General features: G+C 63.8%; 51 protein-coding genes (2 of these 51 cut by a window edge). 19 read left to right on the forward strand and 32 right to left on the reverse strand.

From position 1 onward, the window contains the following. The 4 genes from A3AU_RS0133525 to A3AU_RS0133540 all read right to left on the reverse strand — a co-directional run. Positions 1–82, reverse strand: the 5' portion of a protein-coding gene (locus tag A3AU_RS0133525; RefSeq protein WP_027056743.1) for a helix-turn-helix transcriptional regulator. The gene continues 737 nt to the left of window position 1, outside the view; only the first 82 of its 819 coding nucleotides appear in the window; its start codon is at positions 80–82; its stop codon lies off the left edge, out of view. A gap of 106 nt (positions 83–188) precedes the next feature. Beyond that, on the reverse strand, positions 189–425 hold the full coding sequence (locus tag A3AU_RS0133530; protein WP_027056744.1) for a DUF1127 domain-containing protein: 237 nt from the start codon (positions 423–425) through the stop codon (positions 189–191). 3 nt (positions 426–428) lie between these two features. Beyond that, the gene (locus A3AU_RS1000000140060; protein ID WP_167335258.1) at positions 429–584 is read right to left on the reverse strand and encodes a hypothetical protein; all 156 of its coding nucleotides are present in this window, start codon (positions 582–584) and stop codon (positions 429–431) included. 166 nt (positions 585–750) lie between these two features. Then, on the reverse strand, positions 751–1,728 hold the full coding sequence (locus tag A3AU_RS0133540; protein ID WP_027056745.1) for an alpha/beta fold hydrolase: 978 nt from the start codon (positions 1,726–1,728) through the stop codon (positions 751–753). A gap of 481 nt (positions 1,729–2,209) precedes the next feature. On the opposite strand from A3AU_RS0133540, the gene A3AU_RS0133545 reads away from it, so the two are divergent. Next, positions 2,210–2,677 carry an Hsp20 family protein gene (locus A3AU_RS0133545; protein WP_013893124.1) on the forward strand — a complete coding sequence of 156 codons (468 nt, stop codon included), beginning with the start codon at positions 2,210–2,212 and terminating at the stop codon, positions 2,675–2,677. A gap of 83 nt (positions 2,678–2,760) precedes the next feature. Here the strand turns inward: A3AU_RS0133545 and A3AU_RS0133550 are convergent, their stop codons facing one another. Then, positions 2,761–3,813 carry a threonine aldolase family protein gene (locus A3AU_RS0133550; protein WP_027056746.1) on the reverse strand — a complete coding sequence of 351 codons (1,053 nt, stop codon included), beginning with the start codon at positions 3,811–3,813 and terminating at the stop codon, positions 2,761–2,763. A gap of 496 nt (positions 3,814–4,309) precedes the next feature. Here A3AU_RS0133550 and gltB point away from each other — a divergent pair, with 496 nt between their 5' ends. Beyond that, positions 4,310–9,055, forward strand: a complete 4,746-nt coding sequence (gene gltB, locus A3AU_RS0133555; protein ID WP_027056747.1) for a glutamate synthase large subunit — start codon at positions 4,310–4,312, stop codon at positions 9,053–9,055. Between the two features lie 143 nt (positions 9,056–9,198). Beyond that, positions 9,199–10,653, forward strand: a complete 1,455-nt coding sequence (locus tag A3AU_RS0133560) for a glutamate synthase subunit beta (protein ID WP_027056748.1) — start codon at positions 9,199–9,201, stop codon at positions 10,651–10,653. Here the strand turns inward: A3AU_RS0133560 and A3AU_RS0133565 are convergent. Both A3AU_RS0133565 and A3AU_RS0133570 read right to left on the reverse strand, forming a co-directional pair. Beyond that, complete coding sequence (locus A3AU_RS0133565) at positions 10,650–11,882, reverse strand: SGNH/GDSL hydrolase family protein (RefSeq protein WP_027056749.1); 1,233 nt, start codon at positions 11,880–11,882, stop codon at positions 10,650–10,652. The two genes, A3AU_RS0133560 and A3AU_RS0133565, sit on opposite strands and share 4 nt — an antisense overlap. Before the next feature lie 124 nt (positions 11,883–12,006). After that, on the reverse strand, positions 12,007–13,230 hold the full coding sequence (locus A3AU_RS0133570) for a lytic murein transglycosylase (protein ID WP_027056750.1): 1,224 nt from the start codon (positions 13,228–13,230) through the stop codon (positions 12,007–12,009). A gap of 211 nt (positions 13,231–13,441) precedes the next feature. Here A3AU_RS0133570 and galU point away from each other — a divergent pair, with 211 nt between their 5' ends. Further along, positions 13,442–14,347 carry a UTP--glucose-1-phosphate uridylyltransferase GalU gene (gene galU / locus A3AU_RS0133575; protein WP_032918626.1) on the forward strand — a complete coding sequence of 302 codons (906 nt, stop codon included), beginning with the start codon at positions 13,442–13,444 and terminating at the stop codon, positions 14,345–14,347. A gap of 25 nt (positions 14,348–14,372) precedes the next feature. Here galU and A3AU_RS0133580 read toward each other — a convergent pair whose 3' ends face one another. Beyond that, on the reverse strand, positions 14,373–16,160 hold the full coding sequence (locus A3AU_RS0133580) for an outer membrane beta-barrel protein (protein WP_027056752.1): 1,788 nt from the start codon (positions 16,158–16,160) through the stop codon (positions 14,373–14,375). Positions 16,161–16,356: 196 nt separating this feature from the next. Here A3AU_RS0133580 and A3AU_RS0133585 point away from each other — a divergent pair, with 196 nt between their 5' ends. Continuing rightward, the gene (locus A3AU_RS0133585) at positions 16,357–17,358 is read left to right on the forward strand and encodes a KpsF/GutQ family sugar-phosphate isomerase (RefSeq protein WP_027056753.1); all 1,002 of its coding nucleotides are present in this window, start codon (positions 16,357–16,359) and stop codon (positions 17,356–17,358) included. 36 nt (positions 17,359–17,394) lie between these two features. On the opposite strand, the gene A3AU_RS0133590 is transcribed toward A3AU_RS0133585, so the two are convergent. The 8 genes from A3AU_RS0133590 to A3AU_RS0133625 all read right to left on the reverse strand — a co-directional run bounded on the left by A3AU_RS0133590 (position 17,395) and on the right by A3AU_RS0133625 (position 26,623). Next, positions 17,395–17,859 carry an NfeD family protein gene (locus tag A3AU_RS0133590; RefSeq protein WP_027056754.1) on the reverse strand — a complete coding sequence of 155 codons (465 nt, stop codon included), beginning with the start codon at positions 17,857–17,859 and terminating at the stop codon, positions 17,395–17,397. A gap of 22 nt (positions 17,860–17,881) precedes the next feature. Then, a complete protein-coding gene (locus tag A3AU_RS0133595; protein WP_027056755.1) occupies positions 17,882–18,832 on the reverse strand; it encodes an SPFH domain-containing protein in 951 nt (316 codons plus the stop codon). Between the two features lie 120 nt (positions 18,833–18,952). Beyond that, positions 18,953–20,164 carry an NAD(P)/FAD-dependent oxidoreductase gene (locus A3AU_RS0133600; RefSeq protein WP_027056756.1) on the reverse strand — a complete coding sequence of 404 codons (1,212 nt, stop codon included), beginning with the start codon at positions 20,162–20,164 and terminating at the stop codon, positions 18,953–18,955. Positions 20,165–20,216: 52 nt separating this feature from the next. Next, positions 20,217–21,281 (reverse strand): ferrochelatase, encoded by a 1,065-nt coding sequence (gene hemH, locus A3AU_RS0133605; protein WP_027056757.1) that lies wholly within the window; start codon positions 21,279–21,281, stop codon positions 20,217–20,219. A 135-nt stretch (positions 21,282–21,416) separates the two neighbouring features. Next, positions 21,417–23,492: a bifunctional metallophosphatase/5'-nucleotidase gene (locus tag A3AU_RS0133610; protein WP_027056758.1), complete on the reverse strand. Its 2,076-nt coding sequence runs from the start codon at positions 23,490–23,492 to the stop codon at positions 21,417–21,419. A 187-nt stretch (positions 23,493–23,679) separates the two neighbouring features. Further along, on the reverse strand, positions 23,680–24,060 hold the full coding sequence (omp10, locus tag A3AU_RS0133615; protein WP_027056759.1) for an outer membrane lipoprotein Omp10: 381 nt from the start codon (positions 24,058–24,060) through the stop codon (positions 23,680–23,682). 181 nt (positions 24,061–24,241) lie between these two features. Then, the gene (locus A3AU_RS0133620) at positions 24,242–25,687 is read right to left on the reverse strand and encodes a homospermidine synthase (protein ID WP_027056760.1); all 1,446 of its coding nucleotides are present in this window, start codon (positions 25,685–25,687) and stop codon (positions 24,242–24,244) included. A 189-nt stretch (positions 25,688–25,876) separates the two neighbouring features. Beyond that, entirely contained in the window at positions 25,877–26,623 is a 747-nt protein-coding gene (locus tag A3AU_RS0133625) for an SDR family NAD(P)-dependent oxidoreductase (RefSeq protein ID WP_027056761.1), read from the reverse strand. 107 nt (positions 26,624–26,730) lie between these two features. On the opposite strand from A3AU_RS0133625, the gene A3AU_RS0133630 reads away from it, so the two are divergent. Continuing rightward, a complete protein-coding gene (locus A3AU_RS0133630) occupies positions 26,731–27,609 on the forward strand; it encodes a LysR family transcriptional regulator (protein WP_027056762.1) in 879 nt (292 codons plus the stop codon). A 5-nt stretch (positions 27,610–27,614) separates the two neighbouring features. Here the strand turns inward: A3AU_RS0133630 and A3AU_RS0133635 are convergent, their stop codons facing one another. The 6 genes from A3AU_RS0133635 to A3AU_RS0133660 form a co-directional block, all read right to left on the reverse strand. After that, complete coding sequence (locus A3AU_RS0133635; protein WP_027056763.1) at positions 27,615–28,547, reverse strand: heme-dependent oxidative N-demethylase family protein; 933 nt, start codon at positions 28,545–28,547, stop codon at positions 27,615–27,617. After that, positions 28,544–28,831, reverse strand: a complete 288-nt coding sequence (locus A3AU_RS0133640) for a YciI family protein (protein WP_027056764.1) — start codon at positions 28,829–28,831, stop codon at positions 28,544–28,546. Before A3AU_RS0133640 ends, A3AU_RS0133635 begins: the two co-directional genes overlap by 4 nt. Before the next feature lie 13 nt (positions 28,832–28,844). After that, on the reverse strand, positions 28,845–29,504 hold the full coding sequence (locus tag A3AU_RS0133645) for an aminotransferase class IV family protein (RefSeq protein WP_027056765.1): 660 nt from the start codon (positions 29,502–29,504) through the stop codon (positions 28,845–28,847). 111 nt (positions 29,505–29,615) lie between these two features. Further along, positions 29,616–30,776 carry an aminodeoxychorismate synthase component I gene (locus A3AU_RS0133650; protein WP_418001094.1) on the reverse strand — a complete coding sequence of 387 codons (1,161 nt, stop codon included), beginning with the start codon at positions 30,774–30,776 and terminating at the stop codon, positions 29,616–29,618. Positions 30,777–30,981: 205 nt separating this feature from the next. Further along, positions 30,982–31,731, reverse strand: a complete 750-nt coding sequence (locus tag A3AU_RS0133655; protein ID WP_027056767.1) for an NADH dehydrogenase — start codon at positions 31,729–31,731, stop codon at positions 30,982–30,984. Between the two features lie 361 nt (positions 31,732–32,092). Further along, positions 32,093–33,931: a M3 family oligoendopeptidase gene (locus tag A3AU_RS0133660; RefSeq protein WP_027056768.1), complete on the reverse strand. Its 1,839-nt coding sequence runs from the start codon at positions 33,929–33,931 to the stop codon at positions 32,093–32,095. 172 nt (positions 33,932–34,103) lie between these two features. Between A3AU_RS0133660 and A3AU_RS0133665 the strand changes: the two genes are divergently transcribed. The 3 genes from A3AU_RS0133665 (at position 34,104) to A3AU_RS0133675 (ending at position 38,223) form a co-directional block, all read left to right on the forward strand. Next, positions 34,104–35,621 carry a sigma-54-dependent transcriptional regulator gene (locus A3AU_RS0133665; RefSeq protein WP_027056769.1) on the forward strand — a complete coding sequence of 506 codons (1,518 nt, stop codon included), beginning with the start codon at positions 34,104–34,106 and terminating at the stop codon, positions 35,619–35,621. Positions 35,622–35,994: 373 nt separating this feature from the next. Next, positions 35,995–37,845 carry a peptidoglycan L,D-endopeptidase MepK gene (locus A3AU_RS0133670; RefSeq protein ID WP_027056770.1) on the forward strand — a complete coding sequence of 617 codons (1,851 nt, stop codon included), beginning with the start codon at positions 35,995–35,997 and terminating at the stop codon, positions 37,843–37,845. 183 nt (positions 37,846–38,028) lie between these two features. Then, entirely contained in the window at positions 38,029–38,223 is a 195-nt protein-coding gene (locus A3AU_RS0133675; protein ID WP_027056771.1) for a hypothetical protein, read from the forward strand. Positions 38,224–38,450: 227 nt separating this feature from the next. On the opposite strand, the gene A3AU_RS0133680 is transcribed toward A3AU_RS0133675, so the two are convergent. Beyond that, positions 38,451–39,344, reverse strand: a complete 894-nt coding sequence (locus A3AU_RS0133680) for an AraC family transcriptional regulator (RefSeq protein ID WP_027056772.1) — start codon at positions 39,342–39,344, stop codon at positions 38,451–38,453. Positions 39,345–39,473: 129 nt separating this feature from the next. On the opposite strand from A3AU_RS0133680, the gene A3AU_RS0133685 reads away from it, so the two are divergent. Further along, on the forward strand, positions 39,474–40,223 hold the full coding sequence (locus A3AU_RS0133685; protein WP_027056773.1) for an SDR family oxidoreductase: 750 nt from the start codon (positions 39,474–39,476) through the stop codon (positions 40,221–40,223). An 11-nt stretch (positions 40,224–40,234) separates the two neighbouring features. On the opposite strand, the gene A3AU_RS0133690 is transcribed toward A3AU_RS0133685, so the two are convergent. Continuing rightward, positions 40,235–40,873: a 2-dehydro-3-deoxy-phosphogluconate aldolase gene (locus A3AU_RS0133690; RefSeq protein ID WP_027056774.1), complete on the reverse strand. Its 639-nt coding sequence runs from the start codon at positions 40,871–40,873 to the stop codon at positions 40,235–40,237. Between the two features lie 201 nt (positions 40,874–41,074). Here A3AU_RS0133690 and trhO point away from each other — a divergent pair, with 201 nt between their 5' ends. The 3 genes from trhO to A3AU_RS0133705 all read left to right on the forward strand — a co-directional run bounded on the left by trhO (position 41,075) and on the right by A3AU_RS0133705 (position 43,920). Next, a complete protein-coding gene (trhO, locus tag A3AU_RS0133695; RefSeq protein WP_027056775.1) occupies positions 41,075–42,004 on the forward strand; it encodes an oxygen-dependent tRNA uridine(34) hydroxylase TrhO in 930 nt (309 codons plus the stop codon). Positions 42,005–42,127: 123 nt separating this feature from the next. Further along, a complete protein-coding gene (locus A3AU_RS0133700; RefSeq protein WP_027056776.1) occupies positions 42,128–42,868 on the forward strand; it encodes a tellurite resistance TerB family protein in 741 nt (246 codons plus the stop codon). Between the two features lie 296 nt (positions 42,869–43,164). Continuing rightward, the gene (locus A3AU_RS0133705; RefSeq protein ID WP_027056777.1) at positions 43,165–43,920 is read left to right on the forward strand and encodes an SDR family oxidoreductase; all 756 of its coding nucleotides are present in this window, start codon (positions 43,165–43,167) and stop codon (positions 43,918–43,920) included. A 33-nt stretch (positions 43,921–43,953) separates the two neighbouring features. Here A3AU_RS0133705 and A3AU_RS0133710 read toward each other — a convergent pair whose 3' ends face one another. After that, a complete protein-coding gene (locus A3AU_RS0133710; RefSeq protein WP_027056778.1) occupies positions 43,954–44,328 on the reverse strand; it encodes a YciI family protein in 375 nt (124 codons plus the stop codon). A 149-nt stretch (positions 44,329–44,477) separates the two neighbouring features. Continuing rightward, positions 44,478–45,662, reverse strand: coding sequence for a pyridoxal phosphate-dependent aminotransferase (locus A3AU_RS0133715; protein ID WP_027056779.1), 1,185 nt, complete (start codon positions 45,660–45,662; stop codon positions 44,478–44,480). An 83-nt stretch (positions 45,663–45,745) separates the two neighbouring features. Between A3AU_RS0133715 and A3AU_RS0133720 the strand changes: the two genes are divergently transcribed. The 4 genes from A3AU_RS0133720 to denD all read left to right on the forward strand — a co-directional run bounded on the left by A3AU_RS0133720 (position 45,746) and on the right by denD (position 48,719). Next, positions 45,746–46,432 carry a GNAT family N-acetyltransferase gene (locus A3AU_RS0133720; protein ID WP_027056780.1) on the forward strand — a complete coding sequence of 229 codons (687 nt, stop codon included), beginning with the start codon at positions 45,746–45,748 and terminating at the stop codon, positions 46,430–46,432. 26 nt (positions 46,433–46,458) lie between these two features. Next, positions 46,459–47,421, forward strand: a complete 963-nt coding sequence (locus A3AU_RS0133725; RefSeq protein WP_027056781.1) for a cation diffusion facilitator family transporter — start codon at positions 46,459–46,461, stop codon at positions 47,419–47,421. An 89-nt stretch (positions 47,422–47,510) separates the two neighbouring features. Continuing rightward, complete coding sequence (locus A3AU_RS0133730; protein ID WP_027056782.1) at positions 47,511–47,723, forward strand: hypothetical protein; 213 nt, start codon at positions 47,511–47,513, stop codon at positions 47,721–47,723. 12 nt (positions 47,724–47,735) lie between these two features. After that, positions 47,736–48,719, forward strand: coding sequence for a D-erythronate dehydrogenase (gene denD / locus A3AU_RS0133735; protein WP_027056783.1), 984 nt, complete (start codon positions 47,736–47,738; stop codon positions 48,717–48,719). Here the strand turns inward: denD and A3AU_RS0133740 are convergent. From A3AU_RS0133740 to A3AU_RS0133755, 4 genes are all read right to left on the reverse strand, one after another. Then, positions 48,716–49,957 (reverse strand): nickel/cobalt transporter, encoded by a 1,242-nt coding sequence (locus A3AU_RS0133740; protein WP_027056784.1) that lies wholly within the window; start codon positions 49,955–49,957, stop codon positions 48,716–48,718. The genes denD and A3AU_RS0133740 overlap by 4 nt on opposite strands. Then, positions 49,954–50,622 (reverse strand): DUF1007 family protein, encoded by a 669-nt coding sequence (locus tag A3AU_RS0133745; RefSeq protein WP_027056785.1) that lies wholly within the window; start codon positions 50,620–50,622, stop codon positions 49,954–49,956. Before A3AU_RS0133745 ends, A3AU_RS0133740 begins: the two co-directional genes overlap by 4 nt. Before the next feature lie 90 nt (positions 50,623–50,712). Continuing rightward, on the reverse strand, positions 50,713–51,612 hold the full coding sequence (locus tag A3AU_RS0133750; RefSeq protein ID WP_027056786.1) for a LysR family transcriptional regulator: 900 nt from the start codon (positions 51,610–51,612) through the stop codon (positions 50,713–50,715). A gap of 6 nt (positions 51,613–51,618) precedes the next feature. Then, complete coding sequence (locus A3AU_RS0133755) at positions 51,619–52,815, reverse strand: amidase (RefSeq protein WP_027056787.1); 1,197 nt, start codon at positions 52,813–52,815, stop codon at positions 51,619–51,621. A 542-nt stretch (positions 52,816–53,357) separates the two neighbouring features. Here A3AU_RS0133755 and odc2 point away from each other — a divergent pair. Continuing rightward, positions 53,358–54,491 (forward strand): ornithine/lysine decarboxylase, encoded by a 1,134-nt coding sequence (gene odc2, locus A3AU_RS0133760; RefSeq protein ID WP_027056788.1) that lies wholly within the window; start codon positions 53,358–53,360, stop codon positions 54,489–54,491. 140 nt (positions 54,492–54,631) lie between these two features. Then, a complete protein-coding gene (locus A3AU_RS0133765) occupies positions 54,632–55,198 on the forward strand; it encodes a GNAT family N-acetyltransferase (protein WP_027056789.1) in 567 nt (188 codons plus the stop codon). Positions 55,199–55,284: 86 nt separating this feature from the next. Here the strand turns inward: A3AU_RS0133765 and A3AU_RS0133770 are convergent, their stop codons facing one another. Together A3AU_RS0133770 and A3AU_RS0133775 are read right to left on the reverse strand one after the other, a co-directional pair. Beyond that, a complete protein-coding gene (locus tag A3AU_RS0133770; protein WP_027056790.1) occupies positions 55,285–55,569 on the reverse strand; it encodes an SCP2 sterol-binding domain-containing protein in 285 nt (94 codons plus the stop codon). A 183-nt stretch (positions 55,570–55,752) separates the two neighbouring features. Beyond that, positions 55,753–56,165 carry the 3' portion of a hypothetical protein gene (locus A3AU_RS0133775; protein WP_027056791.1) on the reverse strand. Its footprint extends 124 nt past the window's final position, so only the last 413 of its 537 coding nucleotides appear in the window; the start codon falls outside the window, past its right edge; it ends in the stop codon at positions 55,753–55,755.

Here is a 56,165-nt window from a genome sequence, read left to right on the forward strand (position 1 = left end):
GCCGGCATTCGCCGCCGCACACGACATCCCGCACCCTGACAGTGCCGGTGTCCAGAAGCGGCTTTACCGTGAATTGCGACATGGCCGCAGCGCTCATCCCTCATGCCGGAAACCGATTCCGCCATTGCGACGGACAGGGTACGCAAGCAGCCGGCCCAATCCTGTCAGGAGACTTCTGGACAGGCGCTTCACCAGCGGCGGCTGAATTCCGAATAGGCCTGGCCGCGCGACAGGCCGATGTCCTTGAGCTGTTCGTCGGTCATTTCCAGCAAAGCAAGCCGGCTTCGGCGCTTCTCCATCTGGCGGGTGAGCCATCTCGCCGCCGCGATGCATCGGGTGTGCAAGGCCCGCAGGATGGTTGCGTCGCGGAACGGCGTCGGAACCTCGCCAGCCAGCTGCCGTGCCGCTGTATGATGGGGGCGCATGGCTCAGTCCTCGCTCGCGGCGGCCACCGACGCGCCGGCTTCGTTCAGCGCGAAGGCGCATTCCTCACAGCAGACCTCGACGGTCTTGCCGCCGACCTTGACGCGGATCGGATTGGCGTCGAGTTGGCAATCGCAGGCGGCGCAGGTTTTCTCGGTCATGATCTCATCTCCATGGCGTTCAAATTCGACGCATGCAGATGAGCATTCCGGCCAGGCGCGGGCTGTCAGAATCTTTAGCAGTTTGAGTGCCGCGGGGCATGGCAGCCCGGTCATCCTGACAACGGTGTGTCAGCTATGCCGGTTCGTGGAGGGACTGCGGTGCGGGTCAGGCCGTCGGGTCGTCGGAGCCGGGAATGAAGGCGTCGAAGGCAGCGAGAAATTGTTCGCGGTAGAGGTCGATTTCCTGCAGGATCTCGTGCTGCGCGCCATCGATCATCAGCAGCGAGCCGAGACGCAACTGCCTGCCATAGGCTTCCACCGCCTTGGTAGAGACGACCCGGTCGGCACCGGCGGCGATGATCAACAGGGGGACCTGGATCCTTGCCATGAAATCAGGATCGCTGATGGCTTCCGATGCCTTGGCGGCAGCCCGCAGCCAGCGGATGGTCGGCCCACCAAGCGCCAGTTGCGGGTAGGTTTCGTAAAGCAGCGTGTTGCGCCGATAACGCTCGGGGTCCGACGTTACCTTGTTGGCTTCGAAAGGCAGCGTCTCTTTCGGCCGTGGGCCCATGGCGGCATAGAGCCTGCCCAGACCCATGAAACAGAAGAGCGAACAGACCCGGCGCACCGTCGATATCGAGACCGGCAGATCTGGCAAGGTCAGGAAGGGCGCGATCAGCACCATGCGGCGCACCCGGTTCACCATCGACGGCGAAGCCAGCAGCGCGATCACGGCGCCGGCGGAATGGGCGAGGATGTAATACGGCCCGCGGCAGTCGGGCAGCACGATCTCCTCGAAGAACTGCTCCAGGTCAGCGGTATAGTCGCGAAACGACCTGACATAGCCACGCTGGCGATCGCGGATCAGCCGGTCGGAATCGCCCTGGCCGCGCCAGTCCAGCGTGGCGACGCCAAAGCCCCGCGCGGCAAGGTCGCGGATGGTTTCGAAATATTTCTCGATGCACTCGTTGCGGCCCGACAACAGCACCACGGTACCCCGAAGCGGACGCGCGACGGCGCCGAACAGGCCGTAGCGGATCTTCTTGCCGTCGCGCGTGGTGAAGAAACCGCCGGTGGCATTTTCCGGTCGCGGATTGCCCTCGGTTTCGTGGAAAAGCGGCGTGTCGTGGAAAAGGTCCGTCATTCGGCGCTTTGTGCTCGGCGTCTTCACGTGCCAGCCTGTCGCGGCTGGCCCCCGTCAAGGTGATAGACGCCAACGCATGAAAAGCAAAGCAAATCTGGCCTACGCCGGGATTGCAACGGGGAAGGCCGGAAGCCGCTCGAAGGCGTGCTTCCGGCCCCTGTCGATCCGGGAGGAAGGGACGTTAACACCCGGTTCGGCCTCGTTGCGGCACCTCTGATAATCCGGCGCCGCCAATCCCGATCTTGGGAGGCACTTTAGCGGTGGCTGTCTGAACGGGCGCCGAAGCGCCGGTTCATCTGCCGTTCATCAACTGGCCGGCCATTGCGTCTTTTGCCGTCAGACGAAACTTGAAATGCATTCCGGCGCTCCCCAGATGTGTGTTGCGGTCGCCAATGTCGGGGCCGCTGGTCCTTCCGAAACGCCGCTTACGGGTTTCGCACCGGCCATACGCAAACCATGTTGCTCAACAGGAGAACACCTCATGCGTCACGTTGATTTTTCCCCGCTTTATCGTTCGACCGTCGGCTTCGACCGTCTCTTCACCATGCTGGATTCGCTTGCGCAGCCCGATGGCGCGCAGACCTATCCGCCCTACAACATCGAGCGCACCGGCGAGGATTCCTACCGGATCTCGATGGCGGTCGCTGGTTTCTCGGACGAGGAAATCTCGATCGAAGCCCACCGCAACGTGCTGACCGTGAAGGGTGAGCGCAAGGACGAGGGCACCGGCGAAGGTTCCGAGCTGCTCTATCGCGGCATTGCCTCCAGGGCCTTCGAGCGCCGCTTCCAGCTTGCCGATCACGTTGAAGTCGTCGGCGCCGCGCTGAAGAACGGCCTGCTCTTCGTCGACCTCAAGCGCAACATTCCCGAGGAGTTGAAGCCGCGCAAGATCGCGATCACCTCGGCTCCGGCCAAGGCCAAGCAGATCGAGGCCAAGACGGCTGCGTAACGTAGCCAGGAACAGAGCGTCTCCTCCCGAGACGGAAGCGGCGCCGAAAGGCGCCGCTTTTTTGTTGTCCGTGCGACGGGTTGTTATCCGGCGATCAGCTGGCCAAAGCGGTCGACGTCCTCCGAGGTCGTGGCAAAACTGGTGACGAAGCGGTAGAGCAGTTCGTCCTCGCCCATATGGCCGTCGAAGCCATGCGGCTTGTGCCAGTCGTAGAAAGCGGCGCCCGCCGCCTGCAACCTGTCGGCTTCGGTCTTCTTGATTACCGCGAACACCTCGTTGGCCTGCGGCAGCCAGGCCAGTTTGGCGTGGGCCGAATCCTCGATCGCCGCCGCGAGGCGTGCGGCCATGGCGTTGGCGTGGCGCGCGGTGTCGAGCCATTGGCCGTCCTTGAAATAGGCTTCGAACTGCGCCGCGACGAAGCGCGACTTGGAGAACAGCTGTGCGGCGCGTTTGCGCAGGAAAGCCAATTCCTTGGCGCGGTCGAGGTCGAACAGAACGATCGCCTCGGCGCACCAGCAGCCGTTCTTGGTGCCGCCGAAAGACAGGATGTCAACGCCGCGTTTCCAGGTCATTTCAGCCGGCGTCGTGTCGAGCGCGACCAGCGCATTGGCAAAGCGGGCGCCATCCATGTGCAGCGGCACGGAATGACTTTTGGCGATGGCCGAAATCGCCTCGATCTCATTCAGGCCATAGATGGTGCCAACCTCGGTCGACTGGGTGATCGAAACCGCCATCGGCCGCCCCCAGTGGACGATTTCGGGTGCGAAGCGGCCAATGGTCCGTTCCAGATTGTGCGGGTCGATCTTGCCGAGCGCGCCGTCGATGGCATGCAACCGCGCGCCGCCGGAAAAATACTCCGGCGCGCCGCACTCGTCCTCGATGACATGCGATTCGCGGTGGGCGAAGGAAATGCCGCCGGGCTTGTTGAAGGTGGTCAACGACAGCGAGTTGGCGGCGGTGCCGGTCGCCACGAAGAACACCGCGACCTCGCGCTCGAAAATTTCGCCGAAGCGCTGGTAGACTGCTTGGTCGAGTGTGCTGTCGCCATAGGCGGTGGCAAAGCCGCCGGCCGCGGCCGACAGGCCGGCAACGATGTTGGGATGGGCGCCTGCCCAATTGTCGGAAGCGAAGAACATGCATCTGCCTGTGGTTTGGGGAAATCGGCGTGAAGTTGACTGTTTTAAGCGGCCAACCGCAAGGGCCAGGCGCCGAAAAACCGTTAAAGCCAGCCAGCCAACAGGCTTGGGGATCGAAGACTGAAGCTTACGTTTTCCCTCAATTCCACGTAATTTTATGTCGCGGAAGACCCAAGTTTTTTGTGAATCGGTCTTGTGTGCGTCGGGGAATTCTGCCATAAAAATTTAGGACAGTAGTGCTGTCTTATTTTGTCGCACAAAACAGGCTGGATTGGCGTAACATATTGGCCTCTCCGGCTGTTGCCGCGAGCGACAGGTGGACGGCCAGACGCTGGCCTGTACGATACCAGATGCGAACCATGCGGAAAGCCGCCTGGTTCGGCAAGGATTTCGCAAGACGTGCCGCAAGGATCAGGGTGAGCCAAGCGCTTGCCGAGGCAAATTAGCGACCGAAGACATGGCCAGCGCCTGAAGGGCTGGAACGGAGGACAAGACAATGACGGACATGACGCTCTCTGCGACGAACGGCCAGGCCGCGCAGACGAAAGCGGCTGCCGTCAAAAATACTTTGCGAACCGATACTGGTCGAACCGACATTGGCCGAACCGGGTTTGCCCCTCGGGGCCTCTACGATCCGCGCAACGAACATGACGCCTGCGGCGTCGGCTTCATCGTCAACATGAAGGGCGTGAAGTCGCATCAGATCGTCAAGGACGGGCTTGCCGTGCTCGAAAACCTGACGCATCGCGGCGCCGTCGGCGCCGACCCGCTGGTCGGCGATGGCGCCGGCGTGCTGGTGCAGCTTCCCGACCAGTTCTTCCGCGAGGAAATGGCGGCCCAGGGCATCGAATTGCCGGCGGCGGGCCAGTACGGCGTCGGACACTGGTTCATGCCGCAGGACGCGGCCCTGCGCGCCCATATCGAGGACATCATCGCCGAATCGGCGCAGTCCGAAGGGCTCCCGCTCATCGGCTTCCGCGACGTGCCCGTCGACAATTCCTCGCTGTCGAAGGCGCCCGACATCGTCGCGTCCGAGCCGTTCCATCGCCAGGTCTTCATCGGCCGCACGGCCGACATTCCCGACGACGAAGAATACGAGGCCCGGCTCTATCTGCTGCGCAAGGTCATCTCGGGCCGAATCTATTCCGAGAACGACAACAAGGACATCGGCGCCTATTGCGTGTCGCTGTCGGCGCGCACCATCGTCTACAAGGGCATGTTCCTGGCCTATCAGGTTGGCGCCTATTACAGGGATCTCAAGGACCCGCGTTTCGAGACCGCGCTGATCCTCGTGCATCAGCGTTTCTCGACCAACACCTTCCCGTCGTGGAAGCTGGCGCATCCCTACCGCATGGTCGCCCACAATGGCGAGATCAACACCGTGCGCGGCAACAACAACTGGATGGCGGCCAGACAGGCTTCTGTCGATTCGGAACTGTTCGGCAACAACATCTCGAAGCTCTGGCCGATCTCCTATGACGGCCAGTCCGACACGGCGTGTTTCGACAATGCGCTCGAATTCCTGTTCCAGGGCGGCTACAGCCTCAGCCATGCCATGATGATGCTGATCCCGGAAGCCTGGGCCGGCAACAAGCTCATGGATGCCGATCGCAAGGCCTTCTACGAATACCATGCGGCGCTGATGGAGCCGTGGGACGGGCCGGCGGCGGTGGCTTTCACCGACGGCCGCCAGATTGGAGCTACGCTCGACCGCAACGGACTGCGCCCGGCACGCTACATCGTCACCGACGACGACCGCGTCATCATGGCGTCCGAGGCCGGCGTGCTGCCGGTGCCGGAAGAAAAGATCGTCCAGAAGTGGCGGCTGCAACCCGGCCGGATGCTTCTGATCGACCTCGCCAAGGGCCGCATCGTCCCCGACGAGGAGATCAAGTCGGAGATCGCGACCAAGCATCCCTACAAAACCTGGCTCGCCAACACGCAGCTCATCCTGGAGGATCTGAAGCCGGTCGAACCGCGCGCGCTGCGCAAGGATGTCAGCCTGCTCGATCGCCAGCAGGCGTTCGGGTACACCCAGGAAGACACCAAGCTGTTGATGTCGCCAATGGCGACCACCGGCCAGGAAGCGGTGGGCTCGATGGGCACCGACACGCCGATCTCGGCGATGTCGGACAAGTCGAAGCTGCTCTACACCTATTTCAAGCAGAACTTCGCCCAGGTCACTAATCCGCCGATCGACCCGATCCGCGAGGAACTGGTGATGAGCCTGGTGTCCTTCATCGGGCCGCGGCCGAACATTTTCGACCTTGTCGGCAATTCGCGCCGCAAGCGGCTCGAAGTGCGCCAGCCGATCCTGACCAATGGCGATCTCGAAAAGATCCGCTCGATCGGCCACACCGAGGACCGTTTCGACACCAAGACGATCGACATCACCTACGGTTCGAACGAAGGCGCTGCCGGCATGCAGGGCGCCATCGACCGCTTGTGCGAGCGCGCGGAAGCGGCGGTCGCCGGCGGCTACAACATCATCATCCTGTCCGACCGTCAGCTCGGCCCGGATCGCATCGCCATTCCGGCGCTGCTGGCGACGGCCGCTGTGCATCATCACCTGATCCGCAAGGGGCTGCGCACCTCCGTCGGCCTCGTCGTCGAATCCGGCGAGCCGCGCGAAGTACATCATTTCTGCTGCCTCGCCGGCTATGGCGCCGAAGCGATCAACCCCTACCTTGCCTTCGACACGCTGCTCGACATGCACAAGCGCGGCGAGCTGCCGGAAGAGGTCGACGCCTATGAAGTCGTGTCGCGCTACATCAAGTCGATCGGCAAGGGCATCCTCAAGGTGATGTCCAAGATGGGCATCTCGACCTACCAGTCCTATTGCGGCGCGCAGATCTTCGACGCTATCGGGCTGAAGACCGATTTCGTGCAGAAGTATTTCACCGGCACGGCGACGCTGATCGAAGGCGTCGGACTGGACGAGGTCGCCGACGAAACCGTCAGCCGTCACACGGACGGTTTCGGCAACGATCCGGTGCTGCGCAACAATCTGGAGGTTGGCGGCGAATATCTGTTCCGCATGCGCGGCGAGGCGCATATGTGGTCGCCCGACGCGGTCGCTACCTTGCAGCATGCGGTGCGCCAGGGCTCGTGGGAGACGTTCAAGGACTATTCGGCGCAGATCGACAGCGAGACGGCCCGCGCCCAGGCGATCCGTGGCCTGTTCAAGATCAAGCTGGCGGACGAGACCGGGCGCAAGAAGGTCGCGCTCGACGACGTCATGTCCGCGGCCGACATCGTCAAGCGCTTCTCGACCGGGGCGATGTCGTTCGGCTCGATCTCGCGTGAGGCGCACACCACCCTGGCGCGCGCCATGAACCAGATCGGCGGCAAGTCGAACACCGGCGAGGGCGGCGAAGAGGCCGACCGCTACCTGCCGCTGCCCGGCGGCGGCAAGAACCCGGAACGCTCGGCGATCAAGCAGGTCGCCTCAGGGCGGTTCGGTGTGACGGCCGAGTATCTCGTCAACTCCGATGTGATGCAGATCAAGGTGGCGCAGGGCGCCAAGCCCGGCGAGGGCGGCCAGTTGCCCGGCCACAAGGTCGACGCGACCATCGCCAAGGTCCGGCACTCGACGCCGGGCGTCGGCCTGATCTCGCCGCCGCCGCACCACGACATCTATTCGATCGAGGATCTGGCGCAGCTGATCTACGATCTGAAGAACGTCAATCCGGCGGCCGACGTCTCGGTCAAGCTGGTGTCGGAAGTCGGTGTCGGCACGGTCGCGGCCGGGGTCGCCAAGGCGCGCGCCGACCACATCACCATCTCGGGCTATGACGGCGGCACGGGCGCCTCGCCGCTGACTTCGCTCAAGCATGCCGGCAGCCCCTGGGAAATGGGCCTCGCCGAGACGCACCAGACGCTGGTGCTGAACGGCTTGCGCTCACGTGTGGCGCTGCAGGTCGATGGCGGTCTGCGCACCGGGCGCGATGTCATCATCGGGGCGTTGCTTGGCGCAGACGAGTTCGGCTTCTCGACCGCGCCCTTGATCGCGGCCGGCTGCATCATGATGCGCAAGTGCCACCTCAACACCTGCCCGGTTGGCGTCGCCACCCAGGATCCGGTTCTGCGCAAGCGCTTCAAGGGCACGCCCGAGCATGTCATCAACTTCTTCTTCTATGTGGCGGAAGAGGTGAGGGCGCTGCTGGCCGACATGGGCTTCACCCATATCGACCAGATCATCGGCGACAGCGACCTTCTGGAAAAGCGCGACGTCATCCAGCATTGGAAAGCGCGGGGCCTCGACTTCTCGAAGATGTTCTACAAGCCCGATGCGCCGCATGAGGCGGTGCACTGGACCGAACGGCAGAAGCACCCGATCGACGACGTGCTCGACCGCAAGCTGATCGAACTGGCCAAGCCCGCACTGGAGGCCAAGCAGCCGGTCAAGATCGAGGTCGACATCCGCAATGTCGACCGTTCGACGGGCGCCATGCTGTCGGGCGAAGTGGCCAAGCGCTTCAAGCACAAGGGCCTGCGCGAGGACACCATCTCGGTGAAGCTGACCGGCACCGCCGGCCAGTCCTTCGGTGCCTTCCTGGCGCGCGGCGTCTCGTTCGAGCTCGTCGGCGCCGGCAACGATTATGTCGGCAAAGGCCTGTCGGGCGGCCGCATCGTCATCCGGCCGCCTGAAGAGGCCCGGATCGTCGCGGCCGACTCCATCATCGTCGGCAATACGGTGCTCTATGGCGCGACCGAGGGCGAAGCCTATTTCGCCGGTGTCGCCGGCGAGCGTTTCGCGGTGCGCAATTCGGGCGTCGCCGCCGTCGTCGAAGGCGTCGGCGACCATGGTTGCGAATACATGACCGGCGGTGTCGTCGTCGTCATCGGCAAGACCGGCCGCAACTTTGCCGCCGGCATGTCGGGCGGCGTCGCCTATGTGCTGGATGAGGCCGGCGATTTCGCCGAGCGCTGCAACATGGCGATGGTCGAGCTGGAGCCGGTTCCGGAAGAAGACGATCTGATGGAAAAGCTGCTGCACCATGGCGGCGACCTCGACCACAAGGGCCGTGTCGACGTGTCGGGCGACATGACCAGCCATGACGAGGAAAGGCTCTATCAGCTGATCTCGAACCACGTCCACTATACGGGTTCGGTGCGCGGCCGCGAGATCCTCGACGACTGGACGACGTTCCGGCCTAAATTCCGCAAGATCATGCCGGTCGAATACCGCCGCGCGCTGATCGAGATGGAACGCATGCGCATGGGCGTCGCGGCCGAGTAGACTTATGAGAATTCCCGGGGAGCCCCAGGCTTCCCGGCCCCCTTCATCGACAGTTTGACCTCTGGCGCAAGGTTGCCATGGCTGCCTCAAGAGGTTAACGGGTGCGGCGAAAACCGTACCTTCTGGACAGCAGGAACTGGACTATGGGCAAGGTAACAGGCTTTCTCGAAATCGACCGGCAGGTGCACAAGTACCAGCCGGCCTCCGACCGCATCCGGCATTTCCGCGAGTTCACGCTGCCGATGTCGGACAAGGAGGTCGAGAAACAGGCCGCGCGCTGCATGGATTGCGGCATTCCGTTCTGTCACGGGCCGACAGGCTGCCCTATCCACAACCAGATCCCGGACTGGAACGACCTCGTCTACAACCGGGACTGGGATAACGCGATCCGCAACCTGCACTCGACCAACAATTTCCCGGAATTCACCGGTCGCATCTGCCCCGCGCCCTGCGAGGAAGCCTGCACGCTGAACCTCGAGGACATTCCGGTCGCCATCAAGACGGTGGAGCAGGCGATCGCCGACAAGGCTTACGAGACCGGCCACATCCGGCCCTATCCGCCGGAGAAGAAGACCGGCAAGCGGGTCGCCATAATCGGTTCCGGCCCGGCCGGAATGGCCGCAGCCCAGCAGCTTGGCCGCGCGGGCCATGACGTCCATGTCTATGAGCGCGAGAGCCGTCCGGGCGGGCTGATGCGCTACGGCATTCCCGACTTCAAGATCGAGAAGCACTATATCGACCGGCGCATCGAGCAGATGCAGGGCGAGGGCGTGACATTCCATTGCGGCGTCAATGTCGGCGTCGACAAGAAGGTCGCCGAACTGCTCGCCGAACATGATGCCGTGCTCTATTGCGGCGGCTCGGAAACGCCACGTGCGGCCAACATTCCAGGCGACGATCTCGGCGGCGTGCACGACGCCATGCCCTATCTGGTGCAGCAGAACCGCCGCGTCGGCGGCGAACCGATCCAGTCGGTGGCGTGGCCGTCGCATCCGATCATCGCCGGCGGCCAGCATGTCGTCGTCGTCGGCGGCGGCGATACCGCGTCGGACTGCGTCGGCACCGCCTTCCGCCAGGGTGCGGTGCGCGTCACCCAGCTCGACATCCGTCCGCAGCCACCCGAGAAGGAAGACAAGCTTGCCGTCTGGCCCTATTGGGCGACCAAGATGCGCACCTCATCCTCGCAGGCCGAGGGCGCCGAGCGCGAATTCCAGGTGGCGACGCTCGAATTCATCGGCGAAGACGGCCAGCTGACCGGCGTCAAGTGCTGCGAGGTCGACGACAAGCGCAAGCCGATCGCCGGCACCGAATTCGTCATCCGGGCCGATCTTGCCTTCATCGCCATCGGCTTTGCCGGACCGGCCGCCGCCGGCGTGGCGAAGGAACTCGAGGGTGAAATGAAAATCACCACCGACAGCCGCCGCTCCCGGAATGTCGAGGCCAATGATCGCGACTACCGGACCAGCGTCGACCGGCTCTATGCGGCGGGTGACGTGCGCCGTGGCCAGTCGCTGGTGGTCTGGGCGATCCGCGAAGGCCGCCAGGCGGCGCGCTCGATCGACGAGGCGCTGATGGGGTCGACGGTACTGCCCCGTTAAGGGGTGATCGCCGTCGTCGTGTCGGTCGCAGCGGCCGTCGCCGGCGGCTCGGCCTTGGGCGGCCAGGCGAAATCATCGGCGCGTCCGGGCGAAGCTTCTGGCGCCCTGCCTTCGATCACCAGTCTTTCTCCAGGCAGAGCCGGATCGGCTTTTGCTGGGGGGGCGGCGCCGAGCAGTTCGGTGCCGCCGTCGAGTGCCGGGTCGCTGAGCAGCATGGGCGCGGTGCGGTCGATCACAATGGGTGCGGCGGCCGAGGCCGGTGCCTCGACCGGCGCACCCGCCGGTGCGGTCGCCGGAGCCACGCTGCCGGGCGCGGCCAGGCCCAGGATCTTGGCCAGCGGCTTTTCGGTATAGAAGGCGAGCTTGCGCTTGCCGGCCTTGGAGACATTGATGCCGTCATCGGCGCGCAGCCGCACCGGCTGGCCGTTCATGTCGGGGCCGGTGGTGACGAAGGCGCCGTTCTCGTCGACGAAGCCGTCCCAGACATCGACGAATTCGCCGCCACTGTTTTCGGCGGCCTGATGGTAGATGTCGTTGAAGGCGAGCATGTCGGAGGTCATCTTCGGCACGCGGAAGGCCGGCATGCCGACCCATAGGAAAGGCACCTTGGCGGCGGCGATCGCCTTGCCGAGCGCGTCGGTGCGGCGTTCATATTCCTTGGTCCAGCTCTCGGACCGGGGCTGTTCGCGCACATCGCCGACCTTCATCTGCTGGCGGTCGTTGGAGCCCAGCATGACGACCACGGCGGCGGGTTTCTCGGTCTCGATCAGCGATTTGATCTGTTCGGGCCAGTTGTAGAATTCATCGCGCACGAACCCTGACGAGCCATTGCTGCGTGCGACGATCCTGACGCCAGGATTGTCGGCGAAGGCGGTGTCCAGGCCTTCGGCAAGGCCTGCCGCCATGAAGTCGCCGACCACCAGCACGGTGCGGGCGTCCGGCGCCTTTTCGACGATGGGGGTTTCAGGCTCCGCGGGCGGACGCGGCGCGCGAGGTTTCTTCTTGGCCTTGGGCGTCGCCTTCTGGACATCCAGCGGCGGCTCGATACGCTCGCTGCGGCGCGGAAACAGAAGGTCGCGCAGCGACCAGCCGCGATTCTGCTGCGGCTGCTCCTGCGCCATGGCTGGCGCATGGAAAGCACCGGCGGCAGCAATCGCCAACAGAACGATCGCCAGACAAAGCATCGGCGTGCGACGAACAAGGATCGCGATACGCGCGGCCGAGACCAATCACTCCTCCATCCCCTTGCGCCTGGTCCCGCGGAACGGACCCGGTTTTGCGGCCGGGCGCAAGTTCAAAGTGCCATGGCGACCGTTATGTACGCCAAAAACGCAGACGGCGCCGTGGCCGGCTCTATTTTTGCCTGAGCCATTTGAGCACTTCCAGGCTCGGATAGCCGTCCTGGGTCAAGCCGACCTTTGCCTGATAGGCCATGATGGCTGTTTTCGAGCCGTCACCGATCTTTCCGTCGAACTTGCCGTCGTAAAGCCCGTGCTGCGAAAGGCGCTTCTGCAGCTCCTGTCTTTCCTCGAAGGAGAGCTTGGTGAAGGGACGCTTCCAGTCCTGGACCAGGCCGTTGCCGCCGGCAATCTCGTCGGCGAGAAGGCCAACGGCCAGGGCATATTTGTCGGCATTGTTGTAGGCCTTGATGACCGAGAAATTCCTGATCATCAGGAAGGCCGGCCCACCGCGGCCATCCGGCACTTTCAGCGTCGCCTTGTCGGTGAGTGTCTTGAACGGCTTGCCGCTGGCCCTGACGACGCCGAGCGCCTGCCATTGCGCCAGCGTCTTCGAGCCGCCCGGCAGTTTTCCGGCTGGTATGGTGACCTCGTAGCCCCAGGTCTTGCCGGCCTGCCAGCCATTCTTCTTCAGCAGATTGGCCGATGTTGCCAGTGCATCGGGGATGGAATTCCAAATGTCGCGCTTGCCGTTGCCGTCCATGTCGACGGCGTAATGCTGGTAGCTTGTGGGGATGAACTGGGTCTGGCCCATGGCGCCGGCCCAGGAGCCCATCAGATGGCTTTCATCGATGTCGCCGGTCTGCAGGATCTTCAGCGCCGCGACCAGCTGGGTGCGGGCATATTTCGAGCGCTTCGGATCGCCATAACCCAAGGTCGCCAGCGAGCGGATGACATTGCGCATGATGTCGTCGCGCTTGAGGATCTCGCCATAGTTCGATTCCATCGACCAGATGGCGAGCAGAATGTAGCGGTCGACGCCGAACCGCGCCTCGATCCTGTCCAGCCACGGCTTCCATTTTTTCGCCATCTGCTGGCCGACGGCGATCGACTGATCGTGGACGCGGTTGTCGAAATAATCCCAGGCAGGCGCGGTGAATTCGGGCTGCGTGCGGGCCTTTTCCAGCACCACCGGATCAAGCTCCTTGATGTCCCTGAAGGCCTGGTCGTAGACAGCGCCGGAAACGCCGCCCGCGACGGCGGTGGCACGGAAGCCGGCGACCCATTGCCGGAAACCGGCATCGGCGAAGGCGGGTCCGGCGGGCATCAGCAATCCGAGCGAGAGGCTGGCGGCCGTCATGACGCTGGTGAAAATTTTTGCGGCATTGCGAACGGACATGTTTTCCTCCTTCTCTGTCTCAGGAAAGACCATTCATCGCCGAACCGGGTTAGGAATTAGTTTACCATAGGTGTCGCTTGGAACGAAAAGACACCTCGATGCTTTAACCGGTGGAAGTTTTCCTCACCCGCACCAGTAATCTTCAATTCCGGCGTGAAAATGTCGCGAGACGGGGATTGCGGAGCCGGCCAGCAAACGGATAATTGAAAGCATGAAGAGAGTTCGCAAGGCAGTATTCCCGGTCGCCGGTCTCGGCACGCGGTTCCTCCCAGCCACCAAGGCTGTTCCCAAGGAGATGCTGACCGTCGTCGACCGGCCGGTCATCCAGTATGTGGTGGATGAGGCGCGGGAAGCGGGCATCGAGCATTTCATCTTCGTGACCGGCCGCAACAAGGCGGTCATCGAAGACCATTTCGATATCCAGTTCGAGCTGTATGACACGCTGGCCCAGCGCGGCAAGGACGAGCAGCTTGCCCGCCTGCAGCGGCTGCAGCCGGCGCCGGGACAAACCAGCTTCACTCGCCAGCAGGTGCCGATGGGGCTCGGCCATGCAGTCTGGTGCGCGCGCGAACTGGTCGGCGACGAGCCGTTCGCACTGTTGTTGCCCGACATGATCATGCAGTCGGAAAAGAGCTGCATGAAGTCGATGGTCGAGCTCTACGAGGAAACCGGCAACAACATCATCGCCGTGCAGGAGTGCGACCCGGCGGAGGCCCATAAATACGGTATCGTCGGCCGTGGCGAGGATACGCATCACGGCTTCCGCATCACCGGGATGGTGGAGAAGCCGAAGACCGGCACAGCGCCGTCCAATCTCTACATCAACGGCCGCTACATCCTCCAGCCCGAAATCTTCGGGATTCTCGAAGGCCAGGAAAAGGGCGCCGGCAACGAAATCCAGCTCACCGACGCGATGCTGAAGCTGGAAAAGCAGCAGGCTTTCTACGGTTACCATTATCAGGGCCGCACCTTCGATTGCGGTTCGCCTGAGGGCTTTGTCGAGGCCAATGTCGCCTTCGCGCTGTGGCGCAGCGACATGAACGAGAACATGGCCGGCGTCATCCGAACGCTGCTCGACGAGATGAAGCCATCAGAGCGCCGCGGGGCCGCCTTCTAAGGCACTATGCCTTCAGTAGGCGCCTTCAGCGCTGCACTTTCAGGCCGAGGTAGATGCTGTTGGCGGTGTAGTCGCGGCCGGGCAGGTTGCTGGTCAGCTTTTCGGTTCTCACCCGCGTGGTGAGGCCGGCATAGCGGTTCAGCCACCAGGTCAGCCCGGTCTCGGCGCTCAAGATCCTGTCATGGCCATCGATGCCGACATAGTGGCGCCAGTCGAGACCCAGGGCCGCATTGGCGGTCAGATTGGCGCGGATCTGGCGTTCACCGGTCAGACGGCCGGAATAGAGGATATCGCCGCTTTCCCCCGCGGTGGTCGTGGTCTCGACGGTCGTCTTGCCGGTCAGTCCGATCGTGGTGCCGCGCTCCGGCGACCATTTGAGGTCGGCGTTGACGGTGGCGCCCGAAACCGCCTCCAGGCTCTTGTCATCGATGGCTTCCCGCAGCCAGCCGGCGGAAAACTCGCCGGAGAGCTTTTCGCCCATGTCGAGTTGCAGACCGGCGCGCGCGCCGAGCCGCGTCGAGGAACGCTCGAAGCCTTCATTGTCGACCCGCTGAACGTAGGCTCGGCGGCCGATCTCGATTTCGGAGAACGGGGTGAGGGCCGGGGAGATTTCGTAACCGGCTCGCAAGGTCGCCGTGTAGAGCGTGTTGTCCTGGTCCTTCTGCGACAAGGATGTACCGTCAGAAAGCTCGGCATCGCCATAGAAGTCGTGCGAGACCGCGCCGGTCAAGGTGTACTGCATTTTGCCGACGGCCTTTTCGACGCCGAGGCTGCCGTCGATCGTCTGCCGCAGGGGCTGAGTGCTGACGCCGGCAATGGCATTGGGCGATGAGGCCGTTTCCGGCACGGCTTCGTAGCCAAGCTTGGCGATGGCGCGCAGTTCGTTGTCGAGGTCGACATTGAGCTGGCCCTCGATGCGGCCCTGCGCGTCGTGAACCCGGTAGCCCGATACGGTCTCGCGGAACAGGCCGTAGCCATCGATGGTGGCGGAGTTTTCGCGCCAGTCCGAAACGGCGGTAAAGCGCAACGCCGTCTCCGACAGCAGCGCCGATGTGCCGGCACTGCTGGAATCGCCGTTGGTCGAGGCGGTCAGGCCCTGTTCGATCGACGGCCGGATGACAAAAGAGCCCCATTTGACGCCGGTGGCGGCGAATGGATCGTCCTCGGCTTTCTTGTTCTGGCCCTCGATGGCGGCAGTCCGTTCAGCGCCGGGGTCGAGCTTCTGCCTGTCGGCACTGTCGACGGTGAGGGCACGGCGGTTGGCCGCTTCCTGGTCCGTCGTGGCGTTGCCGGTGTCGCTGGCGGCCGCCGCTGTGGTGTCCGTGGTCGCGGTCGTCGCCTTCTTCTTTTTCTTTGACTTGTCGGTCGCCTTGGCGTCCGGCTTGGCCTTGGCCTGATCAGCCGCTTTCTGCCCGGTGCTCGATGGACGGCGGCGAGGCTTGGGCGGCGTCGCATTGTCGGTGGAGGTATCGTCGGTCGCCTGCGGCGGGTCGAAAATGCTGCCGGTGGCCGCATCGGTGTTCGTGTCGTCGGGAACGGCGCCGGCGCTGGCTGGCAAATAGGTGCGCGGCGGCGTATCGTCCTGGGGGGCGTTGGCCGGCTGTTGCTGGCCCTGGGCGGCAAGCGCAAGCTGCCTTGCCTTGCGCTGCTGGTCGGACAGGATCGCCGATTCCGAAACCTCGCCGCGCAGCTCTGTTTCCTGGGCATGAAGCTGCCCCGGGCGCAGCAAGCAAAGCATGCTGGTCGCCAGCAGCAAGGTGCATACCGCCTTGCCCCGTCGTCCTGTCGATTTTTCTGGCTGGACCCCGGACATCGCCACCACTGCTTGCGCGGCGCTGTGCGCGCCATACTTACCGAACCGTAAATGGGGATGGTTAACGGAGGGTTGAGGCGACGGCCGCCTGACCTGACAAAGCGCCGCTGTTTGCAGGTGCGCGAGGCCGCCGCTCCCGGACATCAGTGCCATTTCTGTTGGACAGGCGTGCGGCAAAGCGCTAATCGCATCATCCATGCATGCGCGACCCCTCGATAAGAAGCCCCTGGACAGGCAAGCGTCGATTGATTCGGCACTGAGAACGGTGGCGACCGAGCAGGCTGGAATCGCCGCCCTGGCCGAAGCGCTCGAGAACGGACTGGCCGCGCCTTTCGCCCAGGCCGTCGAGATGATCTCGAAGATCGAAGGGCGGCTGATCGTCACCGGCGTTGGCAAAAGCGGCCATATCGGCTCGAAGATCGCGGCGACGCTGGCCTCGACCGGCACACCGGCCTTCTTCGTCCATCCCGTCGAGGCCAACCATGGCGATCTCGGCATGATCGCCCGGGACGATGCTATCATCGCCATCTCCTGGTCGGGCGAGAGCAAGGAGATGATGGGCATCGTCGCCTACTCCAGGCGCTGTTCCATTCCGCTCATCGCCGTCACATCAGGCGAAACATCGGCGCTGGCACGCGCGGCCGACATCGTGCTGCTTTTGCCGCGCGCCCCGGAAGCCTGCCCGCACGGCCTAGCGCCGACGACCTCGACGCTGCTGCAACTGGTCATCGGCGATGCGCTGGCGATCGCTCTGCTCGAGGCGCGCGGCTTCACGCCGGACCATTTCCGCACCTTCCATCCAGGTGGCCAGCTCGGCGCCAATTTGACTGTGGTCTCGGAGATCATGCGGGTCGGCGACCAGATGCCGCTGGCCGCGCTCGGCACCAAGATGCCGGAAGCGGTGATGACGCTGTCGCAGAAGAAGGTCGGCTGCGTGCTGATCGTCGACGCCAATGGAGAACTGGCAGGGATCATCACCGACGGCGACGTGGCGCGCAACCTGCACCGCAATCTGGCCGACGTCATCGTCGACGAGGTAATGACCCGCACGCCCAAGACGGTCGACCCGCAGACGCTGGCCGGCACCGCGATCGCGCTGCTCAACGAGCACAATATCGGCGCCCTGGTGGTGACCAGGAACAACATGCCGCTGGGCGTCGTTCATTTCCATGATCTGCTGCGCATCGGCGCCGCCTAGGGTGCGCTGATATTCAGGTGAGGCCGGTCTGGAAATTCAGACCCGTTCCACCGTCAGTTCGAGGTCCGTATCCGCTGCACTCGTGACGCGCACTTGCGTGCCGGCCGGTAGATCCGGGCCGGAAACCCGCCACAGCGTGTCGCCGAGCTTGATACGGCCACGGCCATCCTTGATCGGCTCGGCCAGCGTCGCCATCTTGCCGACCAGCTGAGCGCCGCGACGGTTGAGAAGCGGCTGGTCCGATGGCTGGTCGTGTCCGCCCATGAGTTTCTTGCCGACAAAGGCCGAGACGAGCGACAGGACGAGGAAGGCGAGTACCTGGATCTGCCAGCTCCAGATGGTGGCATCCCAGATCAGCAGCGACACCGCGCCGACGATGAGCGCGGCGATGCCGATCCAAAGCATGAAGAAGCCAGGCGCGATGACCTCTACCACCAGCAGCACGAAGCCCAGAACCATCCAGTTCCACGGGCCGAGTTCGGAAACGATGCGGTCGATCATGATCTTGATCCGCTCATAGGGATTAATTGTCGCTTGGCTTGATGACCGGCGGGCGCGCTGCCTGCCGTTGCGTACCGGCCGGACCGTCGCCTTTGAACACTTCCCGGGCGATCTCGCCGATACCGCCAAGCGTGCCGATCAGCGACGAGGCTTCGAGTGGCATCAGCACCACCTTGCTGTTCGTGGCCGAACCGATCCTGGTCAGGGCCTCGGTGTATTTCTGGGCAACGAAGTAGTTCAGCGCCTGCACGTCGCCCTTGGAAATCGCTTCCGACACCACCTGGGTGGCGCGAGCCTCGGCCTCGGCCGAGCGTTCACGCGCCTCGGCGTCGCGGAAGGCGGCTTCCTTGCGGCCTTCGGCTTCGAGGATTTGCGACTGCTTGAGGCCTTCGGCGGCCAGGATCTGCGCGCGCTTGTTACGCTCGGCGGTCATCTGGCGGCCCATCGATTCGATGAGATTGGCCGGCGGGTTGATGTCCTTGATCTCGACGCGGGTGATCTTGATGCCCCATGGATGCGCCGCCTCGTCGACGACACGCAGCAGGCGCTCGTTGATGGCGTCGCGGTTCGACAGCAACTCGTCGAGGTCCATCGAACCCATGACGGTACGGATGTTGGTCATGGTCAGGTTGAGGATGGCGTTCTGCAGGCCGGAAACCTGGTAGGCGGCCTGCGCCGCGTTGAGGATCTGGAAGAAGGCGATGCCGTCGACGCCGACGATGGCGTTGTCGCGGGTGATGATCTCCTGGCTCGGAACGTCGAGCACCTGCTCCATCATGTTCATCTTGGCGCCAATGCGGTCGACGAACGGGAAGATGAAGTTAAGGCCCGGGCTCAGTGTCTTGGTGTAACGGCCAAAACGCTCCACCGTATAGTTGTAGCCTTGCGGAATAGTCCTGATGCCTTTGATGAGAAGCACCAGTACCAGAAGTGCAAGTGCACCAATCGCAATATCAAAACCACTGAAACCCATTTGGCTCTCCCTCGGAAGCGGGCCACGCGAGCCATTCCCGCGCAACCAGCTTCACCAAAGACTTAAGTGTGTTTCAGGTGCGTTACAATCAGGTGATGATGGATTGTTTGCGGGCTACACTCACCGGTTGAAGGCGAAGAGCTCTGCATCCGTGTCGGCGAGCCCTTTGATCGAAGCCGAAATAATTTCGGAAGCGATCTGGGAGAAGGTGATGCCATTGCCGCCATAACCCATGACTGCATGGATGCGTGGATGCCTGGGAACGGCACCGATGTAGGGTAGGCCGGTGGTCGTGGTGCCGAACGAACCGGTCCAGGCGAATTCGGGGTGGACATCGAGATGGGGAAACAGCTGACCGAGTTTCGCGGCGATGCGGGCGCTCTTGTCGGCGATCAGTTCATCGCGCCGCGTCTCGTCGACAAAATCCTCGTCCTCGCCACCGCAGATGACACGGCCGTCGGCCGTCGCCCTGACATAGAGATAGGGATCCGATGCTTCCCAGATGAACGCCGCACCCGGCCAGAGTTTCCGCGGCTGCGGGCGTGTCGCGATCGCCCAGGTCGAGATGACCTGGTGCGCCGCCGCCGGCACGATGTCGACCAGTTCGTAACCGGTGGCCAGAACCACATGCCGTGCCGTGATGGCCGGGCCATCCTTCGTGGCGACCACCACCTCATCGGCACTGTCCTCGATCGCAGTCGCCTCGACGGGAGCGTAGAAGCGCGCCTTTCGCTCCAAGGCCTTGAGCAGCAGCCCGGCCGTGAGCTTGCGCGGGTCGAGCGCGATGTTGTCCGGGCTGAGGATGGCGCCGTCGCGGTCGATGCCGTATCGCTCGGCCAGCGGGGCCGGTGTGAGATAGGTCGCCTTGATGCCAGCCTGCCGCCGCGCGTCGGCCTCCTCCCGCAATTCCGCGGGACCCAGCACCGTGCCTGCCAGATAAAGTGACTGAGTGCGAGTTGGGCGGCAGTTGATGCCAAGCTCTGCGATGCGGCCAGCAAGATTGGTCACGGCGAGCCGCGAGCGTCGCCAGGCCTGTCGTGCGGATGTCTTGCCGATCATCCTCGACAGGGTCGAAAGCGGCTGGTCGATTTCGAACTGCACGAGCGCGGTGGTCGCGGGCGTCGAGCCCTTCAGCGGCCCGCGCCGGTCGATGCAGATCACCTGATGGCCGTCCGCCGTCAGAGCCTCGGCCATCATGGCGCCGCTGATGCCCATGCCAATGATCAGCACATCGGTTTTGACGTCCCTTGTCAGACTGGCCGTCGGCACGACAGGCGCCCGATAGGCGGACCAGACGGGCTGGCCAGTTCTGAGATCGAGTTTGCGGGGCATCAAATTCTCCGAAGGCGCGCCTCAACGCTCCGGAGTGGCCGTTGTTCCGATGTTAGACCCAGCCAGACAGTTCGCGCCGCACCATCGCCTCGATCACCGCCATGCCTTCGGCGCTGTCGTTGAGGCAAGGGATGTGGGCGAAATTCTTGCCGCCGGCGTGGTGGAAGGTCTCGGCCGCTTCCCTCCCGATCTCGTCCAGCGTCTCGATGCAGTCGACGGAAAAGCCGGGATTGACGATGGCGATCGACTTGACGCCGTCCTTGCCGAGTTTCTCCACGGTCTTGTCGGTGTAAGGCTGCAGCCATTCCTGCGCGCCGAAGCGCGACTGGAAGGTGGTGATCAGTTTCTTTTCGTCCCAGCCCAGCCTGTCGCGCAACAGCCGCGTCGTCTTCAGGCAGTGGCAATGATAGGGATCGCCCTTCTCGAAATAGGGTTTGGGAATGCCGTGATAGGAGGTGATGACCACCTCCGGCTCGAAATCCAGCGTCGCCAGGTGCTGCTCGATCGAACGCGCCAGCGCCTCGATGTAGACGGGTTCGTCGTAGTAGGGTGGCACGCTGCGGATCGCGGGCGCGCGGCGCATTTTCATCAAGGCGCGAAACAGCTGGTCGTTGGCGGTCGCGGTGGTGGTCGCGGAATATTGCGGATAGAGCGGAAACGACAGAATGCGGTCGCAGCCTTGCGCAACCAACTTCTCAGCCACGCTCGCCGTTGAAGGGTTGCCATAGCGCATTGCCCAGTCGACGGTGACATCGGGCAGGTCGCGCAGCGCCTCCGCCAGTTTTTCGCCCTGGGCGCGGGTGTAGGTGCGCAGCGGCGACTCGTTCTTCTCACTGTTCCAGATCCTGGCGTAGTTGGCGCCCGACTTCTTCGGCCGCGAGGTCAGCACCAGGCCGTAGAGGATCGGATACCAGATCGCCCTGTTGAGCTCGATGACGCGCGGGTCGGACAGGAATTCGCGTAGGTAGCGCCACATCGGCTTGAACTCGGTGCCATCAGGCGTGCCGAGATTGACCAGCATGACGCCGACCTTGCCGGCCTTGACCGGCGGATGTCCGGCGGGTAACGGGCCGACGGCCTTCGCGGCTTTGGCATCGACTGGGGTGGAAAGCGTCATAAGGGTTCTCCAGGAGACGCGAACCTAACCATCTTGCGCGCTCGTTCAATGCTGCGTCTGGCCGCACCTTAGCTTGAAAACAGTAAACCCGCCCGGTTTCCCAGGCGGGTTTGTGTTGGAAGAGGCGAAGCGGCGTTACTTCGCCGGGATGGTCAGCGTCGCGCCAAGCTTGAGCTGATGGGGTCTTTGACCCTTGTTGGCCTCATAGATCAGTTTCCACTTGGTCGCATCGCCATAGGCTTTCTTGGCCAGATCCCAGTAGGTATCGCCGGCAACGATGACATGGCTGCCGGTACCGGGAGCGGCTTCAGCGGGCTTTGCCGGTTCTGCAGGCTTCGCGGGTTCTGCCGGCGCGGGTGCCGGAGCAGCTTCGGCCGGCTTTGCTGGTTCGGCCGGTGCAGGTGCAGCCTCCGTCGATATGGCCGGCGGCGTGTTGGCAATATCGCCTGATTTGGCGGGCAATTCGGGCATTGCCGGTGCTGCTTCCGCAGGCTTTGCCGGTTCAGCCGGTTTCGCGGCCTCGGCCGGTGCGGGCGCCGCCGTTGCCGGCGCTGTTTCGGCTGGTTTGGCAGGCTCCGCGGCCGGTGCCGCTGCGACAGTCGCGGCAATCTCGGTGATGCGGCCGTCGAGCTTGGGCGTGTAGGGCCGGTGGGCGCCGAGATAGTCGGCCACGACCTGTTCGAGACCAGGACCGTAATCATAGGCGTTCTTGGCCTTTTCGGCGAAGACCTTGTAGCCGTCGCCGCCCTGGCGGACATAGTTGTTGGTGGCGACAAGATAGTCCTTGTCGGGATTGATCGGCGTCCAGGCGCCGTTCTCCATCACCTCGACCGACTTGACGCGGCCGGCATTGGGGGCGACCGACTTGTCGAAGGAATATTTGAGGCCCGCCACCTGCGGGAAGCGGCCGGCGCCGTCCTCGATCTGGCTGAGGCCGCCTTCGAGACCGGCGACCAGGTCCTTGCCCGAAATCTGGAAGGTCGCCAGCGTGTTCTGGAACGGCAGCACGGTCAGCACCTCGCCCATGGTGACGGTGCCCTTGTCGATCGAGGCACGCAAGCCGCCGCCATTGGAAATGACGATCTCGACGCCCTGTCCCTTGACGCGGTCGAGTATGGCGTCGGAGACGAGGTTGCCCATCGCGCACTCCTTGGTACGGCAATTCTCGCGGCTGCCGTCGATCACGTCGGTGGTCTCGGCGACTTCCTTGTTCTTCAGGGTCTCGATCGGCGCGCCGAGTTCCTTGATGCGGGCGAGCACGGCGGGATCGGGCGTGATCGACTTGTCGAGATAGATCGGGTCGCCGCTCGCCGACTTGACGTTGCCATTGTCGTCGAACACGACCTTGAACTCGCCGAGATATTTCGAATAGGAGGCCGCCTGCACGACCGGCACCTTGTAGCCGCCGGGGTTGTCGACCATCGTTGGATAGGGTCCCGCCGCCTTCGGATCGGTGTTCGACAAAAGCGTGTGGCTGTGACCACCGACGACAACGTCGATGCCCGGGATCTTGGCGATGACATCGCGCTCCCTGTTGTAGCCGATATGGGTCACGGCGATGATCTTGTTGACGCCTTGCGCCTTGAGCTTCTCGACTTCCGCGGTGATCGACTTGACGTCGTCGGCGATCGCGATGTTGGGGCCGGGGGAAGCGAGTTCGGGCGTGTCGTTGGTCACGGCGCCGACAATGCCGATCTTCTGTCCACCGACCTCGACGACGATCGACGGCTTGATCTTGCCCGCCGCGCCGGACTTGTCGTTGGGCACGACATTGGCGCTGACGATGGGGAATTTCGCCTTGTCGAGGTAAGGCACCAGCGCGCTTTCGCCATCGTCGAATTCGTGGTTGCCGAGCGTCACCGCGTCGGGCTTTATCTGGTTGAGGAATTCCTCTTCCACCGCGCCCTTGTAGGTAGTGTAGAACAGCGATCCCTGGAAGCTGTCGCCTGCATTGAGCAACAGCACGTTCTGCCCTTCGAGCTTCTTGCGCTCCTGGGCGATCGCGGTGATCAACCGGCCGGCGCCGCCAATGCATTCGCCCTTGGTCTCCTCGTCGGCCGAACAGGTCGACTCGTATTTGTTGTTGCCTTCGATGCGGCTGTGCCAATCGTTGAAATGCAAAATGTTCAATGTGTAGTCGGCAAAGGATGCGCCGGCCGACAGGCCGAGCGTTGATGCGGATAAGGCCAGAATGGCGGCAATCTTCTTCATCTAAGTCTCCCGGCAGGCTGATCGGAGGCGTTTAACGCGCTTGCTTGACTGGGATCTAGCAGTCAGCGCCTAGGTCATGTTCCCATCGCGTTCGGGCTGAGGCAAGCGGAAACGGCGCGCGTCGCTGACGGCGCAAAAAGACGGCGGCCATTTGGCCGCCGCTCTTGAACACGCAATAGTTGGCGGCTCAGGCGCGCCGGGTCAGGACGAAGTTTTGGCCGGATGCGCTGGTGCAGTTCAGCTGGCTGGTAGAGACCATCAGGCAGTTGAAGCTCACCGCAGTCTGGCGGATCAGCGACGTACCGTTGATCTCGACCGACGTAGGCCCGACCATGGTGTAGCTTCCGTCGGAGAGCTTCTGCCCGGTGTCAGTGGCGACAGTCGTGAATTTGCCGTTGGCGAAGGTCGACAGGCCGGTGCCTTTGGCATCGATCCAGGAGCCTTCAACGCCTTTCGGCGTGGCTGCCGCCATTGGTGGTTGTTCCGGACCGCTGGTGGTACAGGCCGCGAGCAATGTGGCGATGGCACCCGCCATGCCCATCGAAAGAACTTTGCGCGCAATAGTCATCTGAAATCCTCTCCAAACACATCGGCTCAAAATCGGATTCGATTTTGGAAGGCACGATGCGAACGTCCAAAGTGCTGGGACGGGCGGGCGCCTCGCAAGACGCACGCTGCCCCAGGCCGCATTTCTTCAATCGCCCGATTTCCGGGCGATTGCAAGGCAATGGCATATGGTGCGCGCGATGCTATCGGACGAGGATGTTGCGGAATTGCCACGGATCGCTGCGGTCGAGGTCCTCGGGGAAGAGCCCCGGGCGCCTGTCGAGCGGCGTCCAGTCGGTGTAGTGGCCTTCGACCGGCCCGAGATAGGGCGACTGAACTTCCAGGCAGCGCTTGTAGTCCATCTCGTCGGCTTCGACGATGCCGGCATCCGGATTTTCGAGCGCCCAGACCATGCCGGCCAGAACCGCCGAGGTGACCTGCAGGCCGGTGGCGTTCTGATAGGGCGCCAGCTTGCGCGCCTCGGCGAGCGAGAGGTGCGAGCCGTACCAGTAAGCATTCTTGTCGTGGCCGTAGAGCAGGACACCGAGCTCGTCGACACCGTCGACCAGTTCGTTCTCGTCAAGCACGTGGTGCAGAGGCTGAGGCTTGCCGGCGGCGCCGAACATCTCGTCCAGCGACAGCATCGCGTCGTTGCAGGGATGGTAGGCGTAGTGGCAGGTGGGACGGTACTGAACCTTGCCCTTCTTGGAGCGCACGGTAAAGAAATCGGCGATCGAGATCGCCTCATTATGCGTCACCAGCAAACCGTATTGCGGACCTGGCGTCGGGCACCATGAGCGCACGCGCGTGTTGGCGCCGGGCTGTTCCAGATAGATCGCGGCCTTGGAGCCGTGCTTGTGCTTCTTGCCGTTCTTCGGCATCCATTTCTCATGCGTACCCCAGCCGAGCTCGGCCGGCTGCAGCCCCTCGGAAATGAAGCCCTCGACGGACCAGGTGTTCCAGAACACATCCATTGGCTTCGGCTTCTTGGCGCGCTGGGTGTCGCGCTCGGCGATATGGATGCCCTTGACGCCGGCCTTCTTCATCAGCTTGGCCCAGCCCTCGCGATCCTCTTGCGCCGGCTCCGAGAACTCGAGGCCGAGATCGGTGGCGAGGTTGACCAGGCCCTGCTTGACGAACCATGAAACCATGCCGGGATTGGCACCGCAGGTGGAGATGGCGGTGGCGCCGCCGGGCTTGTCGTGCTTCTCCTTGATCAACGCTTCGCGCAGCGCATAGTTGGTGCGGCTGGCATTGTCGGCCTTGGCGTCAAAATAGAAGCCGAGCCACGGCTCGACGACGGTGTCGATATAGAGCACGCCAAGCTTGCGGCAGAGCCGCATCAGGTCGACCGAGCCGGTATCGACCGACAGATTGACGCAAAAGCCCTGGCCGCCGCCATTGCTCAGCAGCGGCGTCAAGAGCTTCTTGTAGTTCTTCTCGGTCACCGCTTCCTGGACGAAGGCAATGCCGCGCTCGTCGAGCAGCTTGCGGTCGGTGTCGCGAGGGTCGAGGACCGTCATGCGCGACTTGTCGAACTTGAAATGGCGTTCGATGAGCGGCAGCGTTCCCCGTCCGATCGAGCCGAAGCCGATCATCACCACGGGGCCGGTGATCTCACCGTAAACGGGCCAGTTTTCATTCGCCATTTTATCGAGCACTCCTTCAGACAACGCTTTGCCGCGGCAGCTTGGCCGCCGCGCGACAAACCATAGATCATTGTCACAATAAAGGGAAAAGCAGCGAAAACGCTTCGGCTGCCCGCTGTCGGAGGAGCTAGCTGAGGCCATTGGGCAGGCCGGGGCCTGCCCGATGGCGAATGTTGAGCCGGCGTTGTATCAGCGAGCGCCACCGGATGCGCTGATGCGTTCGCCGGTCAGCCAGGCCGCCTCATCCGAGGCGAGGAAGGCCACGCTCGGGGCAATGTCCTCGGGCTTGCCGAAGCGCTGGCCAAGCGGGACGCCGGCAATCAGCATATTGCCGAAATCGGTGCCAACCATGCCCTCGGTCATTTCAGTGTGGGTATAGCCGGGCGCCACGATGTTGATCCGGATGTTGCGGGACCCAAGCTCTCTCGACAAGCTGAGCGTCAGCGTGTCGATTGCCGCCTTGCTCGCGGAATAGAGGCTGGTGTTCGGTACCGGGTTCCAACTGCTGATCGTGCCGATGTTCACGATGCTGCCGCCGCTCTCGGGAAAGTGCCGCATCGCCGCCTTGATCATCAGGATAGTGCCCAGCACGTTGGTATCGAACAATCGGCGATAGTCGGCCTCGCTCGCTTCCTCGAAGGCGCCGAAGACAGCCGTGGCGGCATTGTTGACCAGAATGCTTGGCTTGCCGAACGCGATCCTTGCAGCCTCGAACAACTTTTCGACATCCGCGGCCTCGGCCACGTCGCCCTGAACCGCGGTCGCCTTGCCGCCGCTGGCGACTATCTCCTTCACCGTGCGTTCGGCGGCCTCATGGCTGGTGGCGTAGTTGACGACGACGGCGGCGCCTTCCGCCGCCAGTCGTCTGGCGATGCCTGCACCGATGCCGCGCGCGGCGCCGGTGACTATGGCGACCTTGTTGGTGAGCTTGCCCATTTGTTTCTCCGAATGGCTGGAAGGATTTGACAATCGGGCAATTGGCTATTCCGGAATCGCTCAAGTAGGGCAACAATTGCCATATAACTAATTCCAGGGAGGAATAAATGGACCGGCTGGCAGCGATGAGCACCTTCATACGGGTCGTCGAAACTGGTTCGTTCTCGGCCGCCGCGCGGCATTTGCGCGTCGGGCAGCCCGCAGTCTCGAAGGCGATCGCGCAGCTTGAGGAAAGGCTGGGCGTGCGTCTGCTGTCGCGTACCACCCGAGGTCTGTCGCCGACCGACGCCGGCGTGGGTTTCTACGAAGGTGCAAAGCGCGCGGTCGACGAAGCGGACGAAGCCGAAAACACGGCAAGGGGGGCGTCGGCGGCGCTCACCGGTCTGTTGCGCATCGGCACGTCCGTGACGTTCGGCCGCCTGCATGTCGTGCCCCGGCTGAAGACCTTCCTGGACGCTCATCCGAAACTCAACGTCGAGGTGGCGATGGACGACAGGAATGTCGACCTCGTCGAGGAAGGGGTGGATGTCATGCTGCGTCTGGGTGAGAGCTTCGCCCCCGCCCTGATCGGGCGCAAGATCGCCACCTGCCGTCGTCTCGTGATTGCGGCACCCTCCTACCTGGCACGCGAGGGCGAACCCATCGCACCGGATGAGCTGTCGCGGCACGAGGCGATCCTTTTCGTCCGAGCAGGCATTTCCAACCGCTGGACGTTCCGGCGGGGCGCCGAAGAGGTTTCGCTTGCCGGCCAGGGGCGGCTGCGCGTGACTTCCGCCGAAGGGATACGTGAGGCAGTACTTGCCGGCATCGGCTTCACGGTCGGCTCCGAATGGATGTTCGAGGAGGAATTGCGCAGCGGTGCGGTGCGGCCGATCCTGGTCGACTGGGCGCTGCCGCCTGTCGAACTGTGGGCGCTGTTTCCGGCCGGACGCAAGGCCAGCGCCAGGGCAAGGACATTCGTCGATTTCCTGGCGGGCAGCCTATAGGCGCTTCAGCCGGCCATTGTCTTCAATCGTTCGATCAGCCGGTCGCGATCCGATGTCAGGCCCTTGTAGTCGAGCTGGTCGAGATCGAGCGCTTCCAATTGAGCGGCAAAGGACATGGCGAGCGTCGCGCGGTCGGGGTGGCGCGCCAGCACGGCGAGCGGGTCGAGATGGATGCGGATGGTGAACAGGATGTCGCGCGAGGACGGCAGCTTGCGCAGAGTCTGGCGCTCGACACGGATGAAGGCGTGCGCCTCGATGTCACCGTCGGGAAACCGCGACGGACGGTTGGTGGCGCGGTCGATGCGCTCGACGTTGGACAGGGGATGATAGAGCGCATCGTCGGCCTGGATCGACCAGTTGAAGCGTTCTACCGCCTGGCCCTGCAGCCCGTCGAACATGCGGTTGATCAAGGCGGCAGGACGCGTGCCCGGTCCGAAGCCTGGCACGGGCTCGTGGATCTGCTGCAGCGGCTTGCCGAATTTTTCGGTGAGCGACCAGGATGAGGGAAAGCACAGCGAACCGGCAGCGAGCCGCCAGCCGCTCTCGTCGCGGCGCATCAGGATCAGGTCTTCCTGGACCAGCAACGAGGCCGCGACCAGCGGCGCGTCGGCGAGACCCGCAGGCAAGGCAGGATGGCTCGCGGGCCCCACCACCTCGATGCCTGCGTCGATGCGGCGGTGGGTGTGCGCAAACCGCTCCGGCAGAAACGCGCCGAGCAAGTCGAGCACTTCCTGCTGGGCGTCGCGCGTGCCTGCCTCCTCGACGAAGACCCGCTCCGGGATTTCGCCGTAGAGCCGGCGCTTCTCGGCCAGATAGGGCAGCAGATGGCCGTCGACCTCGATCCAGTTTGCGGGGTCAAGCGGCTTCAGCCCGATGTTGAACAGCTTCGACGAGCCGTCATAAGGGGTGTGGGTGGGCAGGGTCTCGACCAAGCTCATGCTTCCTTGAAAGCTTCGAGACCGGTTCCGGTCATCCTGGCCAGGAATTCGATGACTTCGTAGTCAGCAGCACCTGCCCTGGCGAAGGGGTCGGCAGCCAGCCGGGCGTCGAGGATGTCGCGCGGGCATTGCGCGATGATGATGCCGCCGGTCCGCGGCTTCTTCGGCCCGGAAGCAACAAAGACGCCCTCCGCATAGCAGGCCTTCAGCCATTCGACATGCGCCGCCTGCAGTTGGTCGATCTCGGTCAATGGCACCTTGTAATTCAGCGAAACGACGAACATGGCGTACTCCCGATCACACCAGCCTTGCGGGAATGAGGCCGCGCAACGAATTGCCGACAAAGAGCGCCTTGGCCGACTTCAGATCTTCGTAGCTATAGATCGCCTCCCGCGCCCGGCCTTCATCCAGAAGCTCGGCGCGCAATACGCCAGGCAGCAGGCCGCAGTCGAGACGGGGCGTTGCCAGCACGCCGTCGCCGAAATCGGCGAAGACATTGGTGATGGTGCCTTCGCAGATTTCGCCGCGCTCATTGGCCAGGATCACCTCGTCGGCCTGGGTGACGAGATATTCGGAACGGGCATGGGTGTAGAGTTGCCGCCGGCTGGTCTTGTGGCGCAGCAGCGTGTTGTGCGAATCGAGCCTCGTTCGCGCCAGCCGCAGCATCCAAACCTTGTCGGGGGCGAGCGGTTCGTAGGGTTGCGCCGAGGCGGTGGCTGCGCCGTCGCGCGCCAAAGCGAGCCGCGCGCGCATAGCGTTTCGGGAGCCGTCGATCGCGTCGCTCAGCACTTCGGCGATCCTTTGCGGGTCGCAGGCAAAGCCGAGTTCAGCCGCCGAGCTGTAAAGGCGTGCAAGGTGGCGATCGAAGCGCAGGAAGCCCGGACCGGGCTCCCAGCGCATGGTCTCGATCAGCTCGAAACTAGTGTCGTGATTTCGAAGTTCGTCTGAATTTGACATCACGCTCTCATCCAACTTCGAAATCAAGAACGACACTAGGACTCGTTAGTTTGCCAGTGTGCTTTCGATTCTGAAATTCGCTTTGCCCCTTGTATCAAACGAATACGAATTTCAGAATCGGGACACTGGCGGCGTTCCCGTCGCGAAGCGGGCTTTGAGCAGACACTCCTGATACTCCTCCTCAGGTGTCGAATCGAAGACGATGCCGCCGCCGACATTGTAGACGGCCTCGCCACTGGCAAAGAGGGAGATGGTGCGGATCGCCACGGAAAAGCGCATCGTGCCGCCGGGCGCGATCCAGCCTATGGCGCCGCAATAGACGTCGCGCGGCGTGCCTTCCAGATCGTGCAGGATCTCCATCGCGCGGATCTTGGGCGCGCCGGTGATCGAGCCACAAGGAAAGAGCGCTGCAAAGATCTGCCGGATCGACAGTCCCGGCAGCAGCTTCGCCCTGACGTCGCTCACCATCTGGTGGACCGTCGGGTAGCTCTCGATGCGAAACAGTTCCGGCACCTCCAGCGTGCCGACCTCGCTGATCAACGAGATATCGTTGCGCAGGAGGTCGACGATCATCCGGTTCTCGGCCTGGTTCTTCTCGTCATTGCGCAGGAAGTTCTTCTGCCGCTCGTCCTCGTCCCTGGTCGCGCCGCGCGGGGCGGTGCCCTTCATCGGATGCGTCTCGATCATCCCCGCGGCATCGATCTCGAAGAACAGTTCGGGCGAGCGCGACAGTACGATGGGATCGCCAAGGGCGACCAGCGCGCCATATTTCACCGGCTGGCGTTCGGTCAGCGCATCGAAGGCGGCAAGCGGATCGCCCGACCATTGCGCCCGCACCGGAAAGGTCAGGTTACCCTGGTAGCAATCGCCCTGCCTGATGTGCTGGTGCAGCCGCGAGAAGCGTTTCTCGTAGTCCTCGAACGACCAGTCTGCCCTTGCGTCGAAGATCGGGCCATTGGTCGCCGCTGCGTCGCGCGGCTGCACGGGCTCGTCGACCGGAGCATCGAAGACACCGAGACAGACCAGAGGAGCGCGGCGCCGACCCGGCAGCAAGGGAACGAGTTTCGGTTCCAGCAGATAACCGGCCTCGTAGGAGAAATAGCCGGCCAGCCACTTGCCGGCGTCGTGGGCGGCCTGCGCTGCTTCCAATGCCGCAGGAAAGTCCTTTGCCGCATGCGCGACGATGATGTCGGCCGGCCGGTCGAAAACGAGCTGGCGCGCGCTTTCGTCGTTGCGGAAAATGGCGGCGGGCAGGGACATGGGAACCGGGATCGATGAAGCCGTCGACCGCTCTATATGGGGGGCCGGCCGCATGCAATCGAGGGAACGGCACCTTGCCCCTCAAAGCCGACCTTTTGGGCCGACCTCTTGGGCTGACTTTCCGGGCCAACCTTTGGGCCGACCTGCGCGGGCGCTGCCGGCAAAAACCAACTGGCGGACCTTCTGGCACCGCCAGCTTGATGATCTGCCCTTCCGCTCAGGTGTTGCTGGCGGTTCCGGCTGTCGGAAACTGCTTGGCGAATTCCTTCTCGTCGCCGGCGGCAAGCAGCTTGGCCTGGTCGATCCAGCGTTCGCGCGCGATGCGACCGTCGAAATTCATCACATCCTCGATCCGCTTGATGTCGGCTGCGGTCCACGCGGCGATCTGGGCGAAAGTGGTGACGCCTTGCGCCTTGAGCAGCTTCTCGTTGACCGGGCCGATGCCGATCAGCCGGCGCAGATTGTCGGGCTTGGCCGTTGCTGGCTTGGCCGCCGTCGGTTTGGCCGCCGGCGGCGCAGCCTTCTTGGCGGCTGCCGGCTTGGGCGCGGCCGAGCTCTTTGCCGCCGAGGTGGCGGAGGCCGCAGGTTTGCTCGCGGGTTTGGCGGCGGCGGCTTTCGCCGGCGCGGCCTTCGCGGCTGGTTTGGCAGGAGCAGGCTTGGCCGCTGCCGGAGCGGATTTGGCCGCGGCCGGCGTCGACATCAACGCTGCTGGCGGCTGGCTGGCGGCCTTTGCCGCGCCGGCTCCCGCATCGCGCAACTGGCGCTCGAGATCGGCGCGGGTCTTGCCGCATGCATTGAGTTCGCCGGTGAGGCGGTCGCTGTCGGCACGCAGCCTGTCGCGCTCGCCGCGGGTGCGGTCGAGGTCGCCGCGCAGGCTGTCGAGTTCGCCACGCAGGCGACCCCAGATGAACCAGCCGACCAACACGCCTACCAGGAACGCCAGGACCACGTAGAAAAAAGTGCCCATTGTCTCTCTCCAGTCAGATCCGTCTGCCGTGGGTCATGACCTTCGGCGATGGACTACTCGATGATGGTTCCGCTGATGGACGGAACTGCCGGCTTCGGTTCGAGCCGTCGGCGCTCGGCTTTGCTTGCCTATGGCCAACGACCGTTGTCGCGTTCGCCTGAGCGTCACGGCCGGCCGAGATTTTCCCTCGCCGATCCGCATGCGCTCCGGCTGAGCTTGCAGCGAAGGCTATCATAGGGCTTGTGGAAAGCTATGGGAAAAACTTCCGCCTAGAGTTGTTCTAGAACAAATATTTAGCGCAAGAATAGTTCGATCCCAACATGCATTCCGGCTAAACTGTTCTGTTCATGCGAGAGGTGTCTCAGCTGTCGAGGGATTCCAGTTCGTCGATCAGGCCACTGATGACGCCGAGCCCGATCTGCCAGAAGGCGGGATCGGTGGCGTCGAGACCGAAGGGCGCCAGCAGTTGCGAATGATGCTTGGTGCCGCCGGCGCGCAACATCTCGAAATACTTGTCCTGAAAACCGCGCTCGGCGTTCTGATAGACGGCGTAGAGCGAGTTCACCAGGCAGTCGCCGAACGCATAGGCGTAGACATAGAAGGGCGAGTGGATGAAGTGCGGGATGTAGGTCCAGAACACTTCGTAGCCGTCACGCAGCTTGATCGCGGGGCCGAGGCTTTCGGCCTGCACTTCCAGCCAGAACTGGCCGAGCCTGTCGGATGTCAGTTCGCCGTTGCGGCGCTCGGCATGCACCTTGCGCTCGAATTCGTAGAAGGCGATCTGGCGCACGACCGTGTTGATCATGTCCTCGACCTTCTGGGCGAGCATGGCCTTGCGCTCGCGCCGGTCGGTCGTCTGCTCGAGCAGCGAACGGAAGGTCAGCATCTCGCCGAAGACGGACGCCGTCTCGGCCAGCGTCAGCGGCGTCGACGCCATCAGCGCGCCCTGGCCGGCGGCCAGCACCTGATGGACGCCGTGGCCGAGCTCGTGCGCCAGCGTCATCACGTCGCGCGGTTTGCCCATGTAATTGAGCAGCACATAGGGATGCGCCGACGGCACGGTCGGATGGGCGAACGCGCCCGGCGACTTGCCCGGGCGAACCGGGGCGTCGATCCACTTGCGGTCGAAGAAGGTGCGCGCGATCTCGGCCATCTCCGGCGAGAAGCGCTGATAGGCGGAGAGCACGGTGTTCCTGGCCTCGTCCCAGCCGATCACCGCCTGGGGGGTCTCGGGCAGCGGCGCATTGCGGTCCCAGTGGTTCATCACCTCCATGCCGAGCCACCGGGCCTTCATCGCGTAGTAGCGATGCGACAGGCGTGGATAGGCCTCCCGCACCGCGGTGGCCAGCGCATCGACCACGCCGCGCTCGACACGGTTGGCGAGATGGCGTGAATCGGCGATGTCCTCGAAGCCGCGCCAGCGGTCGGAAATTTCCTTGTCCTTGGCCAGAGTGTTGGTGATCAGGGTAAAGGTGCGCAAATTCTTGCGGAAGGTCGCGGCCAGCGCCTCGGAGGCGCGCCGTCGCACCTCGCCATCGGCATCCTGCAGGCGGTTGAGCGCCGGCTCCAGCGTCATGTCCTCGCCATCGACGTCGAAGCGAAGGTCAGTCATCGTCTCGTCGAACAGTCGGTTCCAGGCGCCACGTCCGGTGATCGACTTCTCGTGGAAAAGCTGCTCGACGCGGTCCTCGAGCTGGTAGGGCTTGTCCATGCGCAGGTCGAGGACCCAAGGCCGGTAGTGGCCGAAAGCCGGATCGGCGGCGAGGGCGCTTTCGATCGCGGCGTCATCGATCAGGTTCAGTTCGAGGGCGAAGAACAGCAGATGCGCGCTGGCATCGGTCATCTTCTCCTGGATGTCGCCATAGAGCTTGGCGCGCTGCGGATCGGCGGTGTTGCCGGCATAGACGAGGCCGGCATAGGAGACGATGCGGCCGATCAGTTCCTCAAGTGCCTCGTAGGCGACCAGCGCCTCGCCCAGTCGGCCGGCGCTGCCGCGCCCGGCCTCGGCGGCGAGCGTACCCTTCCAGCGAGTCTCGAAGGCGATTGCGTCGGCGGCGGCTTTGGCTATGTCACGCTTCAGTTCCGGGGCTTCCATGCCGGCATAGAGGTCGGCAAGGTTCCATTCCGGCAGATCGCCAAGCTCGGCCGCGCCCTGACCGGACGCCGGTGCCGCAAGCCGCCGACCAAACATCATGCGCATCGACAATACCTTCTGTGGATTATGGGGTCAGAATCAAGCAGCAGAATCAGGGGGAACAGGGAAGCCGGTCAAATCCTAAGGAATTCGTTCACCGGGTTTTTTGAAACCTTATTTAGAACCCTGTGCCAAGATGATCCATGGGGATTTCGGGCACGGGCAGTTCAAGACAGTCATGACAGGTTCCATACTCATAGTCGATGACGATCCGGTGCAGCGCCGGCTTCTCGAGGCGGCGGTGACGCGGTTCGGCCACACGGCAATCGTCGTCGATAGCGGTGCCGCCGGCCTCGAAGTGCTCGATGGCCCTGGCGCCCGCGACATCTCGGTGGTGATCCTCGATCTGGTCATGCCCGGTCTTGACGGCATCGGCGTGCTGAAGGCGATGCGCGAACGTGACATCACCGTTCCGGTCATCGTGCAGACCGCGCAGGGTGGCATCGAAACCGTGGTTTCGGCAATGCGCCATGGTGCTTTCGATTTCGTCGTCAAACCGGCTTCGCCCGAAAGATTGCAGTCCTCGATCGCCAACGCGCTCAAGGTCGAAGCGGTCGAAGGCGAGGTCAAGCGCACATCGCGCAAGCGCGGCGGGCTTCTGACCTTCAAGGACATGATTACCCACAGTCCGGCCATGGACAGGGTGATACGCCTCGGACAGAAAGCGGCTGCCTCAAACATTCCCATCCTGATCGAAGGCGAATCCGGCGTCGGCAAGGAATTGGTGGCACGCGCCATCCAGGGCAGCGGCGACCGCCGCTCGAAACCCTTCGTCACCGTCAATTGTGGCGCCATTCCAGACAATCTGGTCGAATCGATCCTGTTCGGCCATGAGAAGGGCTCGTTCACCGGCGCCACCGACAAGCACACCGGCAAGTTCGTCGAGGCACATTCGGGCACGCTGTTCCTCGACGAGATCGGCGACCTGCCGCTCGACGTGCAGGTCAAGCTGTTGCGGGCGGTGCAGGAGGGCGAGGTCGATCCGGTCGGCGGCCGCTCGACCGTCAAGGTCGACATAAGGCTGATTTCGGCGACGCACCGCAACCTCCTGCAGCAGGTCAAGGACGGCAAATTCCGCGAGGATCTGTTCTACCGCCTCAACGTCTACCCGATCTTCGTGCCGCCGCTGCGCGACCGTCGTGACGACATTGCGCATCTGGTCACGCATTTCATGGAAAAGGTAGCGCCCGCCGACCCGCGCCACCGCCTGCAAGGCATTTCGGCCGCAGCCCTTGCCGTGCTGCAGGCCTATGATTGGCCCGGCAACATCAGGCAGTTGGAAAACGCCGTCTTCCGCGCCTCGGTGCTGTGTGGCGGCGACGTGCTCGATGTCGACGATTTTCCGCAGATTCGTGCGCAGGTGGAAGGCACCGTCAACCTCGAAACGGACGATGCGACACCACAGTTTTCATCGCCGCCTGGACCGCTCGACGAGGAGGTGCCGACGGCTGAGCCGGATCGGCCGGCCGTGCTTCAGCCCAGGTTCGGCACACTGCGGGCGCTCGACGAACGCGGCAATGTGCGGGCGCTGGCCGATGTCGAACTCGAGATGATCAAGCTCGCCATCGACCACTACAACGGCCAGATGAGCGAAGTCGCGCGCCGCCTCGGCATCGGCCGTTCGACGCTTTACCGTAAGCTCAAGGAATACGGCATCGACCCGGAAACCGGACGCGTCGATCGCCTCGCGTCCTGAATCGGACGCAAGGCCCAGACCAGCCTGCAATGCCAGATTTGGCCCTGTATCGGCCGGTTCGGCTGAAATAGGGCGACGCTGTGGACATGCCTGTTCACGCATTAAGGCTAACGGTAACAGATCGTGTTCGGCCAAAACCGGAATCCTGATCTAAACCAGCGGTTTACCAAGAAATCTTGTGAACAATTTTTGACGGGATATCGCCATGGTGTTACCGCATTTCGGCTTCAATAAGCGATGATTAACCATTAGGATCGATATTCGGATGTGAAAACCACACGTCCGTTTGGGCAAATCCGGGGACAAACGGCAGCCTGCAAGGCCTTTTGATTTGAACAGAATCGAACGATTCAGAAACGGGCGTCATAATCATTTGAGCGTCTGGCCGAGATGGCTGGCAGCGGTGATCGTCGCTTTTGGTGTTGTTGCCGCGGCCGCCACCGGCGCCCAGGCCGAAGTTCGTTCGCTGAAGCTCTATCACCTCCACACGCACGAAAAGGCCGAGATCGTCTACAAGCGAAACGGCCGCTACATTCCCGAGGGCCTGCGCAAGATCAACATCATCCTGCGCGACTGGCGACGCAATGAACCGACCAAGATGGATCCGCGCCTGCTCGACCTGGTCTGGGAAGCATATCGCGAAAGCGGCGCCACCGACTATATCCAGGTCGTCTGCGGTTACCGTTCGCCGTCGACCAACTCGATGCTGCGCAGCCGCAGCCGCGGTGTCGCCGAGAAGAGCCAGCATATGCTCGGCAAGGCGATGGATTTCTATATTCCCGGCGTGCCGCTGAAGAAGCTGCGCAATATCGGCCTGAAGATGCAGGGCGGTGGCGTCGGCTACTATCCGACTTCCGGTTCGCCGTTCGTTCACATGGATGTCGGCAATGTGCGCCACTGGCCCGGCATCAGCCGCCAGGAACTGGTCAGCCTGTTTCCCAACGGCAAGACGCTGCATGTGCCGAGCGACGGCCGGCCGTTGCCCGGCTATGAACAGGCGCTGGCCTCCTACAAGTCGCGCAAAGGTTCGGGCACACCCAACATCGAACTGGCCAGCGCCGGCGGCAGCGGCAAGAAGTCCGGCGGATTCCTTTCTGCCCTCTTCGGCGGTGGCGGCGCAGACGAGGCCGACGACAGCGCCGACGTAGAGACCGCTTCGGCTGCTCCGGCGCCCAGGAACCTGAAGCCGGCCGCGACCGCCAAGAGCAGCAACCTGCCGGGTATCGCCATCGTGGCGCCCGAGAACGCGCAGCGCGCCGACATTCCGCAGGTCGCCGACGAACAGGCGCCGGAGCCGGAACAGGATACGCCCGAGACGATCATTGCCGCGCTGCCGGCCAAGGAAATTCCGCTGCCGGATTTTGCACCGCGGCCGAAGGTGGATGTCGGCGCGCAGCCTGAGAATGTTCCCTTCGCCATGGCGGACGCGACGACGACTACTGAACAAGCCGTTGCGACCGCGCAGGCGCCGGCGAACATGCCTTTCGGCAAGTCTGACCCTGCGGCGCTGGCGGCTGCCGCCGCCGCCGATCCGGCGCAGGTTGCGGTCAACAACATCCCCTTGCCGACATGGCGTCCCGAACGCACGCTGCCCGCGGAACTCGCACCGACGCCGCCCAGCAAGGATGTGCTGATGGCGCTGGCGGATACGGCCGAACAGGGCAAGACCGCGACGGATGCGTTCTCGGTGTTGCCGTCGGCGCGGCCCGAGCCGGCCAAGCCCGACGCCGTCAAGGCGGTGCTCGAGGAGGCCAATGCCCAAGTCGGGGCCCAGGTCGGCAATGCCGACGAATACAAGGTCGCGTCATTGGCTGAAGAGCCGCGCTCGGCCTTCAACGATCCGTCTGGCGTCGATGCCGCATCGCCGCGTCTGGCCGTTGCCGCCCGTCCGGCCGGTTCCGATCCGGCCGCAGCAATTGGCGCCGGCGTGAAGACGACCCGCAAGGAAGCCAGGGCCACCGCTCGCGACCAGAAGCCCGGCCCCAGGGCCATGGTGGTCGCCGCGGCACCGCAGGCCGCCCGCTGGGCGCTGACCAGCGGTGAGAACGTCGCCACCGTTTCGAGCGCGACGACGGCGCCGGGCTACGCCTACAATATCGTGCATACGCCGCCGAGCGAGGTCTATACGGCCGGCTTCCAGGCGAGCAACGAAGTGGCCGACGTGAATCGCTTCACCGGCAATGCAGTCAAGTTCATGTCGGTCGCCCGCTTCCAGACGAAGTAACCGGCTGACCAGAAACGCAAGAAGCCGCGCCGGGCAACCGGCGCGGCTTCTGGCTTTCCGAAGGCGTGATGCATGCGGCGCCTCGCTCCTGCGAGATCACGCGCGGCTGAACTTCTCGTGAGGCCGGAACGGCTTGCTGATCACCTGGTTAGTGTGGGTACGTTCAAACCCCCGGGGATATCCATGAAGAACATTCTATTGGCATCGGTCATTGCGCTGGCAACCACTTCGGCGGCCATCGCTCCCTCACAGGCAGAGACCGTTGTCGTCAAGACCCACAATCATATGCATATAATGAAGAAGCACTGCCACACCAGGGTGGTCACGAGTTGGAAGCACCATCACAAGGTGACCAGAGAGGTCAAGGTCTGCAACTGATCGATTAAATTCGATTTTGAAGGACCGGTCAGCGGAAGCCGGCCGGTTTTTTTGTTTGCCGCCTCACGCGGTTCATGCGTGTTGGCTCCGAGCTGGTGGAAAGTCATCGCGGGCTTTCCAAGATCGCTTCGTGATTGCCCGTTTGATGGAACCGCCGGACGGATCTGTCTCGGATGGTTTCAGATGTTCCAGGCGGGTAACGGTTTCACCCTTCTCCAGGATCTAGGTTAGTCTATTTCCAGCGTCGCTGTTTCGCGCCTGGCCAGAAGCCGTGCGGCGTCGCGCGCCGGCGGCAGCCCGAAATGGCGCGCATATTCGCGGCTGAACTGGGAGGCGCTCTCATAGCCGACGGCAAAGGCAACACGCGTGGCGTTGCCCGGCTCCGCGATCAGCAGATGACGCGCCTCCAGCAGGCGGACCTGCTTCTGATACTGGATCGGGCTCATCGCCGTCGCCGCCTTGAAGTGGCGATGGAACGAAGCGTTGCTCATATGCGCGAGCGCGGCCAGTTCCGTCACGTCGACCGGCTCGTTGCAGTGCGATCGTATCCAGGCGGTGGCGCGGCGGATCTGTGCCAGGCGGCCGTCAGCGCGTGCGAGTTCGCGCAGCTTCGCCCCTTGCGGGCCTTGCAGCAGGCGGAATGCGATCTCGCGCTCGAGCATGGGCGCGAGCACCGGAATCTCGGCTGGCCGATCGAGCAGCCTCAGCATCCGGCGCCATGCATCGAGCAGTTCGTCATCGGCCCGGTTGGTCACGAAGCTGTCGCCATCGACCGCCTGCTTGTGGTCGATAAGCAGGCTGGCGATCAGCTCGATATCGAGGGCGAAGGCGATGGCCACATAGGGGCGGGCGCTGCTTGCTTCGATCAACTGGCTGGTGGCGGGTGTCTCCACCGCGTAGACAAAATAGCTGCCGGCGCCATAGCGAAGCGTGCGGTCGCCGATCAGCACGGCCTTCGTCCCCTGCAGCACGAGCAATACCGTCGGTTGGCAAAGCTCGGGCAGCGGCGGGGTCGCAACCTCGCTGCGGCCAATGGTGACACGCGGGATGGCTGTCTTGGTGCGTCGCCCATGCGCATGACGCCCAGCGATTGCGATCAATTCCTGCAAGATTGCTTCCATGTCTTCAGCATTGCCGATCCACGCGGGTCGCGCAACCGGTTGAGAGGATTAGGCAAGAGTGCGCGAGTATCCGGCGTGCGAAATTGGCGGGCGCACGTCATTTCTGGGTTCACAGAAGGAGACATGGAAATGACGACGCAAATGAATGCGCTGGTTACCGGCGCCAACAAGGGCATCGGCCTCGAGACGGTTCGCCGGCTGGGGGGCACGGGCTTCAAGGTCTGGCTCGGCGCCCGCGATGCCGGGCGCGGGGAGGCCGCGGCAAAGGCGCTGCGTGACGACGGGCTCGATGTCGAATGGCTCGAACTCGACGTCTCCAGCGACGACAGTGTAGCGGCCGCGGCCAGAACCTTGACGGCGCGGGTCTCCAGCCTCGACGTGCTGGTCAACAATGCCGGCATCGCGCCCGGCTATGTCGACGCGCTCGGTCCCAACGGCCGTTACGAACGGCCGCCAAGCCGCGAGGATGTCGCTGATATGAAGGCCACCTATGACGTCAACGTCTTCGGCCCGGTTCGCGTCACCCAAGCCTTCCTGCCGCTGCTCCTGGCATCGCCCGCCGCCCGAATCGTCATGGTCAGCAGCTATCTCGGCTCGATCGCGCGCGCCGCCGGCAACGGCCAGTCGCTCAATGTCATGGGTTATGGCAGCTCCAAAACAGCGCTCAATTCCATCACGGTGGCCTTCGCCAAGGAGCTTTCTTCGCGCGGCATCATGGTCAACGCCGCCGCTCCCGGCTACACCGCGACCGATCTCAATGCGAACAAGGGCGGCCGTACGGTCCAGCAGGCGGCCGGGATCATCGTGCAACTGGCGACGCTGGAGGCCGGCGGCCCCACCGGTGGCTATTTCGATGAGAACGGTTCGTTGCCCTGGTGAATGGGGACCGGCTATTTCCTGAGCTGGCTGGCGGCGTGTGCGAGCGCTTCGATTTCGTCCCACTTGCCGGCCTTCACCATGTCGTCGGGCGCGACCCAGGAGCCGCCGACGCAGATGACATTAGGCAGGCTGAGGTAGTCGGCGGCGTTCTTGCCGGTGATGCCGCCGGTAGGGCAGAATTTGACATCGGCGAGCGGCGAGGCGAAGGCCTTCAGCGAAGCGATGCCACCAGACTGTTCGGCTGGGAAGAATTTCAGGAAGCGCAGGCCCGCCTCGCGCGCAGCCATGATCTCGCCGGGCGTGATCGCGCCGGGCAGCAATGGAACCTCGCTGTCGGCGGCGGCCGCCAGAAGCTCGCGCGTGATGCCGGGGCTGACGATGAAGCGCGAGCCGGCGCTGGCTGCCTCATCGAACTGCCTGCTGTCGAGGATGGTGCCGGCGCCGACGATGGCTTCCTCGACTTCGGCCGCAACCCGCCGGATCGCTTCCAGCGCATCCGCGGTTCGCAGCGTGATCTCGATCGCCGGCAGGCCGCCGCGTGCCAGGGCACGGGCCAATGGCACCGCGTTGGCGACATCATTGATCTTCAGCACCGGAATGACCGGCTGGCCGTTGAGGAGCGACAGGAGTTTTTCGGTCTTGCTTGGCATCTGTCTCTCCATCTCAAAGGTGATTTCAACCGATTAGCAGACGGGTGTTGGCCTGTCCACGAAACCGGTCGCGTCGCGATGTCACGCACCATCGCACAGCTTATCGGCTCTTGTCCGACACCGCCATGACAGGTGCCGAAGACAAGCCGCCGAGCCGTTTCACCTTGAATCGGCTTTTACGAGCGTCTAGTTGCTCTGGCAATGACACCGTCCGCACCATCCCAGCCAGTCCGCGTCGCTGCGCTCTACAAGTTCGCCCGGCTCGACGCCTTCGAGACGCTGCGCGCGCCGCTCGCGGCCTTCTGCTGCGGGCGCGGCATCAAGGGCACGCTGCTTCTGGCGCATGAAGGCATCAACGGCACCGTCGCCGGCAGCGAAGCGGCGATCGCCGAGCTCATCTGTCATATCGAAACCGTCGACGGGCTGGCGGGCCTCGAGGTCAAGTACAGCAGAGCCGTGGAAATGCCGTTCCACCGCATGAAGGTGCGGCTGAAGCGCGAGATCGTCACCATGGGCGTCGAGACGATCGACCCGGCGACCAGTGCCGGCACCTATGTCGTGCCCGCCGATTGGAACGCGCTGATTTCCGAGCCCGACACGATCGTCATCGACACGCGCAACGCCTACGAGGTGTCGATCGGCACCTTCAAGGGTGCGGTCGATCCGGCGACCGCGAGTTTTCGCGAGTTTCCGGCCTGGGTGGAGGCGCATCGGGCGGAACTCGAGGGGCGCAAGGTGGCGATGTTCTGTACCGGCGGCATACGCTGCGAAAAGGCCACCGCCTATGTCAAGTCGCTCGGCTTCGAGGACGTGTTCCACCTCAAGGGCGGCATCCTCAAATATCTCGAAGAGGTTCCGGCCGAAGAGAGCCTGTGGCAAGGCGAGTGCTTCGTCTTCGACGAACGGGTTTCGGTGTCGCACGGCCTCGCCGAGGGCGATGCCGAGCTTTGCCGCGCCTGCCGCCATCCGCTGACGGCAGGCGAGCTCGCGTCGCCAAAATATGCCGCCGGTGTCTCTTGCCCGCATTGCTTCGACGCCCGTAGCGACGAGGACCGCCAGCGCTATGCAGAGCGCCAGCGGCAGGTCGAGCTGGCGCAAGCGCGCGGCAAGGGGCCGCATATCGGGTCGTGACCCCCCGGGGCATCGGAGCCCCCGGCAAAGCGGCCGCCTGTCATTGCAATGTCAAGCTTCGGGACCTACGTCTTCGGCGTTCGAAACCTGCCCGTTCGGCCGGGCAAAAGCTGGAGGCACTGAATGTTCGATCCCAAGAAGCTTCTCGACGATCTCCTCGGCTCGCAAATTCCCGGCACCAGCGGCACCGTCCGCGACAAGGCGGGACAGGCCGTGCAGATGGCCAAGGATAACCCACTGGCCGCCGGTGCCCTGGCGGCGGTGCTGCTTGGGACCGGTGCCGGCCGCGAAGTGACCGGTGCGGCGGTGAAACTCGGTGGCCTGGCAGCGATCGGCGGCCTCGCCTACAAGGCCTATCAGAACTACAAGGCCGGCAACGCGCCGGAGCAGACGCCTGCCGCCGGCGAGCCGGAATTGCTGCCGCCCCCCAGGGACACCGCCTTCCATCCCTCGCAGGCGCCGCAAGGCGAGGACGAATTCACGCTGACCCTGGTGCGGGCGATGATCTCGGCGGCCAAGGCCGACGGCCATGTCGACGACGAGGAGCGCAAGAAGATCGCCGGCAAGCTTAGCCTTTCGGGGATCGGCTCCGATGCCGAGAAATTCCTGATGGCGGAGCTGGAGAGCCCGCTCGACCTCGACACGCTGGTGGCGGGCGCCCACACTGACGCGCAGAAGCTTGAACTCTATACGGCATCGCGCCTCACCATCGATCCCGACACGCGCGCCGAGCGCGGCTATCTCGACCTGCTCGCCGGCCGGCTTGGCCTGCCGGACGCGCTGGTCGACCATGTCGAGGCGACGGTTTCGGCGGCCAAGGTTCCGGCAGCAAAGGCAGGGACTTCGCCCAATCCGCGCTGGTAGGCCAAATCGGCACAGGCGGCCTTTTCCGGCGTTAACCTTTCGTTAACTCAGGAAGCGCATGATTCTACACAGTCGGATCGGCTTTCCTCCTCCCAAGCCCGGTTCAGATCAGGGCGGTCGCCAATGACCGCCCTTTTTGTCGGCCCTTGCAAGGCTCCTTCAAAAACCGGCTTCCACTTTTCGACGGCATGCGCCGGCGGCTGCGCTTGCCATCGCTACCGCCATTTGCGATGCCTTCTTCCCGAGCCAGATCCCGAAGATACGTTAGGCACGCGCGGCGCGGCCGGAGGATAGATATGACCGAGCAAAGAACCGCCATCGTCACCGGCGCCGGCACGGGCATCGGCAAGAGCGTCGCCACGGCATTGCTCAAGGAAGGCTGGAACACGGTATTCTGCGGCCGCCGCAAATCCGTGCTGGATGCCGCCGTCGCCGAGGCCGGACCGACCGAGGCCAAAGCACTGGCGGTTGCCTGCGACATCAGCAAGGCCGGCGAGGTCGACGACCTGTTCGAGACGGTGGCGGAAGCCTTTGGCCGCGTCGACCTGCTCTTCAACAATGCCGGCATGGGTTACAAGTCGACGCCGATCGACGAGATCCCGGTCGAGGTGTGGAACGATATCGTCGGCGTCAATCTCACCGGTTCGTTCCTGTGCGCCCGCGCCGCGTTCGGCGCCATGCGCAAGCAGCGGCCGATGGGCGGTCGCATCATCAACAATGGCTCGGTGTCGGCCTATGCGCCACGCCCTGGCTCGGTGCCCTATACGGCGACCAAGCATGCCATTACCGGGCTGACCAAGACGCTGGCGCTCGACGGCCGCCCCTACGACATCGCCTGCGGCCAGATCGATATCGGCAACGCGCTGACCGACATGGCGCAGCCGATGACCGTCGGCGTGCCGCAGGCCAACGGCTCGATATCAGCCGAAGCGGTGATGGATGTGCAGCGCGTTGCCGATGCCGTCGTCCACATGGCTAGCCTGCCGCTCGACGCGAATGTGCTGTTCATGACGGTGATGGCGACCAAGATGCCGTTCGTGGGACGCGGGTGAGCGGCGGACGCTGGCCGCGCTTTCGCCGCCGGCTCATTTGCCGGCCAGCGGCACGCCCGGCTTGAACAGCATGATGGGCCTGATCTCGTAGACCGCGGTCGGATTTACGCGGCGAAGGTCTCGGGCGATCGCGATAGCCTCGTCTCGCTTGGCGCAGTCGACGATATAGAGGCCGAGCAACTGTTCCTTGGTCTCGGCGAAAGGGCCGTCGATGATCGTGCCGTCGCCAGGGCCGCGCAGCGTGCAGGCGTCCGCTGTCGCCCCCAGACGCGCCGACGGTCCAAGCGTGCCTTCCTCATGAAGCCGGGTGTTGATCCTAAGCAGGTCGGCCATCAACGCCGCATCTTCCTGCGGCGTCATCGCCTGGATCACACCTTCCACGTGATAGGCAAGGATTGCATAAAACATCCGGCGTCCCCGTTCGATCCTGTTTCTGGGACGGTACCCCTTCCCGACATGCACGCACAGTCTCGGCCTCGAGCCTCCGGACGGATCATGACACCGTCATGGCGGCCAGCCGCAAACTGCCTGGAAAGGGCACCGGCCTGCTTTGAAATCTACCTGGCGAGGAACGCTCCGATCCGCTCCAGCGCGCGCAGAATGTTCTCCTCGGAATTGGCGTAGGATAGCCTGACATAGCCTTCGCCGAGAATGCCGAAATCAGGGCCGCCGATCAGCGCCACGCCGGCTTCGTCGAGCAGCGCGGAGGCTAGCTTCTTGGCCTTCCAGCCGGTCTTCGAGACATTGGGGAAGGCGTAGAACGCACCCTTGGGCGTGATGCAGGAAATGTTGGGCAAGGCGTTCAGGCCCTCGACCACGACCTTCCGGCGGCGGTCGAAGGCGCGCATCATCGTGTCGACGTCGTCCTGGGGCCCGTCGATGGCCGCGATGCCGGCGAACTGGCTGGGCGCGTTGACGCAGGACCAGCAATTGACCGCCAGCTTGCGCACCTTGTCGTAGAGATGCGCGCCCTTGTCGCCATTCGGCCAGATCGACCAGCCCATGCGCCAGCCGGTCATCGCCCAGGTCTTCGACCAGCCGTTGAGCACGATCAGCCGGTCGCGGATTTCGGGGTAGCCGAGCAGCGAGCAATGCGTCTCGCCGTCATAGGTCATCACGTCGTAGATCTCGTCGGACATAATGGCGACGTCGGGGTGCTTCTCCAACCCCTTGACCAGCTTTTCGATCTCGGCGCGCGGCGTGACGCCGCCGGTCGGGTTGGCCGGCGAGTTGAGGATCAAGAGCCTGGTCTTCGGGGTGATCAGCGCCAGCGTCTCCTCGGCCGAGAAGGCAAAGCCGTTCTCCTCACGCATCGGCACCGGTATTGGTGCCGCACCGGTGAACTCGATCATCGAACGATAGATGGGAAAGCCGGGGTCGGGATAGAGAATCTCGGCGCCCGGCTCGCCGAACATCAGGATCGCGGCGAACATGGTCGGCTTGCCGCCGGGCAGGATCATCACTGTCTCGGGCGAGACCTCGACGCCGGTGGTGGTCAGCGTGCGGCGTACCACCGCCTCGCGCGTTGCCAGAAGACCGTTGGCCGGCGTGTAGCCATGGTGGCCGTCACGCAGTGCCTTGATCGCCGCCTCGACGATGTGCTGCGGCGTCTTGAAGTCGGGCTGGCCGATGCCGAGGTTGACGATGTCGCGGCCCTGTTGGGCAAGTGCGGTTGCCCTCGCGAGCACCGCGAAGGCATTTTCCTCGCCGAGACGGTCGAAGGCCGAAATCGTGTGGAGCATTTTTCCCGTCCGTGTGGTTCTTCCTGTTGGGTCGCGTTTTTGTGAGCCTTGGGCCGCAAAAGTCAAACGGATTGGAGTGTCTGGTGTCGGAAAATCTAACGGATTGGCAGCCACGCCAGCGTCCGGAGCGCAAGGCGATCGACGGCCGATATGTCCGGCTTGAACCGCTGAGCGCCGCAAAGCACGGCGATGGACTTTATGAAGCGTCTTCCGTGTCCGATGTCGACGGCCGCTTCGCCTGGTTGCCAGATTATCCGCCGGAAACCCGTGCGGCCTTCCAGCCATGGCTGGACAAGGCCGAGGCGAGCGAGGATCCGCTGTTCTTCGCCATCATCGACAAGGCCAGCGGCAAGGTCGCCGGGCGCCAGACATTGATGCGCATCGATCCAGTGTATGGCGTCATCGAGATCGGCAACATCTATTGGGGCCCGCTGATCTCGCGCAAGCCGGCGGCGACCGAAGCGCAGTTCCTGTTCATGAAATACATCTTCGACGCGCTCGGCTACCGCCGTTACGAATGGAAGTGCAACAACCGCAACGAGCCATCCAAGCGGGCCGCCGAACGGTTCGGCTTCAAGTTCGAGGGCATTTTCCGCCAGCACCTCATCGTCAAGGGTGAAAACCGCGACACCGCATGGTATTCGGTCATCGACAAGGAATGGCCGGCCTTGCGAAGGGCCTACGAAGCGTGGCTCGATCCGGCCAATTTCGATGGCGCCGGCCAGCAGAAGCGACGGCTCGAGGATTTTCGCGCGGAATTCGGGGCGTGAGCTTCGGCGCGTAACGGGAGTAGCCATTGGCGCATACCCACGATCACGGCGGGCACGATCACGGCGCTGGCCATGTGCATGGTTCGACCGACAAGAGGCGCGTGCTGATCGCGGCCGGGCTGACGGCAGGGTTCATGGTGGCGGAGGCGCTCGGCGGTTTGTTCACCGGGTCGCTGGCGCTGCTGGCGGATGCCGGCCATATGCTTGCCGACGCCATCGCGCTCGGTCTCGCCTGGTACGCCTTCCATCTCGCCGGGCGACCGGCGACGGGACGACTCACCTATGGCTTCGGCCGGGTCAAGACACTGGTGGCCTATACCAACGGCATCGCGATCTTCGTCATCGCGCTGTGGATCGTCTATGAAGCCTGGGGGCGTCTTGAAGCGCCTGCGCCGGTGCTGGGCGGACCGATGCTGGTGGTGGCGATCCTCGGCCTGCTGGTCAATATCGGCTCCTTCCTGGTGCTGCATGGCGGTGATCGCGAGAGCCTCAACATGCGCGGCGCCATCTTGCATGTGCTGGGCGATCTGCTCGGATCGGCCGCGGCGATCGTGGCGGCCATCGTCATCCTGGCAACCGGCTGGACGCCGATCGACCCGATCCTGTCGGTGCTGGTCTCGCTGCTGATCCTGTCGACGGCCTGGTCGCTGATGCGTGCCGCCGCCCATGTGCTGCTCGAAGGCGTGCCGCCAAGCCTTGACCGCGACCTGATCGCGGCCGACATCCAGAATGCGGTCAAGGGGGTGCGCGAGGTGCACCATATGCATATCTGGTCGCTCGACGGCGCCAGCACCATGGCGACGCTGCATGCCTGCCTCGACGAGGGCGTCGACGCGCATCAAGCGGTGAGCACGATCAAGAAGCGGCTTGCCAGCGAGCACGGCATCAGCCATGCCACGGTTGAACCGGAATTCGGCCAGTGCGCCGATGAAAGCGACGACCACGGTCATGCACATGATGCGGCCCCGCATCACCGCCACTATCACTAGGCCCGGTCCATTGCTATCGATCGGCCTTGTCACAGGAGTTCCACAGCCTTGAAAGTCAGCTCGACGAATGCCCGCTGCCCCGGTGCGGCCTGATGGACCGCGACACCAGGAATGCGGCTATCGCAGCGCTGTGGATCATGCTTCTTTTCGGCATTGCGGCCTTCTACCTGCCGACGGTGATGCTGGCTCTCGGCAGTTTTTCGACCGTATTGGCCGGCATCTTCGGCATCGTCTTCGTGCTGGCGTTCTTCCTCGTGTTCTGGCTGCGCGCGCGCACCCAGCGCAAAAATCAGGGCAAGTAAGGGAATTCTGACATGCGCATTCTGATCACCGGCGCCGCGGGCATGGTCGGCCGCAAGCTCATCGCCCGGCTGGCCAAGGATGGACAGCTCAGCGGCAAGACGATCACCGCGCTCGATCTGCACGATATCGTGCCGCCGGAGGCCCCGGCCATGGCTGGCGTCACCATCAGCACCCATACCGGCGATCTCGCCGCGCCGGGTGCCGCCGAGAGCCTGGTCTCGTCGCGCCCCGATGTCGTCTTCCATCTTGCCGGCATCGTGTCGGGCGAGGCGGAAGCGAATTTCGATCTCGGCTATCGCGTCAATCTCGACGGCACGCGCGCGCTGTTCGATGCCATCCGCCTGGCGGGCTTTGCGCCGCGCGTCGTCTTCACCTCGTCGATCGCGGTGTTCGGTGCGCCGTTCCCGGACGTCATTCCCGATGAATTCCATCCGACGCCGCTGACCTCCTACGGCACGCAGAAGCAGATGAGCGAGGCGCTGCTGGCCGACTATTCCAGGCGCGGCTTCTTCGACGGCATCGGCATCCGTCTGCCGACGATCTGCGTGCGGCCCGGCGCGCCGAACAAGGCGGCCTCCGGCTTCTTCTCTGGCATCATCCGCGAGCCGCTGAGCGGCCACGAGGCGATCCTGCCGGTGCCGCGCTCCGTCGTCCACACCCACGCGAGTCCGCGCTCGGCGGTGGGTTTCCTGATCCATGCCGCGGGGATTGACGGCGCCGCGGTCGGGCCGCGCCGCAACCTGACGATGCCCGGCGTCGCCGTCACCGTCGGCGAGCAGATCGAGGCGCTGGAGCGCATCGCTGGGCCGAAGGTGGCAAAGCTGATCCGCGAGGTGCCGGACGAAACGATCTGGGCGATCGTCAAGGGCTGGCCGACCCGGTTCGAGGCGCGGCGGTCACGGGAACTCGGCTTCAGCGCCGAGAAGAGCTTTGACGAGATTATCCGCGCGCATATCGAGGATGAACTCGGCGGGAAGATTCCCGTCCGGGATTAGACGCTGCCGGTCAGGCTGGCCGACAGCAGCAACAATCCGAACAGAAACACGAAAGCTGCGCCGCCGATCTCGACGATCGAATGGATGCGGTTGCCCATGCGGCCGTTGCCGGCGAAATACACCGCCCAGTTCTTGGCGGTCACGGCCAGCGTCGCCAGCGCCGAGACGGTGATGGCGGTTCCCAGCGACATTGCCAGCACCGACAGCAGGCCGCCGAGCCAGAGCCCGTTGAGCAGGGCAAAGCTCAGCACGATCAACGCGCCGGAGCAGGGGCGGATGCCGACGGCCGCCACCGCCGACCAGGCGGTGCGCCAGTCGAAGCGGTCGCCCGACAGCAGCGCCGGATCGGGCGCGTGCGAATGGCCGCAAGTTTCGCAAACCTCGCCCACGGCATGGTCATGATGGGCATGATCGTAATGCGCATGATCGTGCGCTCCGTGACCATGGTCATGCGCGCCGTGGTCGTGATGATCATGCGCCGAATGGTCATGCATATGGTGGTGATCGTCATGGACTCGCAGCGCGTGCGAATGGGCAGGCGCCGAATGGCCGTGCGCGGCATGCGAATGGCCGGCGTGGGAATGACCCGCGTGCGCGTGGCCAGCATGCGAGTGGCCGCCGTGCGAATGGCCGGCATGCGCCGCCGACAGGCTATAGGCGGGCGCCCTGCCGAACAGGCGCAGGATGGAAGGGCCGAGCTTGCGCCACAAGAGCCAGGCGCCGAACAGGGTGACGAGGGCAAAGCTCATGATCTCCATGAACCATGCCGCGTCGGTCATCGAGATGGTGGTGCCGCGCAGGACGAAATAGGCAAGCAGCATCACCACAATCGCCGTCAGGCCCTGCAGCAGCGCCGAGACGAAGGACAACAGGATGCCGCGCCGCAGCGCCACTTCATTGGCGACCATGTAGGAGGAGATCACCGCCTTGCCGTGGCCGGGACCGGCGGCGTGGAAAATGCCGTAGGCGAAGGACAGGCCGATGAGGATCCAGATCTTGCTGCCATCCTGGCGCATGGCCTTCATGGCACCGGCAAGAGCGCGGTAGAATTCCTGCTGCCGCAGATTGATCCACATCAGGATGTGGGCGAACGGACCGGTGGTCGGCGCCATGCCGTCATTGACGCCGATGCCGAGCGAAGACTGGGCATGGGCGGCATTGGCGAAATGCATCGCGGCAAAGGTGAGGGCCAACAGGCCTAGTGCCAAACGCAGGGACGGTTTCGTCACCGGTTTCATCCTTCTGGCTGACAGGTCAGTTCGAGCTTGGTGGCGAAGATCTTGCTCATGTCGGTGCCTGTCGGGTCGTTGAAGAAGGCATCGGTCAAGGTCTTCTGGTTTTCCTTGATGGCCTCATCCGGATCCGGACGGATCACCTTTTTCGTACAGTTCGACGGCAGGCCTTCGACCGTGATGTTGGAATCCTCGGTAAAGTCGATCGCCGTATAGAACGTCGGATCGTAGACGCCGATGTCGATCGTGCCGGTCAGCTTGATCGGCACCTTGGGTTCCGACTCGAACAGGATGATCAGCTGGTCGTTGTCGAAATTGGCCATCAAATGTGGCGGCGGCACCATCGTCACATCCTTGCCGTTCTGCGTGACGAGCTGGAAATAGTTGAATTCGGCCAGCGAGGCATGAACGGTGTCGGCGACATCCTTCAGCTCCTTGTCGTCAAGCTTCAGGTCTGAGTTCTTGTCGAACTCCATCATCACCGTACTCGAAAACAGGTCGTCGAAACGCCAGAGATGACGCAGCGCTTTCACACTTTGGTGATCCGCAGAGAGGATCACGTCGAGGCGGGCCTCGGCGAAGACGTGCGGATGCACGTAAGCCGGCTCCGTGGCGAGAAAGGTCGCCGCCACGGCCGAAGCCAGAATCATTGCGTGCCGTTTGAACTGCATTCGCGGTCGCGATTCCCTTGGCTTTGGAGGTGAGGGCGAGGGGCTATCAGAAAGGGGGCGAAATTGGGACCGCGACGAGGCAAAGAACACTCAGGCGATCTCGCGCGTCCGGAACCACTGCACCAGGAAGTCGACGAAAACCCGGACCTTGGCCGGCAGATAACGGCGGTGCGGATAGACGGCGAAGATGCCGCCGCCGGACAGGATGCGGTCGTCGAGCGCCGTCACCAACTGGCCGGACTTGAGGTCGGGCGCGGCGATGAAATCCGGCAGCATGCAGAATCCGAGCCCCGACAGGGCGGCGGCTCGCGCCGTCATCGGGCTGTTGACCTCGATCGGCCCTGACACGGCGACGCTCAGCTGATCGTTGTTGTCGCCCTTGAATCCCCAGTTGTTGAGCCCGCGGCCATTGGTGTCGACGATACAGGGCATGTGGCCGAGATCCTGCGGCCGCGTCGGCATGCCATGCTTGGCGATCAGTTCGGGCGATGCGCACAGCTTCACGGAAAACGGCGCCAGGCGCCGGGCGATCAACGACGAATTCTCCAGCCTGGAGATGCGTACCGCGAGGTCGAAACCTTCCTCGACGAGGTCGACGAAGCGGTCGTCGAGCTGGATGTCGAGCACGATGTCGGGGTGCTGCTTGGCGAAGTCGATCAGCGATTGGCCGACCGGGGCGTCGGCGAAGGTGCGCGGCGCCGACAGCTTGATCCTGCCGCGTACGTCGCCGGAGGATTCGCGCACGGCGTCGGCCAGGCTATCGACCTCGCGCACGATCTCCGAGGCGCGCCGGTAGTACGTGTGGCCGGCCTCGGTCATCGAGAACTGGCGCGTCGTGCGGTTGAGCAGCAGCGCGCCGAGTTCGTCCTCCAGCTCGCGCACATATTTCGACAGCAGTGCCTTGGAGCGGCCGATCTTGCGCGCCGCCGCCGAAAAGCCCTCGGCCTCGACGACGTCGATGAAGGCGCGCATGCGGGTCAGTGTGTCCATGGTTGTTCAGGCCCTTTGTGCTGCGTCGAGAAGTTTTCGGCCGAGCCGTATCAGGGCAATGTCGCTGCCGGAAGGGCCCAGCAGCGACAGGCCGAACGGTGCGCCGGCGACCGAGCCGATGGGCAAGGTGATCTGTGGAAAGCCGGACAGCCCCGCCAGGCATAGAAGATGCAGGGCTCGCTCGCGATAAGTTTGGAACTGTTCCGGGGTGCTGTCGACATAGGGCGCTGGACCCGGCACCGTCGGCAGGACGAGGAAGCCGTCCGTGCCGAGCAGGGCGCCGAGTTCGCCGCGGAACGTCAGGCGGCGCACTTTCTCGGCCTGCGCCGTGCGGTCATCGACGGCGCGGCCGAAGCCGAACCGCTCCTCGACGCCGGGGCCAAGTTCGCGCTCGCCGCTGGTGATCCATTCGCCATGCACGCCCCAGGCTTCCTTGGCCTGCAGCCGGCGAAAGCACCAGTAGAGTTCATCCGGGGACGAGCTGAAGTGCGTCGCCGTTATGGCCAGGGCGCCGAAAACCGCGCTCGCCAGTGCCTTCATCCCGGCATATTCGGCAATGGCTGGGCGAGCGACCATCTCGTCCAGCCAGCCGAGCGTCAGCGGGCGGTCGAGGGAATGCTGGTGCGGGTCGCGGCCAAGCAGCAGCTTGCCGACGGTCTCGTAGGTCTCGATGTCGTCGGCGAACCAGCCAAACGTGTCGAAGCTCGGCGCCAGCTTCATGGCGCCATCGAGCGAAATGCGGCCATGCGTGGTGCGCAGCCCGATCAGCCCGCAAAAGCTTGCCGGCGCGCGGATCGAGCCGCCTGTGTCGGAGCCCGTGGCGATGTCGGCCAGCCTGCCGGCCACTGCGGACGCCGACCCCGACGACGAGCCACCGGTGACGCGGTCGGGTGCGGCAGGGTTCACCGGAAACGAGAAATGCGCGTTCTGGCCGAACAGCGCGAAGGCAAGCTCGTCGGTCTGCGTCTTGCCGACGAAGCGCGCGCCGGCATCCAGAATCGTCTGCACGGCGGGTGCCGTGCGCGAGGCGGCATTGCTGTCCGCGAACTTCCGTAAATTGCCGCAGCCGGTGCGGTAGCCGGCGACGTCGTAAATGTCCTTGACGGCCAGACGCAGGCCGGCGAGCGGGCCAAGCTCGGCGTTGGCCACCGGCATCTGGCGAAGATCGAGAAAGGCGTTAAGAGGGCCGTGCGTGCCTGTCATCGTTCGATATCCGGATACGATTGCATCTACATTGTTCGATGCCAGAAATTTTACAACCTTGGATACGATTTTTATTGATTGTGACGGCCACCGGCCATATATCGCGCTTGCCCAAAGTCGCACGTGCCTGTGGGTGTCCGCCGATCCTCGAATGGTGAGGGAAATCGGTAAGGTAACTGGAGCCAACCCCTCCAGTCGGTTTAGCGGCCAACCGCCAGACCGAGGACACCTTGAAGCAACGACGGTGCGGGCCTTTCTGGTTCTCTGCCGGTCGTCCAAAGACCGGGGTTACTGAAGAGGCACACCTTCATTGCCGGCAGTGCGGAACGGGGTTCTCCCAATCCAAGCCAAGGCAGACAAAGCGGACCGAAGCCGGGCAAGGCCGAGGTTCATCGCCGCGAGACGGCGTTTCATGGTTCCGGGGTCTCCACCGGCTGGTTCCATGGAATTTCCGTCCCGCCTTTGTTTGACCGCGTGTTCGCGAGGCCGACAGCCCGCGTCCGCACCCTTGTGCGCGCCGAAAGGCGTGATGGAGAAACCCGATGGCTACCCAGCGCATCCTCGACTTCCTCGCCACCCGACGTCCGTCCGGCCCCTGCCTCGTCGTCGACCTCGATGTCGTGCGCGACAATTTCCGCGCCTTCGAGAAGGCGTTGCCCGATTCCAAGATCTACTATGCGGTGAAAGCAAACCCGGCGCCGGAAATCCTGCGCCTGCTTGCCGCGATGGGCTCGTCCTTCGACACCGCATCGGTTGCCGAAGTCGAGATGGCGATGGACGCGGGTGCGCCCGCGGACCGCATCTCCTTCGGCAACACCATCAAGAAGGAGCGTGACATCGCACGTGCCTATCAGCTCGGCATCCGCCTGTTCGCGGTCGATTGCGTCGAGGAGGTGGAGAAGATCGCCCGCGTCGCTCCGGGCGCGCGCGTGTTCTGCCGCGTGCTGACCGACGGCGAGGGCGCCGAATGGCCGCTGTCGCGCAAGTTCGGCTGCGTGCCCGCGATGGCCGTCGACGTGCTGCGCCATGCCAAGGGGCTCGGCCTCGACGCCTATGGCGTGTCGTTCCATGTCGGCTCGCAGCAGACCGACCTGACCGCCTGGGACCGTGCGCTGGCCGACGCCAAGAAGGTGTTCGCGACGCTCGCCGAGGAGGGCATCGTGCTGAAGATGGTCAATATGGGCGGCGGTTTCCCGACGCGTTACCTGCGCGACGTGCCGGTGGCCCAGGCCTATGGCCAGGCGATCTTCTCGGCGCTGCGCAAGCATTTCGGCAATGCCATTCCGGAAACCATCATCGAGCCGGGTCGTGGCATGGTCGGCAATGCCGGCGTCATCAAGTCGGAAGTCGTGCTGATCTCGAAGAAGGCCGACAATGACAATGTGCGCTGGGTGTTCCTCGATATCGGCAAGTTCGGCGGCCTGGCCGAGACCATGGACGAGGCGATCCGCTATCCCCTGGTTACCCGCCATGACGGCTCGGAGACCGCGCCGTGCGTGCTGGCTGGCCCGACCTGCGATTCGGCCGACGTGATGTACGAGAAGACGCCATATCCGCTGCCCTTGTCGCTGACCATCGGCGACGAGGTGCTGATCGAAGGCACCGGCGCCTATACGACCACCTATTCTGCGGTGGCGTTCAACGGCTTCGAGCCTCTCCGATCCTACGTGATCTGACGGTTCTTTATTTGGCGCATTTTCGGCCACCACTTCGCCTGAAAATGCGTTGAGAACCGATCAGATCATCCGGCGCGGGCGCTTGCCGTCCGCCCGGCTTCGCTTGTGGAACAGATCTCCGCTCGCCAAGGATTGCGGAAATGGAAATGTCAGTTGAAATCGTAGCTCATGCGCCGGCCTTCGCAATGGTCGCCGAAACCGGTGCCGACGTCGCGGCACGCGAAGCCTTGCTCGATCGTGCCATGGGGCCGATGCGGCGGAAAAAATCGTCGGAGAAGCTGCGGCGCGGTCGCCGGCCTTCGGAAGGGCTGGCTTTCGTCGCGCGCGATGCATCGGGCGGCGTCGCCGGTACGGTGCGGCTGTGGGATGTCAGACTGGGCGAGGGCGGTCGGGCGGCGTTGCTGCTTGGCCCGCTCGCCGTCGATCCGTCGCTCAAGAATGCCGGCATCGGCTCGGCGCTGATGCGCCATGCGGTCGCGGAAGCCGCGCGGCTGGGCCACGCGGCGATCCTGCTGGTCGGCGACGCGCCCTATTACGGACGCTTCGGCTTCTCAGCCGCCAGGACCGGTTCGCTCGCCATGCCAGGGCCCTATGAGCGGCACCGCTTGCTGGCACTGGAACTGGTGGAAGGCGCGCTCGACGGCGCGCAAGGCACGCTGAAGGCGGCGGGACGCAAACTGAAGGCGCAGGCGACGATGGCCGCTTGAGGCCGCCCCGCTGTCTCCCTAACAAGAACGCCGCCCGGAAGGCGGCGTTTTTGCGGTTCATGAGCCTAACGGGCAGCAGCCTCCGCTCAGCCGATCAGCTGGCTGAGCGCCATCGCCACCGTCATGTCGCCTTCGACTTTGATCTTGCCTGTCATGAACGCCATGGTCGGGTTCAGGTCGCCTGATATCAGCGAGTCCAGATCGTCGAGCGAGAGCTTGATGGTGCAGTCGGTGGGGGCATCGGTGTTCGAGACGGTTGCGCCGTCGATGACGATGACGCCGTCGCTGCCGGTGTCGAATTTCACGGAACGATCGAACCCGCTGCTGGCCACGCGCGACTTGATCTTCTCGGCAATCTCCTGAACGCTCACGCTGTTCTCCTGTCTGGTTGCATCCGTCATGCAGGGAATTTCGGTCCGGCCGAAGCCCTTGCTGCCTCGAGGCGATTACAATCGCTGCCGCATATAGCGGCGGGTTGACGTTTACGTCAACGCGAATTGCTCGGAGTGGTTCCTATCGCCGCACCTGGCGAGCTGCCGGGACAAGCCCGCCGGTCAGTGGGCCGGCGGCGCCTCGGTTTCGCCCGGCTTGGCTGTCTCGGGCGCGGGGGTGGTGGAATCCTGCCGACGGCGCAGCCAATTGTCGCGGATTTCGTCCTTGCTCAGGAAATTCACCTGATCGATCAGAACCTCGTGCACCAGGGTCGCGCCGACGCGGGTGTTGATGGCATCGCGGATCGCGGCGCGAAAGGCATCGAGGTCGATCGTTGCCTTCTTGCTGAAGTCGATCTGGGGATTGGAATAGAGGTAGGTGTAGACCTGATCGGTGATCAGCGCCTCGGCAGGAATCGACAGCTTCTTTATCTGCTCCGGTTCGACGGTGTAGACGAGCTTGGCCAGGAAGTAGCCGCCGATCCCGGAGTCCCGGATCAACGGCACCGAAATGACGTCGGTCTTGACGTAATCCA

The sequence above is a fragment of the Mesorhizobium erdmanii USDA 3471 genome (genome assembly GCF_000472705.1).
GTDB lineage: Bacteria > Pseudomonadota > Alphaproteobacteria > Rhizobiales > Rhizobiaceae > Mesorhizobium > Mesorhizobium erdmanii.

Excerpts from the sequence above, each read along its gene's own strand:
- A3AU_RS0133660 (WP_027056768.1), bottom strand. The coding sequence starts at position 33,931 with ATGCGCATGATGTTTGGTCGGCGGCTTGCGGCACCGGCGTCCGGTCAG.
- A3AU_RS0133665 (WP_027056769.1), top strand. The coding sequence starts at position 34,104 with ATGACAGGTTCCATACTCATAGTCGATGACGATCCGGTGCAGCGCCGG.
- odc2 (WP_027056788.1), top strand. The coding sequence starts at position 53,358 with ATGGCTACCCAGCGCATCCTCGACTTCCTCGCCACCCGACGTCCGTCC.
- A3AU_RS0133700 (WP_027056776.1), top strand. The coding sequence starts at position 42,128 with ATGTTCGATCCCAAGAAGCTTCTCGACGATCTCCTCGGCTCGCAAATT.
- A3AU_RS0133625 (WP_027056761.1), bottom strand. The coding sequence starts at position 26,623 with ATGGGCAAGCTCACCAACAAGGTCGCCATAGTCACCGGCGCCGCGCGC.
- gltB (WP_027056747.1), top strand. The coding sequence starts at position 4,310 with ATGACGGACATGACGCTCTCTGCGACGAACGGCCAGGCCGCGCAGACG.
- A3AU_RS0133610 (WP_027056758.1), bottom strand. The coding sequence starts at position 23,492 with ATGAAGAAGATTGCCGCCATTCTGGCCTTATCCGCATCAACGCTCGGC.
- A3AU_RS0133680 (WP_027056772.1), bottom strand. The coding sequence starts at position 39,344 with ATGGAAGCAATCTTGCAGGAATTGATCGCAATCGCTGGGCGTCATGCG.
- A3AU_RS0133705 (WP_027056777.1), top strand. The coding sequence starts at position 43,165 with ATGACCGAGCAAAGAACCGCCATCGTCACCGGCGCCGGCACGGGCATC.
- A3AU_RS0133740 (WP_027056784.1), bottom strand. The coding sequence starts at position 49,957 with ATGAAACCGGTGACGAAACCGTCCCTGCGTTTGGCACTAGGCCTGTTG.
- A3AU_RS0133655 (WP_027056767.1), bottom strand. The coding sequence starts at position 31,731 with ATGGGCACTTTTTTCTACGTGGTCCTGGCGTTCCTGGTAGGCGTGTTG.
- A3AU_RS0133620 (WP_027056760.1), bottom strand. The coding sequence starts at position 25,687 with ATGGCGAATGAAAACTGGCCCGTTTACGGTGAGATCACCGGCCCCGTG.
- A3AU_RS0133545 (WP_013893124.1), top strand. The coding sequence starts at position 2,210 with ATGCGTCACGTTGATTTTTCCCCGCTTTATCGTTCGACCGTCGGCTTC.
- A3AU_RS0133675 (WP_027056771.1), top strand. The coding sequence starts at position 38,029 with ATGAAGAACATTCTATTGGCATCGGTCATTGCGCTGGCAACCACTTCG.
- A3AU_RS0133630 (WP_027056762.1), top strand. The coding sequence starts at position 26,731 with ATGGACCGGCTGGCAGCGATGAGCACCTTCATACGGGTCGTCGAAACT.
- A3AU_RS0133570 (WP_027056750.1), bottom strand. The coding sequence starts at position 13,230 with ATGTCCGTTCGCAATGCCGCAAAAATTTTCACCAGCGTCATGACGGCC.
- A3AU_RS0133530 (WP_027056744.1), bottom strand. The coding sequence starts at position 425 with ATGCGCCCCCATCATACAGCGGCACGGCAGCTGGCTGGCGAGGTTCCG.
- A3AU_RS0133755 (WP_027056787.1), bottom strand. The coding sequence starts at position 52,815 with ATGACAGGCACGCACGGCCCTCTTAACGCCTTTCTCGATCTTCGCCAG.
- galU (WP_032918626.1), top strand. The coding sequence starts at position 13,442 with ATGAAGAGAGTTCGCAAGGCAGTATTCCCGGTCGCCGGTCTCGGCACG.
- A3AU_RS0133750 (WP_027056786.1), bottom strand. The coding sequence starts at position 51,612 with ATGGACACACTGACCCGCATGCGCGCCTTCATCGACGTCGTCGAGGCC.
- A3AU_RS0133645 (WP_027056765.1), bottom strand. The coding sequence starts at position 29,504 with ATGTCAAATTCAGACGAACTTCGAAATCACGACACTAGTTTCGAGCTG.
- A3AU_RS0133600 (WP_027056756.1), bottom strand. The coding sequence starts at position 20,164 with ATGCCCCGCAAACTCGATCTCAGAACTGGCCAGCCCGTCTGGTCCGCC.
- A3AU_RS0133640 (WP_027056764.1), bottom strand. The coding sequence starts at position 28,831 with ATGTTCGTCGTTTCGCTGAATTACAAGGTGCCATTGACCGAGATCGAC.
- A3AU_RS0133595 (WP_027056755.1), bottom strand. The coding sequence starts at position 18,832 with ATGGGTTTCAGTGGTTTTGATATTGCGATTGGTGCACTTGCACTTCTG.
- A3AU_RS0133540 (WP_027056745.1), bottom strand. The coding sequence starts at position 1,728 with ATGACGGACCTTTTCCACGACACGCCGCTTTTCCACGAAACCGAGGGC.
- denD (WP_027056783.1), top strand. The coding sequence starts at position 47,736 with ATGCGCATTCTGATCACCGGCGCCGCGGGCATGGTCGGCCGCAAGCTC.
- A3AU_RS0133745 (WP_027056785.1), bottom strand. The coding sequence starts at position 50,622 with ATGCAGTTCAAACGGCACGCAATGATTCTGGCTTCGGCCGTGGCGGCG.
- A3AU_RS0133710 (WP_027056778.1), bottom strand. The coding sequence starts at position 44,328 with ATGTTTTATGCAATCCTTGCCTATCACGTGGAAGGTGTGATCCAGGCG.
- hemH (WP_027056757.1), bottom strand. The coding sequence starts at position 21,281 with ATGACGCTTTCCACCCCAGTCGATGCCAAAGCCGCGAAGGCCGTCGGC.
- A3AU_RS0133580 (WP_027056752.1), bottom strand. The coding sequence starts at position 16,160 with ATGTCCGGGGTCCAGCCAGAAAAATCGACAGGACGACGGGGCAAGGCG.
- A3AU_RS0133590 (WP_027056754.1), bottom strand. The coding sequence starts at position 17,859 with ATGATCGACCGCATCGTTTCCGAACTCGGCCCGTGGAACTGGATGGTT.
- A3AU_RS0133635 (WP_027056763.1), bottom strand. The coding sequence starts at position 28,547 with ATGAGCTTGGTCGAGACCCTGCCCACCCACACCCCTTATGACGGCTCG.
- A3AU_RS0133685 (WP_027056773.1), top strand. The coding sequence starts at position 39,474 with ATGACGACGCAAATGAATGCGCTGGTTACCGGCGCCAACAAGGGCATC.
- trhO (WP_027056775.1), top strand. The coding sequence starts at position 41,075 with ATGACACCGTCCGCACCATCCCAGCCAGTCCGCGTCGCTGCGCTCTAC.
- A3AU_RS0133690 (WP_027056774.1), bottom strand. The coding sequence starts at position 40,873 with ATGCCAAGCAAGACCGAAAAACTCCTGTCGCTCCTCAACGGCCAGCCG.
- A3AU_RS0133550 (WP_027056746.1), bottom strand. The coding sequence starts at position 3,813 with ATGTTCTTCGCTTCCGACAATTGGGCAGGCGCCCATCCCAACATCGTT.
- A3AU_RS0133585 (WP_027056753.1), top strand. The coding sequence starts at position 16,357 with ATGCATGCGCGACCCCTCGATAAGAAGCCCCTGGACAGGCAAGCGTCG.
- omp10 (WP_027056759.1), bottom strand. The coding sequence starts at position 24,060 with ATGACTATTGCGCGCAAAGTTCTTTCGATGGGCATGGCGGGTGCCATC.
- A3AU_RS1000000140060 (WP_167335258.1), bottom strand. The coding sequence starts at position 584 with ATGACCGAGAAAACCTGCGCCGCCTGCGATTGCCAACTCGACGCCAAT.
- A3AU_RS0133765 (WP_027056789.1), top strand. The coding sequence starts at position 54,632 with ATGGAAATGTCAGTTGAAATCGTAGCTCATGCGCCGGCCTTCGCAATG.
- A3AU_RS0133715 (WP_027056779.1), bottom strand. The coding sequence starts at position 45,662 with ATGCTCCACACGATTTCGGCCTTCGACCGTCTCGGCGAGGAAAATGCC.
- A3AU_RS0133560 (WP_027056748.1), top strand. The coding sequence starts at position 9,199 with ATGGGCAAGGTAACAGGCTTTCTCGAAATCGACCGGCAGGTGCACAAG.